63 protein-coding genes and 1 pseudogene (2 of these 64 cut by a window edge) are annotated in these 55,996 nt (G+C 61.9%); 60 read left to right on the top strand and 4 right to left on the bottom strand.

The genetic code is table 11. The features are described from left to right. From JC607_RS07195 to JC607_RS07085, 24 genes are all read left to right on the top strand, one after another. Positions 1–19 carry the 3' end of a DUF2786 domain-containing protein gene (locus tag JC607_RS07195; RefSeq protein WP_198836262.1) on the top strand. The gene continues 713 nt to the left of window position 1, outside the view, so only the last 19 of its 732 coding nucleotides appear in the window; its start codon lies beyond the left edge, outside the window; it ends in the stop codon at positions 17–19. After that, positions 19–534, top strand: a complete 516-nt coding sequence (locus tag JC607_RS07190; RefSeq protein WP_198836261.1) for a DNA N-6-adenine-methyltransferase — start codon at positions 19–21, stop codon at positions 532–534. The genes JC607_RS07195 and JC607_RS07190 overlap by 1 nt, the downstream gene beginning before the upstream one ends. 443 nt (positions 535–977) lie before the next feature. After that, on the top strand, positions 978–1,184 hold the full coding sequence (locus JC607_RS07185; RefSeq protein ID WP_198836260.1) for a hypothetical protein: 207 nt from the start codon (positions 978–980) through the stop codon (positions 1,182–1,184). A gap of 47 nt (positions 1,185–1,231) precedes the next feature. Further along, positions 1,232–1,867, top strand: coding sequence for a hypothetical protein (locus tag JC607_RS07180; protein ID WP_198836259.1), 636 nt, complete (start codon positions 1,232–1,234; stop codon positions 1,865–1,867). 213 nt (positions 1,868–2,080) lie between these two features. Next, positions 2,081–2,665, top strand: a complete 585-nt coding sequence (locus JC607_RS07175; RefSeq protein ID WP_198836258.1) for a hypothetical protein — start codon at positions 2,081–2,083, stop codon at positions 2,663–2,665. Beyond that, positions 2,662–3,474 (top strand): hypothetical protein, encoded by an 813-nt coding sequence (locus tag JC607_RS07170; RefSeq protein WP_198836257.1) that lies wholly within the window; start codon positions 2,662–2,664, stop codon positions 3,472–3,474. Before JC607_RS07175 ends, JC607_RS07170 begins: the two co-directional genes overlap by 4 nt. A gap of 112 nt (positions 3,475–3,586) precedes the next feature. Continuing rightward, positions 3,587–4,321 (top strand): hypothetical protein, encoded by a 735-nt coding sequence (locus JC607_RS07165; protein WP_198836256.1) that lies wholly within the window; start codon positions 3,587–3,589, stop codon positions 4,319–4,321. 111 nt (positions 4,322–4,432) lie between these two features. Further along, a complete protein-coding gene (locus JC607_RS07160) occupies positions 4,433–5,110 on the top strand; it encodes a terminase small subunit (protein WP_198836255.1) in 678 nt (225 codons plus the stop codon). Further along, positions 5,098–7,278: a terminase gpA endonuclease subunit gene (locus tag JC607_RS07155; RefSeq protein ID WP_198836254.1), complete on the top strand. Its 2,181-nt coding sequence runs from the start codon at positions 5,098–5,100 to the stop codon at positions 7,276–7,278. The genes JC607_RS07160 and JC607_RS07155 overlap by 13 nt, the downstream gene beginning before the upstream one ends. A gap of 65 nt (positions 7,279–7,343) precedes the next feature. Continuing rightward, the gene (locus JC607_RS25990; protein ID WP_370584768.1) at positions 7,344–7,475 is read left to right on the top strand and encodes a phage head-tail joining protein; all 132 of its coding nucleotides are present in this window, start codon (positions 7,344–7,346) and stop codon (positions 7,473–7,475) included. Further along, positions 7,417–8,928: a phage portal protein gene (locus JC607_RS07150; RefSeq protein WP_198836253.1), complete on the top strand. Its 1,512-nt coding sequence runs from the start codon at positions 7,417–7,419 to the stop codon at positions 8,926–8,928. The genes JC607_RS25990 and JC607_RS07150 overlap by 59 nt, the downstream gene beginning before the upstream one ends. Further along, positions 8,921–11,050, top strand: coding sequence for a head maturation protease, ClpP-related (locus JC607_RS07145; RefSeq protein ID WP_198836252.1), 2,130 nt, complete (start codon positions 8,921–8,923; stop codon positions 11,048–11,050). The genes JC607_RS07150 and JC607_RS07145 overlap by 8 nt, the downstream gene beginning before the upstream one ends. An 84-nt stretch (positions 11,051–11,134) precedes the next feature. Further along, positions 11,135–11,488: a capsid cement protein gene (locus JC607_RS07140; protein WP_198836251.1), complete on the top strand. Its 354-nt coding sequence runs from the start codon at positions 11,135–11,137 to the stop codon at positions 11,486–11,488. A gap of 20 nt (positions 11,489–11,508) precedes the next feature. After that, positions 11,509–11,814 carry a hypothetical protein gene (locus tag JC607_RS07135; protein ID WP_198836250.1) on the top strand — a complete coding sequence of 102 codons (306 nt, stop codon included), beginning with the start codon at positions 11,509–11,511 and terminating at the stop codon, positions 11,812–11,814. Then, positions 11,811–12,233, top strand: a complete 423-nt coding sequence (locus JC607_RS07130) for a hypothetical protein (protein WP_198836249.1) — start codon at positions 11,811–11,813, stop codon at positions 12,231–12,233. The genes JC607_RS07135 and JC607_RS07130 overlap by 4 nt, the downstream gene beginning before the upstream one ends. A gap of 14 nt (positions 12,234–12,247) precedes the next feature. After that, positions 12,248–12,967, top strand: coding sequence for a phage tail tube protein (locus JC607_RS07125; protein ID WP_198836248.1), 720 nt, complete (start codon positions 12,248–12,250; stop codon positions 12,965–12,967). A gap of 2 nt (positions 12,968–12,969) precedes the next feature. After that, positions 12,970–13,377: a hypothetical protein gene (locus JC607_RS07120; RefSeq protein WP_198836247.1), complete on the top strand. Its 408-nt coding sequence runs from the start codon at positions 12,970–12,972 to the stop codon at positions 13,375–13,377. Then, positions 13,314–13,622, top strand: coding sequence for a phage tail assembly chaperone (locus JC607_RS07115; protein WP_198836246.1), 309 nt, complete (start codon positions 13,314–13,316; stop codon positions 13,620–13,622). The genes JC607_RS07120 and JC607_RS07115 overlap by 64 nt, the downstream gene beginning before the upstream one ends. A 203-nt stretch (positions 13,623–13,825) precedes the next feature. After that, positions 13,826–15,808, top strand: coding sequence for a hypothetical protein (locus JC607_RS07110; protein WP_198836245.1), 1,983 nt, complete (start codon positions 13,826–13,828; stop codon positions 15,806–15,808). After that, on the top strand, positions 15,808–16,470 hold the full coding sequence (locus tag JC607_RS07105) for a hypothetical protein (RefSeq protein ID WP_198836244.1): 663 nt from the start codon (positions 15,808–15,810) through the stop codon (positions 16,468–16,470). Before JC607_RS07110 ends, JC607_RS07105 begins: the two co-directional genes overlap by 1 nt. After that, complete coding sequence (locus JC607_RS07100; protein WP_198836243.1) at positions 16,461–17,057, top strand: hypothetical protein; 597 nt, start codon at positions 16,461–16,463, stop codon at positions 17,055–17,057. Before JC607_RS07105 ends, JC607_RS07100 begins: the two co-directional genes overlap by 10 nt. Next, entirely contained in the window at positions 17,054–17,422 is a 369-nt protein-coding gene (locus JC607_RS07095; protein WP_198836242.1) for a hypothetical protein, read from the top strand. The genes JC607_RS07100 and JC607_RS07095 overlap by 4 nt, the downstream gene beginning before the upstream one ends. Further along, on the top strand, positions 17,415–19,658 hold the full coding sequence (locus tag JC607_RS07090) for a hypothetical protein (protein ID WP_198836241.1): 2,244 nt from the start codon (positions 17,415–17,417) through the stop codon (positions 19,656–19,658). The genes JC607_RS07095 and JC607_RS07090 overlap by 8 nt, the downstream gene beginning before the upstream one ends. 17 nt (positions 19,659–19,675) lie before the next feature. Continuing rightward, entirely contained in the window at positions 19,676–22,297 is a 2,622-nt protein-coding gene (locus tag JC607_RS07085; RefSeq protein ID WP_198836240.1) for a hypothetical protein, read from the top strand. Between the two features lie 112 nt (positions 22,298–22,409). Here the strand turns inward: JC607_RS07085 and JC607_RS07080 are convergent, their stop codons facing one another. After that, entirely contained in the window at positions 22,410–23,429 is a 1,020-nt protein-coding gene (locus tag JC607_RS07080; protein ID WP_198836239.1) for a hypothetical protein, read from the bottom strand. 687 nt (positions 23,430–24,116) lie between these two features. On the opposite strand from JC607_RS07080, the gene JC607_RS07075 reads away from it, so the two are divergent. Then, positions 24,117–24,443: a phage holin family protein gene (locus JC607_RS07075; protein ID WP_233092728.1), complete on the top strand. Its 327-nt coding sequence runs from the start codon at positions 24,117–24,119 to the stop codon at positions 24,441–24,443. A 31-nt stretch (positions 24,444–24,474) separates the two neighbouring features. Here JC607_RS07075 and JC607_RS07070 read toward each other — a convergent pair whose 3' ends face one another. Next, complete coding sequence (locus JC607_RS07070; protein ID WP_198836238.1) at positions 24,475–24,855, bottom strand: hypothetical protein; 381 nt, start codon at positions 24,853–24,855, stop codon at positions 24,475–24,477. A 122-nt stretch (positions 24,856–24,977) separates the two neighbouring features. Between JC607_RS07070 and JC607_RS07065 the strand changes: the two genes are divergently transcribed. After that, positions 24,978–25,517: an N-acetylmuramoyl-L-alanine amidase gene (locus JC607_RS07065; protein ID WP_198836237.1), complete on the top strand. Its 540-nt coding sequence runs from the start codon at positions 24,978–24,980 to the stop codon at positions 25,515–25,517. Positions 25,518–25,520: 3 nt separating this feature from the next. Further along, positions 25,521–25,721, top strand: coding sequence for a hypothetical protein (locus tag JC607_RS07060; RefSeq protein WP_198836236.1), 201 nt, complete (start codon positions 25,521–25,523; stop codon positions 25,719–25,721). A 922-nt stretch (positions 25,722–26,643) separates the two neighbouring features. Here the strand turns inward: JC607_RS07060 and JC607_RS07055 are convergent. After that, on the bottom strand, positions 26,644–26,814 hold the full coding sequence (locus tag JC607_RS07055; RefSeq protein WP_198836235.1) for a hypothetical protein: 171 nt from the start codon (positions 26,812–26,814) through the stop codon (positions 26,644–26,646). A 91-nt stretch (positions 26,815–26,905) separates the two neighbouring features. Between JC607_RS07055 and JC607_RS07050 the strand changes: the two genes are divergently transcribed. Both JC607_RS07050 and JC607_RS07045 read left to right on the top strand, forming a co-directional pair. After that, positions 26,906–28,438 (top strand): anti-phage dCTP deaminase, encoded by a 1,533-nt coding sequence (locus tag JC607_RS07050; RefSeq protein WP_198836234.1) that lies wholly within the window; start codon positions 26,906–26,908, stop codon positions 28,436–28,438. A gap of 332 nt (positions 28,439–28,770) precedes the next feature. After that, complete coding sequence (locus tag JC607_RS07045; RefSeq protein WP_198836233.1) at positions 28,771–28,992, top strand: hypothetical protein; 222 nt, start codon at positions 28,771–28,773, stop codon at positions 28,990–28,992. Between the two features lie 99 nt (positions 28,993–29,091). Here the strand turns inward: JC607_RS07045 and JC607_RS07040 are convergent, their stop codons facing one another. Continuing rightward, complete coding sequence (locus JC607_RS07040) at positions 29,092–29,736, bottom strand: SOS response-associated peptidase (RefSeq protein WP_233092727.1); 645 nt, start codon at positions 29,734–29,736, stop codon at positions 29,092–29,094. Between the two features lie 274 nt (positions 29,737–30,010). Between JC607_RS07040 and JC607_RS07035 the strand changes: the two genes are divergently transcribed. The 31 genes and pseudogenes from JC607_RS07035 to JC607_RS06895 all read left to right on the top strand — a co-directional run. Beyond that, a complete protein-coding gene (locus JC607_RS07035) occupies positions 30,011–30,319 on the top strand; it encodes a hypothetical protein (protein WP_198836232.1) in 309 nt (102 codons plus the stop codon). A 27-nt stretch (positions 30,320–30,346) separates the two neighbouring features. Then, a complete protein-coding gene (locus tag JC607_RS07030; RefSeq protein ID WP_198836231.1) occupies positions 30,347–30,583 on the top strand; it encodes a glutaredoxin family protein in 237 nt (78 codons plus the stop codon). A gap of 389 nt (positions 30,584–30,972) precedes the next feature. Beyond that, positions 30,973–31,368, top strand: a complete 396-nt coding sequence (locus JC607_RS07025; protein WP_198836230.1) for a hypothetical protein — start codon at positions 30,973–30,975, stop codon at positions 31,366–31,368. Between the two features lie 61 nt (positions 31,369–31,429). Further along, a pseudogene (locus JC607_RS25985) lies at positions 31,430–31,783 on the top strand (phage virion morphogenesis protein); the annotation flags it as partial. 130 nt (positions 31,784–31,913) lie between these two features. Beyond that, entirely contained in the window at positions 31,914–32,024 is a 111-nt protein-coding gene (locus JC607_RS25980) for a hypothetical protein (protein ID WP_370584767.1), read from the top strand. 709 nt (positions 32,025–32,733) lie between these two features. Beyond that, positions 32,734–33,783, top strand: a complete 1,050-nt coding sequence (locus JC607_RS07015) for a phage protease (RefSeq protein ID WP_198836228.1) — start codon at positions 32,734–32,736, stop codon at positions 33,781–33,783. Next, complete coding sequence (locus JC607_RS07010; protein WP_198836227.1) at positions 33,780–34,214, top strand: hypothetical protein; 435 nt, start codon at positions 33,780–33,782, stop codon at positions 34,212–34,214. Before JC607_RS07015 ends, JC607_RS07010 begins: the two co-directional genes overlap by 4 nt. Before the next feature lie 13 nt (positions 34,215–34,227). Beyond that, entirely contained in the window at positions 34,228–35,127 is a 900-nt protein-coding gene (locus JC607_RS07005) for a Mu-like prophage major head subunit gpT family protein (RefSeq protein WP_198836226.1), read from the top strand. 74 nt (positions 35,128–35,201) lie between these two features. Next, on the top strand, positions 35,202–35,627 hold the full coding sequence (locus tag JC607_RS07000; RefSeq protein ID WP_198836225.1) for a hypothetical protein: 426 nt from the start codon (positions 35,202–35,204) through the stop codon (positions 35,625–35,627). Positions 35,628–35,816: 189 nt separating this feature from the next. Continuing rightward, positions 35,817–36,245 (top strand): gp436 family protein, encoded by a 429-nt coding sequence (locus JC607_RS06995; RefSeq protein ID WP_198836224.1) that lies wholly within the window; start codon positions 35,817–35,819, stop codon positions 36,243–36,245. Further along, the gene (locus JC607_RS06990) at positions 36,245–36,682 is read left to right on the top strand and encodes a hypothetical protein (RefSeq protein WP_198836223.1); all 438 of its coding nucleotides are present in this window, start codon (positions 36,245–36,247) and stop codon (positions 36,680–36,682) included. The genes JC607_RS06995 and JC607_RS06990 overlap by 1 nt, the downstream gene beginning before the upstream one ends. Next, positions 36,679–36,876, top strand: a complete 198-nt coding sequence (locus tag JC607_RS06985; RefSeq protein WP_198836222.1) for a hypothetical protein — start codon at positions 36,679–36,681, stop codon at positions 36,874–36,876. The genes JC607_RS06990 and JC607_RS06985 overlap by 4 nt, the downstream gene beginning before the upstream one ends. Before the next feature lie 2 nt (positions 36,877–36,878). Further along, positions 36,879–37,820, top strand: coding sequence for a phage tail tube protein (locus tag JC607_RS06980; RefSeq protein WP_198836221.1), 942 nt, complete (start codon positions 36,879–36,881; stop codon positions 37,818–37,820). A gap of 24 nt (positions 37,821–37,844) precedes the next feature. Further along, the gene (locus JC607_RS06975; RefSeq protein ID WP_198836220.1) at positions 37,845–38,183 is read left to right on the top strand and encodes a hypothetical protein; all 339 of its coding nucleotides are present in this window, start codon (positions 37,845–37,847) and stop codon (positions 38,181–38,183) included. A gap of 86 nt (positions 38,184–38,269) precedes the next feature. Next, positions 38,270–38,539 (top strand): DUF1799 domain-containing protein, encoded by a 270-nt coding sequence (locus JC607_RS06970; RefSeq protein WP_198836219.1) that lies wholly within the window; start codon positions 38,270–38,272, stop codon positions 38,537–38,539. Beyond that, the gene (locus tag JC607_RS06965; protein WP_198836218.1) at positions 38,532–41,393 is read left to right on the top strand and encodes a phage tail length tape measure family protein; all 2,862 of its coding nucleotides are present in this window, start codon (positions 38,532–38,534) and stop codon (positions 41,391–41,393) included. The genes JC607_RS06970 and JC607_RS06965 overlap by 8 nt, the downstream gene beginning before the upstream one ends. Continuing rightward, a complete protein-coding gene (locus JC607_RS06960; RefSeq protein ID WP_198836217.1) occupies positions 41,393–42,052 on the top strand; it encodes a hypothetical protein in 660 nt (219 codons plus the stop codon). Before JC607_RS06965 ends, JC607_RS06960 begins: the two co-directional genes overlap by 1 nt. Before the next feature lie 2 nt (positions 42,053–42,054). Further along, positions 42,055–42,753 (top strand): hypothetical protein, encoded by a 699-nt coding sequence (locus tag JC607_RS06955; protein WP_198836216.1) that lies wholly within the window; start codon positions 42,055–42,057, stop codon positions 42,751–42,753. Continuing rightward, a complete protein-coding gene (locus tag JC607_RS06950; protein ID WP_198836215.1) occupies positions 42,750–43,157 on the top strand; it encodes a hypothetical protein in 408 nt (135 codons plus the stop codon). Before JC607_RS06955 ends, JC607_RS06950 begins: the two co-directional genes overlap by 4 nt. Next, the gene (locus JC607_RS06945) at positions 43,154–47,164 is read left to right on the top strand and encodes a phage tail protein (protein WP_198836214.1); all 4,011 of its coding nucleotides are present in this window, start codon (positions 43,154–43,156) and stop codon (positions 47,162–47,164) included. Before JC607_RS06950 ends, JC607_RS06945 begins: the two co-directional genes overlap by 4 nt. Further along, entirely contained in the window at positions 47,164–47,691 is a 528-nt protein-coding gene (locus JC607_RS06940; RefSeq protein ID WP_198836213.1) for a hypothetical protein, read from the top strand. The genes JC607_RS06945 and JC607_RS06940 overlap by 1 nt, the downstream gene beginning before the upstream one ends. 313 nt (positions 47,692–48,004) lie before the next feature. Continuing rightward, the gene (locus tag JC607_RS06935) at positions 48,005–48,940 is read left to right on the top strand and encodes a hypothetical protein (protein WP_198836212.1); all 936 of its coding nucleotides are present in this window, start codon (positions 48,005–48,007) and stop codon (positions 48,938–48,940) included. Position 48,941: 1 nt separating this feature from the next. Continuing rightward, entirely contained in the window at positions 48,942–49,466 is a 525-nt protein-coding gene (locus JC607_RS06930; protein ID WP_198836211.1) for a hypothetical protein, read from the top strand. Between the two features lie 515 nt (positions 49,467–49,981). Beyond that, on the top strand, positions 49,982–51,514 hold the full coding sequence (locus tag JC607_RS06925) for an acyl-CoA carboxylase subunit beta (RefSeq protein ID WP_198836210.1): 1,533 nt from the start codon (positions 49,982–49,984) through the stop codon (positions 51,512–51,514). A gap of 25 nt (positions 51,515–51,539) precedes the next feature. Next, a complete protein-coding gene (locus JC607_RS06920; RefSeq protein ID WP_198836209.1) occupies positions 51,540–51,959 on the top strand; it encodes a DUF6497 family protein in 420 nt (139 codons plus the stop codon). Between the two features lie 211 nt (positions 51,960–52,170). Further along, positions 52,171–52,311: a hypothetical protein gene (locus tag JC607_RS06915; RefSeq protein WP_198836208.1), complete on the top strand. Its 141-nt coding sequence runs from the start codon at positions 52,171–52,173 to the stop codon at positions 52,309–52,311. A 222-nt stretch (positions 52,312–52,533) separates the two neighbouring features. After that, a complete protein-coding gene (locus tag JC607_RS25765) occupies positions 52,534–52,662 on the top strand; it encodes a hypothetical protein (RefSeq protein ID WP_255532374.1) in 129 nt (42 codons plus the stop codon). A gap of 153 nt (positions 52,663–52,815) precedes the next feature. Next, complete coding sequence (locus JC607_RS06910; protein ID WP_198836207.1) at positions 52,816–53,214, top strand: hypothetical protein; 399 nt, start codon at positions 52,816–52,818, stop codon at positions 53,212–53,214. Positions 53,215–53,395: 181 nt separating this feature from the next. Continuing rightward, the gene (locus JC607_RS06905) at positions 53,396–53,650 is read left to right on the top strand and encodes a hypothetical protein (RefSeq protein WP_092896514.1); all 255 of its coding nucleotides are present in this window, start codon (positions 53,396–53,398) and stop codon (positions 53,648–53,650) included. A 129-nt stretch (positions 53,651–53,779) separates the two neighbouring features. After that, the gene (locus tag JC607_RS06900; protein ID WP_198836206.1) at positions 53,780–55,783 is read left to right on the top strand and encodes an acetyl/propionyl/methylcrotonyl-CoA carboxylase subunit alpha; all 2,004 of its coding nucleotides are present in this window, start codon (positions 53,780–53,782) and stop codon (positions 55,781–55,783) included. Between the two features lie 4 nt (positions 55,784–55,787). Further along, positions 55,788–55,996: the 5' end (the start) of a restriction endonuclease gene (locus JC607_RS06895; RefSeq protein ID WP_198836205.1), read on the top strand. 706 nt of this gene lie beyond the right edge of the window; only the first 209 of its 915 coding nucleotides appear in the window; it begins with the start codon at positions 55,788–55,790; its stop codon lies beyond the right edge, outside the window.

The following is a 55,996-nucleotide window of genomic DNA, read 5'->3' as shown; positions in this document are numbered from 1 at the left end:
GCAGGAAGGGGAGGCGTGATGGGAGTTTGGGAACCGTCTCTCGGCGCATCTGACGAATGGTATACCCCAGCCTATCTGTTCGATGCGCTTGGGGAGACATTTGACCTCGATGTGGCCTCTCCGTCTGTTCGGTGGCATGTTCCTGCGCGGTGCTGGCTGAACGAGAACGATGATGGGCTGAAGTATGCCCCGTTCTGGCATGGCTTCGTCTGGATGAACCCACCCTTCGGCGGTCGGAACGGGTTGGAACCGTGGCTGGATCGCTTCTTTGCGCACGGCACCGGCATTGCCCTGACCCCGGATCGCACCAGCGCGCCGTGGTGGCAGGAGGCAAACCTGCGAGCCGATGCCACGCTGTTCATCGCGGGCAAGGTCAAGTTCATCCGCCCGGATGGCAGCGAGGGCAAATCGCCCGGCACCGGCACCACGCTTTTCGCGGCTGGCGAGCGGGCGGCGCGGGCATTGGTCCGCGCGCAAAAGTCCGGGCTTGGTGCGGCCATGACCCGCGCCACCCCTCACAGGGAGGGCGAGTAGATGGGGCGAAACAAAAAAGCCGCCGTCGCGACATGCGCAAGGGCGGCTCTCTCTTCACTCAATACGACCAGAACTCGATCACTCGTCACCAGAGGTAATGGGGCACCTATACGCCGGTTGGTCAGGGGGGCGAAGACGGCAACATCGCCTAGGCAAAACTGCCCATGTGAAAGAAACGGGGCGCCCCATTCCCTGAGCGCCCCGGTCGGTCAGGGACTGCGACAGGCCGAGGGAGATTGCGGCCGCCTGGTGTTCAAACGGGCGGTGGGTGAAATGGTTCCCATCGGGGCGGTCGAAAAAAAACCGGGACGCAGCTTGGCGCCCCAGCAGTCATACAGGCAGTTCAACAGACAGGTCACGGGACGTTGTGACGGTCTGATGAAACAACGTGTGGTGGGCGACTTGGTTCCCACCTCAACCAGTTGTGAACGGGGTGTTGCCGCATGAGCCGCGCTTACTCGTCCTGGGATGCCTTTGCTGCCGGGGTTCGCGATGCCGTGGGGCAGGGGTTTGACCATGCTGCTGCGGAGGCCCGCCGACATGAAGAAACCAAATACCAGCGCATGCGCGCCTTGCAGCAGGACGGTGATGCACCGGGCGTGCTGATCGAGGGGCGGTGTGTGGATGTGACGGAAGGGACGGGGAATTGATCAAAGAGCAACTTGTTGAGCCCGTTATGGCAGCACCGGTAAACGCCATGATCTATCCCCTGGCTTTCGGCGACCTCCTCGTCACGAATGAATGGGTTGAATGGCATCTGCACAAGTTTCTGGATGGCACCTTTGTCACCCGCATGACGCGCTTGCAGCGTTTCGACGTGATCGGGGTTGCAGTGATCCTCTGGAATGCCTCGCTGAAGGAGAACCCTGCCGGCACCTTGCCGGATGATGATGAGCTTCTGGCGGACAAGGCCAAGGTCAAGGATCTGGATGTCTGGCGCGAGATGCGGCCGCTTGTCCTTCATGACTGGGTGCCAGCGCGCGTCCTTGACCCTGAAACCGGGGAATACCTCGGGGGCAAGCTTTGCCATGTGTCCGCGCGTGGTGGTCTCGGCCTGCTTGCGCAGATCGCAAAGCGAACCGCGACCCGAAAGTCTGCCAAGGCAGCGGGACGCGAGACGCAGCGGCTCGCCACGATGCGCAGCCGGGTCAAAACGAAGATGAAGGGCATGGGCAAAGCCCGGTTTTCGGAGAACGCCGATCTCGTGGCTTCGGTCACCAAGTGGCTCGACGAAAACAGCCTCTTCGTGAACGACGAAAACATTCTTGCCGGGCTGGAGACCCTGCACAACATCCCGCGCGTGGTTGGCTTCGGGCGGGGCGCTGACAGCTGAAATGCCGCTGTAATGCGGTGACATGATTACAGTAATGGCGCTGAAATACTCTGGAAGATTTCAGCGCATTTTCAGGCTCTTGAGGTGTAATTGCCCTACAGGACAGGACAGGACAATGACAGGACAAGACATAACAAAACATTCCTTCCCGGATTGGCCACGTTTTGGCCTGTGGATAACCGGGGAATTGCTGAGAAAAGAAAGGGGGCAGAAATGGAAAGCGATGCACTGAAGGCAGGCAAGGAACGGGTCAGGTTACTTCTGATAGAGCCGCTGACCGCCCGGGGTTTGAAGCGGGCAGGCGGAGCAACCGTCGCGCAGCATGAGGCCACAATGGAGGGGCTGGCCGCGCGGCTGGCCTATATGTCTGCCGAGAACCTTGGTGCGCTGGGCGATGTGGTCGAGCAGCACGGGCAGGGCAAGCACAGGGATCGCTGGCCGTCTGAGGTGGTGATCTGCAACTGGGCGCGTCAGCTTCAGGAGCCGCCGCCCTCTGACAGCCGGTTTGTCACCACATACCTGCGCAGTCGCGTCGGACGGCAGGCGCTGTCCGAGGGGTGGGCCGTAGAGCTTTACCTCTCCATCAAGAAGTTCGGCCAGCCGCCGAACGGGTTCGTGATCAGAACCCTGAAAGAGGAGGCCGATGCGTCGAAACGCCGTCGCGGCAGGATCGAGACAGAAAGCCGGTTCGGCACCGTAGCGCCTGCGGATCGCCAGTGGCTCGAATGGTATCACCTGGTTGAGGCGCGGGTCGCGGCCATCATGGATGCGCAGGATGCGGAAGGAGATGCGGCGTGAGCTTCATGGAAGAGATCAGTGCGCTTGGCGCAGAACTGATTGGCGGGGCCGAGGATGAGGCGCTGGCTGATCTTGCCGGTCTTGTCATGCGTGTATCTGCCCTGGATGCAGACGGGATCCTTGCTAACGCCCTCGCAAAGCTGGCTGGCGAATACAGGCTGCATGATGAGGATCGCCGCATCCGTGACATGCTGGACTATTTCACGCCGCCCGAAGATCTGGCAGAGATCCCGACCGCGCCCGGTCGCGGGCCTATGCACCGCGTTCCGAATTACATGGTGCTGCCCGGCGGCACTCGCTCGCAGCGGGGCGCGCACTGGCGGCGGATGGATCAGCTTTCCATCATGTGCCGTCACGCCTGGGAGCGGCACCGGGTAAAATGCGAACGTGACGGGAAGGATGTTCCGTTTGATGCCCCGTTCTCACTTGGGCAGATATCCATGGGTCAGCAGTATCAGGGGCTGGTCGAGCGTCATGACGCTGCCGGTATCAAATGTGCATCAATCGAGGGTAGGGCGGCTGGCGGCTCAGGCGGAAGCGGCGGAGGTTTCATCGAGGCGTATCTGGCTGAAGGGTATGAGATTGAGGCTATCCGCCGCAGGATCGGTGATGGTGTTGCGCTTGCGGTCAAGCGCGGCACGGGGCGCAGGCCAATCACCGATCGGGCGTTGGTCGATGCGGTTTGCCTGGCGGGCAGGGATTTGACTTCGATCTTGCGGGCACATGGGTGGGCCAATGATGCGCGCCTCAGGGCTGCGTTGCGTGATGCGCTCGCGGGCGCGCTGGATCGAATGCAGGGGTATCGGTAAAAAGGGGATTGACGCTTATCCTCATCGCTGGCATGTATTTTGACATCATCTCGAATAGCGCCCAGTGGTCAAACCACTTGGGCGCCTTTTGCGTTTGGGGGTGCGCTTTGTAATGGATCTGAGACTTGAGCGCAGGTCTGTCGATGACCTGATCCAAAATCTGTCCGATGTCGGGCTGAAACAGGTTCCATTCGCGGCTGTGGTCGCGGTGAACAAAACGGCCCGCGAGGTCATCGCGCACATCAAGGACCGGATGGATGTGGTCTTTGACCGCCCCACGCCATTCACGAAAAATGCCTTCGAACTTCGCCCGGCGGCAACAAAGACCACGCTTGAGGCAACAGTTGCCGAGAAGCCGATGCAGGGGCGCCGGCACTATCTGAAGGTGCAGGAGGCTGGCGGACCTCGTGAACAGACTAGGCTGGAAAAGCTGCTATCGCTCAAGGCGGCATGGTCTGGTGTGATCCAGTCGGTGATCCCGGCGACCGGCTCGCCCTTTGAGGCGGCGCGGCTGGATCGATATGGGAACTGGTCGAGTGGCGAGCGCAACCAGCTTCTGTCCGGTCTTGGTGCGCAGCGCGAGGCTTCCACCAATACGACCGACAAGTCGCGGAAGCGGGCAAAGACCCGGGCAACATACTTCGTGCCGAAGCATGGCCTCGCGCCGGGTGTGTATCGCCGGAAGGCGAAGGGCGACATTCCGGTTCGGGTGCTGAAGTTCTCGGACAAGGTGCCGCAATATGACAAACGGCTCGGCTTCAAGGATGGCGTCGAGGCGATCTTCGCGCAGCGGATCGGGGTCAACTTCGCCGATGCGCTGGCCAAGGCCCTCTCGACCGCCCGGTGACCCGCGCGGGTCCTTCCGGGCCAAACCTTGCACGCGGGTAATTCGCACCCCGGTTTGTGTGCGTTTTGGAATTTTTTCCATCTGTGACAAGGGGTTGTTGTTGGGGTTATCATGGAAAGTCAGTCAGATAGCCCCGAACTGATCGCGGTCGAGGTCGCGCCGGAGTTTCAGGAGATCCTCGACCGCTTCCCGCTCCCGCACGGTGTTCAGGACGCGGATTGCAATCAGGAAGAGATTGCTCAGGCGCTCGGCACCACAGTCAACACGGTCGCGAAATGGATTCGGCAGGATGGCTTGCCGGTCGCGCAGCAGGGTGGAAACGGCAAGGCTTACGTCCTGCGGCTTTCGCATTGCTATGCCTGGCGCAAGGGTCGCGAGGCCGAGGCGGATCTGCGCAGCAACCATAACAAGCAGCAGGTTGCAGCAATGCAGGCCTCGTTTCTTGGTTTGGATATCGACAATCCGCAGGCCGCCATGTCGCCGGCGCAGCGCCGCGAAACAGCCATGGCCGATATCGCATGGTCAAAGGCGGCGCACATGCGGCGCCAGCTCGTGCCACTGGCTGATGTTCTGGAACTGCAGGAATCGATCTTTCAGATCGTGAGGGAAGGCCTGAAGGCCATGCCCGATCTGCTGGAGAGGGAAATCAACCTCAAGCCTGAGCACGTCGCCGCCGTGGTTCGCGTTTGCGACGATGTGCTGAACAAGATGGCTGAGCGGGTTGAAGAGGAGGAACTTGCGGAAAGGGACGTGCCCGATGTTGAAGTTCAGGATCGATGGGTGATCTGAGCGGGCTTGCGGGTCAGGCCGGCGGAATCGGCGTCGAACCGCTTCCGCCCTATACGGACCCTAGATCTGCCCTGAAGCGCGCTTTGCCGTCGCTGCGCCCTGGCAAGCGGGTATCGGTCACTGCCTCGGCTGAGCAGCATATGCGGGTCAATGTCTCGGGCCAGTGGAAGAAGTTCCGCGCCGATGTCGCGCCCTACATGGTCGAGCCTACCGACATGTCGGCTTCGCGCCAGTTTCGTGCACTAGTTTTTGCCGGGCCATCGCAGTCGGGCAAGACGCTGATGCTGCAGACCGTGGCCTGTCACGCGATCATGTCTGACCCCGGCCGGGTTGCCCTGTTCCAGATGACGCGCGACGCGGCACAGCTGATGGAGCGCGAGAAGATCGCGCCTGTCATTTACAACAGTCCCGACCTGAAAGCCCGGCTCGCGCAGGGGCGTGGGTCGGATACGATCTTTCAGAAGATCTTCACCGGCGGCACCCATTTGACGCTGGACTATCCGACGCCTGAGAAACTGGCCTCAACCACGGTCAGGACGCTCATGGCGACCGACTTTGATCGTCCCGCCTGGGGCAACGGCTCGATCGGGGATGGTGATCCATACACCCAGATGCGGGCGCGGACCCGGACCTACATGTCCCGGGGCATGGTAATTATCGAAAGCAGCCCTGGCGCGCCGATCCGGGACGAAAACTGGAAGCCGCAATCGCCGCATGATTGCCCGCCTGTCGCCTTCGGTGTTCTGTCGCTCTACCCGGACGGAACACGCGGCCGTTGGTACGTGCCGTGCCCGGATTGCGGGGCGTTCTTCGAGATGACCTTTGCCCGGCTGGTCTATCCCGACAGCGCTGATCCCGCAGAAGCGGGGGAGGCCGCGCGGATGCGGTGCCCTCATTGCCGCGAGACCTTCGGGCATGAGTTAAAGGGAGAGTTGAACCGCGAGGGGCGCTGGCTGCACGAAAGTGCCCCGGCTGATGATGGCAAGATCCGGCTGGTCTCTGTGGATCATTCCGATCTGCGTCGGACTGATATGCTCAGCTACTGGCTCGATGGGGCCAGCGCTGCCTTTTCCACCTGGGCCGAGCTCGTTTCGGCCTATCAGGTCGGCCTGAGGCATTTCGAGGCAACAGGCGACGAAGAGAAGCTGCGCGGTACTGTGACCACGGGGCAGGCGCAGCCCTACCTGCCGCGCTCGGCCAGCTCGGAAATGGAAATCACGCTCGATGCGCTGAAGGATAAGGCGCAGGATATGGGCACTCAGAAAGGAACTGCCCCGTCCTGGGCGCGGTACATTACCGTTTCGATCGATGTGCAGGGCACTTACTTTTCGGTCGGGGTTACCGCTTGGGGTGAGGGTGGCAAACACCAGCCGATTGATCGGTTCGACCTGATCAAGCCGCCTGAGACTGCACCGGGGGCGTCGGGTCGCACCCTTAAGCCCGGTGACTATGCTGAGGATTGGGCCGTGCTGGAGGAGTTGTCCGAACGTGTCTGGCCGGTCGAGGGAGGTGAGTGGGGGCTGAAAGCCGTTTCGCTCGCTGTTGACCTTCACGGCCCCGGATCGACAACCGATCATGCCTATAAGTTTTACCGGGCGCGGCGGAAGGCGGGGGAGGCACGGCGCTGGCATCTGACACGGGGCAGCGGCGGCCTCAACCATACGGACAGGGTCTGGCTCAAGGCGCCGGAGCGCGCCAGCGGCAAGCGCCGGGTCGCTTCCGACATCAAGATCCTGAATATGGCGACCGACCGGCTCAAGGATGCGGTGGCGGTTTCGCTTCGCCTGACCGAGGACGGGCAGAACATCTGCCTTATCCCGGAATGGATGAGCGTCAAGGAACTGACCGAGCTGACGGCAGAGCGTCGGACGCTTTCCGGTTGGGAAAAACGTCCCGGCATGGTTCGGAACGAAAGCCTCGATCATCTGGTACAGGCACGGGCGCAACACATCATCATCGGCGCAGAAAAGGTCGACTGGTCCAATCCGGGCCGGTCCTGGGCGGTGCTGTCGATCGAGAATGAATTCGCCATGCCGGTCGGGCGCGATTCTGCCGGTCATGTCGAGGAAGGCCCGCCGGCCGAGGTGGTGATTTCTGAAAGACAGGCTGATCGCTCGCCCCCTGCGCGGGATGGTTGGATCAGCGAAACGGATGGAGATTGGCTTTGAGCTACACGCAAGATGATATTGCCCGGCTCCGCTCGGCCATTTCGAAGGGCGCCAGCCAGGTCAAGATGGGGGAGGAGCAGGTAACTTTCCGCAGCCTCGCTGAGATGCGGTCTTTGCTCGCAGAGATGGAGGCTTCGGTTGCAGGCTCAGCTGGCACCGGCCTCCAGCACTATCCGCAGTTTGTGGAGCGGCCCTGATATGAACCTGCTTGATCGGGTTATCGCATCCTTCAGCCCGAGGGCAGGCTTGCGCCGGGCGCAGGCGCGCGCCTCTCTGGACGCGATGATGCATTACCGCGCTGGTTCGGTAAATCGCCGCAGTGGGTCCGTCCGGGCCGTGTCGGGTGATGCGGACGCCGTTGCCACTGTCGCCCGCCGTCAGATCTCGCTGGCTGTGCGGGATGTGATCCGCAACAACGCTATCGCAGAGCGCGCCGTTCAGGTGCTGGTCAACAATATCGTCGGGACCGGGATTGAGCCGAAACTGGTATCCGAAGACACAGATCTGAACTACGCTTGGCCTGCGGTGTGCCGCTATCTCGACAGTACCGATGTCGATGCTGATGGTATCTCAACCCTTGCCGGCATCCAGCGCATGGCGGTTCGTGCCATGGTCACGGATGGTGAGGCTCTGGTCGTTTTCCCGGATCCGCTGACCGCAAAGTCATCTTTTCAGCTGCGAGTTCTGGAGGCTGATTATTTGGATGATCGGCTGCAAGGCCGGGCGCTTGGCTCGAAGAATTCCGTCTATGATGGCATCGAGTATGGCGATGATGGTCGGGTCGTCGCCTATCACCTCTATGATGAGCATCCCGGCAGCGTTGTCTGGCATCCCGATTGGAAAGGGTTGGTTTCCTCCCGGATCGAGGCATCGCGTGTCATCCATCTGTATCGGCCTGATCGGCCGGGGCAGCGCCGTGGCGTCAGCTGGCTGGCTCCTGTTCTGGATGACCTGGTTGCGCTTGCCGATAACGATGAGGCGCAGCTCATGCGCCAGAAGATCGCCGCCTGCTTTGCGGCGTTCTGGAAGACCGATAAGGACGCTAAAGCGACTGGGATCCCGTCAAAGCTCGCGCCGGGCCTGATCCAGCAGATTGGCTCGGAGGATGAGGTTGTTTTCGCCAGCCCTCCTGATGTCACGGGATATGATGATTTCGCCCGCATCCATCTGCGGCGCATCGCTGTTGGCCTCGGGATTACATACGAATCGCTGACCGGCGATCTGACCAGTGTCAATTTTTCGTCTGGGCGTCTTGGCAGGATCGACATGGGGCAGAACGTCGAGGCCTGGCAGTGGGGGCTGGTTATGCCCGTTCTGTGTCAGCCGATCGGGCGCGAGATGTTGCGTTCGCATCTCCGGGATAATCCGCGGTCAGGTGCAGCCCTCCGGCAGGCCCGCATCGACTGGACCCCGCCGCCGCCTGTGATTGCCGACCCGAAAACAGAAACTCAGGTTTCAGTCATGAAGATCGAAGCAGGGCTTGCCAGCCGGCATGGTGAGATCCGGCGGCTCGGATATGAGCCCGGCCAGATTGATGCAGAGATCGTCAAGGATGAGGAAACGCGCCGGTCCCTTGCTGCGCTGAAAGCGCCTGCGGTCGCGGCGAGCGAGGAAGCGGATCAACAAAAAAGGGAACGCGAGAATGAATGAGCTTGTACTCTACGGGACGGTTGGTTCGTCCTGGTGGGAAGAAGAGTATTTCACCGCGAAGATGGTGCGCGAGGCCCTGGCAGGAATGTCGGGGCCTTTGACTGTCAGGATCAACTCCGGCGGCGGGATCGCCACCGAGGGGCAGGCCATCTACGCCGCGCTGCGCGGGTATGAGGGGCAGGTGAATATCGTCGTCGAGGGCGTTGCCGCATCAGCAGCCAGCCTGATCGCCATGGCCGGCGAGACTATCACCATGACGCCCGGCGCGCTCCTGATGATCCACGATCCCGCCAGCTGGTATGTCGATGGTCGCGGAACCGAGGATGATCACCTGAAGGCCGCGAAATCCCTGGGCGTCATCGCGAACGCCTATGCGGGCATCTATGCCAAGCGGGCAGGCCTCAGCGTCGAGGATGCCCGGGCGATCATGAAGGATGAAACCTATTACGACCCGCAGGGCGCGCTTGACGCGGGTTTTGCCACTGATCTCGACGACGACAGCGACGAGGCGGAACCCGCTGCCTTCGATTACCGGATTTATCAGCATGCGCCTGAGCGCCTGCTGACCGCTGCCGGCGCGATCCAGCGCCAGCGGCCCACGGCCGAGGTGTTTGCCATGATGACCGGCACCACCCCGAAATCATCCAAACCGAAACCTGCCAAAGGAGCGAAAGCCATGGCGAATAAGAAACCCGCCCCGAAGGGCAGGATTACTGGTGCAAAGGCAAAGGCTGAGGGCGACGACCCGAAGCTCGAGGAAGATGATCCCAAGCTTGAAAGCGACGGCGACGAGGATGACCCGAAGCTTGAGGATGAGGGCGACGAAGATGATCCGAAGCTCGAAGATGAGGGCGACGAGGATGATCCCGAAATGGAAGAGGATGACGACGCGGTCGCAATCCTCGACCTCGTCCTCATGCATGGCGATTCTACTGATGTGGCCCGCGATTTCCTCGCCAAAAAGTCTTCCATCGCGACTGTCGTCGCCCATTACCGCAAGAAAGGACCGAGCGTGACGAAACACAAACCCGGTGGCCCGACCGCCCGGATCACCCGTGATGAGTGCGATACGCGCCGGATCGGCATGACTGAGGCCCTTGCGGCCCAGTTCGGTCGCCGCGCCCCGAAAGATGATCGCGCCCGGCAGTTTATGACCATGTCGCTGGTCGAAATGGCGGCGATGAGCCTCGGCCACAAAGGACCGATGCGGACGGCCTATGATCGTGAGCAGGTCTTTATGGCCATGCACACCACCAGTGATTTCCCGCTCTCGCTTCAGAACGCCCTGAACAAAGAGCTTGAATCGCGTTACCGTGAGGCCGAGCCGACCTATCGCCTGATCGCGCGCCAGAAAACCTTCCGCGATTTCCGCCCGCATCCCATGATCCGGCCCGGTGATTTCCCGACCCTGCAGCCAATCGGTGAGGCGGGCGAAATCAAGTATGGCACCATCGGCGAGAAGGCAGAGACGGTCGCACTGTCGTCCTACGGTATCGCTCTTGCGATTTCGCGGCAGACACTGATCAATGATGATATCAGCGCCATCGCGGATATGATTGCCGACCAGGGTCGCGCGGTTGCCCGGTTCGAGGACAACACCTTCTACGCCATGATGCTGGGCGGTGCGGGCGCTGACGGTCCAACCCTGCTGGAGACCACCCGCCAGGTGTTCAACGCCACAGACGGTACCAAGGCTGCGGCGGCGGCGGCGATCAATGTCACCTCGCTGTCGCTGGGCCGCGCCGCGATCATGAAGCGCAAAACCATCGGCGGCAACGATCTCGGTATCGTCCCGACGATCCTTCTGGTCGGCCCTGACAAGCTGACCGAGGCGCAACAGATCGTCGCTCCGATCCAGGCCGATCAGGCCGGGAACGTAAACCCGTTCGCCGGCCAGCTTCAGGTCATCCCGACCGCGAAGGTCACCGGCAATGCCTGGTACCTCTTTGTTGATCCGGCTGATGTGCCGAACTTCGTCTATGGCTACCTCGAGGGCGCTGCCGCGCCGCGCACCCGGATGGAAGAGCCGTTCGGGCGTCAGGGCATGCAGCTGAGCCTCGAGCATGATTTCGGGGTTGGCGCCATCGACTTCCGGGGCGGCTACAAAAACGCCGGCGCCTGATCAGGGCGAGGGACAGTGATCTGACGAAAGGGCACCTTCGGGTGCCCTTCGTCATTCTGGAAACCTGCCAAAGGAGAGAGATCCATGGCGAAGAATTTTATTCAGCCCGGGTACGTGGTCCCGGTGACCGCGCCGCGCGCGGTGAAAAGTGGCGAGCTGGTTGTTGTGGGCGTTCTGGCCGGGGTCGCGCAATTCGATGCTGCTTCCGGCGCCCGTGTCGAGATCGATACGGTTGGGGTCTATCAGCTTGCAAAGACCAGTGCGCAGGCCTGGACCGAAGGGGCCGCAATCTACGCTGTGCCAGCGACAGGCATCGCGACCACGGCCGCGACGGCCGGAAACCTGATGATCGGGACAGCAGCAGCCGCAGCTGCCAACCCGTCGGGCACTGGCGCGGTGCGCCTGAACGGCTCGGCTCCGGCAGCTGTCACCAGCTGATGACCGGGATTTTCGACGGTATGACCGGGATACTGAGCGATGTGTTCGGCGCCCCGGTCATCTGGCAGCCGCCCGGCAGCCAGGCGGAAACGGTGCAGTCTATTTTCCGCCGTGTTCCGGTCGAAGTGGTTGGTGCGGGTGGTGAGCCGGTTCTAGCCATGCAACCGATCTGGCGGGTTCGCCGAGGGTCAATGTCGCGCGCGCCAAAGGCGGGCGATCAGATCCAGCCTGGTGACGGGCGGACCTATCGCATCACTGCGGTGCAGGAGGGCGGTTCGCCCGCCGGCGACCGCTTTGTGACCTGTGAACTGGAGTTAGTGACATGACCCACTATCGCAGCCAGATCCGCGCGGCGCTGAAACTCGCGCTGCAGGTCAATTCTCATTTCGCCGGGTTCACCCTGAAATCCGCCTGGGCACAGAATATCGACGCTGAAACCCTGCCGGTGATGGGGGTGGCGACCCCGCGCGAGACTAAGGATCAGGATGCCCTCGACAGTGCAGAGCGCGGCATCACGGCGATCATCGTTCTGAAGCGCCTCGGGGGCGACGACCTCGAGGAGGTCCTGGATGATGACAGCGTGCCGGTCGAAAACCTTGGCCTGGCGACCCTTCGGACCCTGAGTTTCGGGGCGGTGCTTGAAAGCACAGACATCGACATTGCCGGATCCGCAGAGCAGCGGATCGGCACTTTGACCATGGTTTTCCGGGTTGTCCTGTCGACGCCCGAGCCGCTCACCCCCTAGCAGGAGATTCTTAAATGGCCGCATCCAGTGGCGTTACGCTTGGCTATGGCACCCGCGTCCGGATCGGTCGCGGCACATCCCCGGTCGAATGGACAATCATCAAAGGCGCCGAAGAGGTGCAGTTTCCAGATCAGACGCCCACGGATGTGGATGTCACCTGGCTCGAAAGCCCGGGTGCAACGGAAGAGTCTATCCGGGGGCTGAAAACTGTCGCCACCTTCACCTTACCCCTGCAATACGCGCCGGGCGGTGATACCGATATCCTCCTGTCCGATCTGGAACAGCAGGGCAGTGATGAGGATATTCTCCTCGAGATCACCCCCTCCGGTGGCGCAACCCATACCTGGGTGGCCTATGTGAACACTTACCGGATGACTTCCGCGACTGCCAAAGACAAGAAGATGGCCGAGGCGGTGTTCAAGGTGAAAGCCAAGGTCTCTGTCTCACCGCCGGCCGCGCCGGCAAACGAAACCCTTCCGGCGATTTCTGGCACGGCGCGCGTCGGGCAGGTGCTGACTGCCTGGCCCGGGATCTGGAACCCGACTGGCGATCTGGCCTATCAGTGGCAGGTCAACAGCGGTGGCTGGACCAATATCGCCGGCGCGACCGGCCAGACCTATACCCCAATTGCGGGACAGGTTGGAAATCCGCTGCGGGTGATCGTCACGGCCACCAATGGAACCGGGTCCACCTCTGTCACCTCGGCGCCGACCGCGAACGTGGTTGCGGCCTGACCATGGGCAACCCTTTCCGTGGTGAGGTCTCTGTCGGAGGCGGGGCGCATCGCCTCGTCTGCGATTTCAACGCGCTTTGCGAAATCGAGGCGCATTTCGGCGGTGAGATCGATGATGGTCTCGACCGCATCGATAGCGGTGATCTCGGCCTGCAGGATCAGCGCGCGGTGGTCGCGGCCTTGCTGCGCCATCATGCCCCTGCGGTGACGCTGCGGGATGCCGGTGTGGTCATCGCTGATTATTACACCGAGATCCACGCAGCTGTGCGGCACTCGATTTCGCTGGCAATGCCGGAGACAGACCCCGGAAAAAAGCCGCAGGCCCTCGAGAGCGCGGAGGGCTCAGGGTGGCAGAGCTCCTCGAGGCCCATGTCAAGGCCGGGCTGGATCCGCAGGATTTTTGGTCTCTGACGCCGCGCGAATGGGCCATCCGCATGGATGGCGCTGCTGCACAGCTGGAGGCTCAGCGAGGGCTGCTCGCGGTTTCTGCCTGGGTTGGCGCGAACACCGACAAGGCCGGGCTGGAGCGCTACATCGAAGGCGGCAATGCCGAGCCGCACCCCCCAGAGGCGCTGGAGCGCATGCTCATGAGCGCCTCGGCCGGAATGGTCACCATGACCATGGATCAATACCTCAACCTCAGGAGGCCGAATTGAGCGCATCGAAAACGGTGGGGCGGCTGAAAGCCATTCTCGGCCTTGAAAAGGCAGGGTTCTCGCGCGGGCTGCGTGAGGGTGAAAGTGATCTGAAGCGCTTTGAGGGCGCTGCTGCCTCAGTTGGCAGACGGCTGAAAGCCGCGCTTGGGCTGTCGATTGCGGGGATCGGGCTGCAGCAGCTTGCCTCACGGGCGCGGCAGGCTGTGCGTTCCATCGCTGAGCTTGGCGATGAAGCCAAGCGCTCGGGTATGTCCCTGAAGGGCTTTCAGGAATGGAAGTATGTGGCGGAACAGAACCGTATCGGCATCGATGCTGTTGTCGATGGGTTCAAAGAACTCAATCTGCGCGCCGATGAATTCATCACGACCGGCGGTGGATCGGCGGCAGATGCCTTCCAGCGTATCGGGTTCACCGCAGCGGATCTCAAAGCCAAGCTTAAAGATCCCTCGGCGCTGATGCTCGAGATCATCGGTCGCCTTGAAGGTATGAATAAGGCAGCACAGATCCGAATTCTTGATGAACTGCTTGGCGGTGCTGGCGGAGAGCAATTCTTGCAGCTTCTCGATCAGGGTGAGGGTGGAATGCGCCGGTTGATTGGCCGGGCACATGAGGTTGGCGCGGTCATGTCGCAGGAGATGGTCGATAAGGCGTCTGAATTGGATGCGCGCTGGAATGACCTCGCGAAGAGCGTTGACAACACCATCAAGGCGGGTCTGCTCGGTATTGTGGATCTGGTTGCTGCTGGGATTGATGCCATTGCGATCCTGCGTTCTGCGGCGGCTCTTCCGTCTCTGAACGATGCTGCCAAAGATCTGACAGGCATTGAGGGCGTAACTATTGCATCGGAGGCGGCTGCGCGGTCTCTGGATGATCTTTCCCGTGCGCATGAAATGTTGCGTCAGGAAGGGCCCGCAGTTTCTACGGCCCTATACGAGATTGTGGACGCTCTTGATGCGGTGGGGGAAACTGATGCTGCTGAAGAGGTTCAGGCCGTCGCGGATCGCGTTGAACTGCTCATTGATCAACAGCGCACCGGGAAGATTTCGGCTGAGCAATTCCGCGATGGGATGGGCGAGGCTCTTTCTGAGGCGAATGAGCTCTTTAAGGGTGCCGCCGCCGTCGATGGTGTTTCTCTCGACGCAGTTACTGCCCAGGTTGGTGGGCTTTTGCGAATTCTTGGGCTCGCGGCGGCGGCGGCGGCAAGTCTTGCGCGCAATTTACCCGGGCCGTCATTTGAAAGAAATGGGAGAGGCGGCAACCCAGGGACTGTTCTGAGCGAATTCGCGCCCACAGATGGGCGTGGAGCGAAGGCCCCCGAAAGACCGGGCGTAGATAGCTATGGTGACTGGCTTGACGCGCAAAAGCCCAGTGGTGGCGGTGGTGGCGGTGGTCGCTCGCAGGATGATTACGCCAAGGCTATCGCCTCGATCAAAGAAGAAACCGCTGCGCTCGAGGCGGAATCGGTGGCCTTCGCATATGTTGCTGCGTCCGGTGTTCGCTATGCGGATGCGGTTGAATATGCCCGCAAGCGCGCCGAATTGCTGGCGGCCGCGCAGAAACAAGGCAAAGAGGTTACGCCTGCGCTGATGGCGGAAATTGACGCGCTGGCTCTGGCCTATGTCAATGCGGGCGATGCGGCGGAAAAGGCGTCAAAGCAGCTTCAGAAGGTCGAAGAAAATGCAGAAACCGGGGCCAATGCTATCGGCAACATTTTCGGCGCCGTCATGGAGGGGTCAGGTGCGGCCAAGCGGGCAGTAGCTCAACTGCTTTTGGAAATCGCCAAAGCTCAGATGATGTCGGCTGCGATGGGGATATTCGGCGGCACCGGCTTTGCGCGGTTCATCGGCGGCCTGATGAATGTCGGGGCGAACGCGAGCGGCACGAATAACTGGCGCGGCGGCCTGACCCGTGTCAACGAGCTGGGCGGTGAGATCATGAACCTGCCTAAAGGGACGCAGATCATCCCGGCAGATGTCAGTAAGCGAATTGCCGATCGAGCCGGGCAGTCGGGCGGCGGCGGACATCTGTCGATCGGCTTTGATCGCAGCACTGGTGATCTGACCGCAACGATGCGTGATGTTGCCGGACAGGTTGTGCAGCAGCAGCGCGCCAGTATCGTTGGCCAGTCGGTCGCGGCAACAGTGCGGACCTCGCGCCAGTCCAAATCGGTTCTGGGGCAGCGCTGATGTCGATCGATGTGTTTGCCTGGCCACCGGTCGGGGTGAGGGGGCGCAGCTGGAAGGTTGAGGAACCGGTTGCGGCTCTGCGCTCTGCCCTGACCGGGCGGGACCAGATGCAGGCGAGTCAGCGCCCGCGCCGCTGGGTGACACTGGAAGTGTCGGCGCTGGCGCGGGGCCGGATCGGCGGCGGCTATATGGAGATGCTGGGGCGGCTCCTGAAAGGCGGCGTCAATGCGGTCAGGCTCACAAGCTGGTCACCGAACTGGCACCTCGACGCAGACCCCGGCCCTGGCTTCAACTGGTATTCGCTGCCGATGACCGCGACCGCGATCATCTCGGCGGGCTTCCCGGCCTGGCGGATCGTGGATCTGCCCCCTTACATGCAGGTTGTCCGGCCCGGCGAGAGGTTCGCGGTCAATGGCACGGTCTGCCAGGCGCTCAACAATGCGCAGGCCGATGCCTCGGGCGTGGCCGTGATCCGCGTGATGGACGCGGTCAGCGGCTCGGGCGTGGTGGATTTCGAGGCGCAGGAAAGCGCGGTGTTCCGCCCGCAGGGGATCCCGACCGGTGATCAGCCCATCGGCGCGGACTGGTCCTATAGCTGGACCTTCCGCGAGGTCTTTGCCGATGAGGTCGGCGGTTTTACGGAGCGTGACCCATGGATCTGATGCGCGTCATTCATCCCGAGACGCTGGCGGCACTGTCGGGTGCGTCGTTTCATCCTGTGGTTTTGGTCTGGCTCGACTGGCCGGATGCCACCATGCGCGCGCATAGCGGCACCGGCCCTATCACCTGGGACGGGCATGTCTGGCAAGGCGTCGGCAAATTCGGTCAGGTCGAACTGCCGGAAGAAAGCACCTCGGGCGTGCCGGTGGATCTGTCTTTGTCGCTGGTCTGCAATCTGGAGGAACTGGCGGATTATGCCGATGCGCAGATCCGGCAGCGCCCCGGGGCGATCTGGCTGGGCGTCACCACGGAACCGGGCGGCAATGTGCTGATCGGCGAGCCGGTCGAGCTGGGGCGCGGCACCATGGATACGCTGGTGCTGTCTGTGTCGGTCGAGGGCGATGATGGGGCGACCCCGATCCTTTACCGGCTGACGGTCGGGCTGACCACGGGGCCGGGCTATCGGACCTCGGCAGCAATCTCGCACAGCCATGAGGATCAGTCGCGGCAATACCCCAGCGACACGGCAGGCAAGAAACTGGTGCTGGCCTCGGCCCGCGCCCAGAAAACTCTCTGGCCCGCGCCGTGACCCCTGAGAAAGTGCTGGAGACCGTGGAGGCGGTCATGCTGCGGCCTTTTGAATGGGGGCCCTGCGATTGCTGCTCAGCGGCCTGCGATGTGTTTGCCCGGCTTTGGGGCTTTGATCCCATGGGCCCGGTGCGCGGCTATGTCGGCGCGCGGGATGCGGCGCGGGTGATCGGTGGAGATCTCGGCGCCCTCGCGAACCGGCTGGCGGCTGAGGCACGGCTGACCCCCGGTCATACGTCCGGCGGCCTCGCGCTGTCGGTCGATGGCCGCTCGCTTCTGATTTGCATCACGCCCGGCCAATGGGCCGGCAAGACAAGGGGCGGTTTCGCAATTCTGCGGGCCGCTGATCGGGGATGGCATGCGTAAACTTCTGCTGGCGACCACTGCGATCATCGGCATTCTGACAGCCGGGCCGGCAGCGGCGGAGCCGGTTTCGCTGGTGGTGGCGCTGATGTCGGGCGGCGCCACATTCGGGGCGGCAATGACAGCCGTGTTCGGCACGGTTGGCATGGCGGCTATCCAGTTGGGCCTTTCGGTCATTCTGAGTGCGGGGGTTTCTGCTCTGGCGGGCAAGCCCGAACAGCAGGTCCAGCGCGGCGAGTTGACCAGGCCCACTTCACTGCCGCCTTATCGCTACATGTATGGCACGGGATGGGCGCCGGGAACGCCGGTGGCCTGGCATGTCTCGGGGCGCGGCCTCTATGTCTGCTGGCTGCTCAATTCGCGGCCCTCGGCGCTCACGGCTCACACCGTCCTGCTGGATAAGCGGCCGGTGCCGTCGGTCGGCAATCCCTTTGATTTCTCGGGGATGGGCGCAAGCGGCACCGGTGACACCTTCGGCAATGGTCATTTCACCTACTGGATCGGTCGCGGCGATCAGACCTCTTGCCCCGATTACATCGTGGCGACCACAGGCGGCGCGTTCCTTGCGACCGATGCCTGGCAGGGCCGCACGGTTCTCTGGGCCATCATGGACAGCGGCAATCCGGATCAGCGGAGCTGGCGCTGGCCCGCGACCCCGCCAGAGCTGAATGTCGAGGCCGATTGGTCACTTATCTGGGATCCACGCGACGACAGCTATTCTGCCAGCAGCAATCAGGCGCTGGTCACTCTCGATGCGCTGATGAACAATCCGATCCGGCCCTATCTGCCGGACTATCTCCGGCTCGATACCTTCGCCTCGGCGGCCGATGTTGCGGATCAGCGGGTCGCGGTGAAGGCCGGCGGCACGATCCCGCGCTACCGGGCCGATGGGGTGCTGGTCTGGTCCAGCGGGTCGGAGCTTGAGGACCAGATCCAGCCGTTGCTGGCGGCGGGGGCGGCGCGCCTTGTGCGGATCGGCGGGCAGCTTGGGATCGTGCCGGCGGTGGCGCGGCCGCCGGTTCACACCATCCGGGATTTCACCGACGGGCAAGAGGTCAGCCTGACCAGCCTGCAACCCGGCGACAGCATATCCAGCGAGGCAGTGGCCTCCTATGCGGCGGCGGATCGCGCCTATGAACTGGCAGAGGCGCCGGTCTATATCGTGCCCGGTGCGGCGGAAGCGGATGGCGGGTTGCCCCGCCGTCTCGATCTGCGGCTCGACTTTGTGAATGATCACCGGCAGGCGCAGCGCCTCGCCAAGATCGCGGTGATGCAGTCGCGTATGCAGCGCTCGATTTCCTGGGAGCTGTTCCCCGATGCCTTCGTGCTGGTTGCCGGATCGGTGGCTGAAGTGGATCTGCCGCCACCCTATGCGCGCTGGAATGGCCTTTATGACGTGACGCAGATCAGCCCGGCGGCGGGCCTCAATGACGATGCCAGCATCACCCTGCGCCTGCCGGTGGTCCTGCAGCAAACCTCTGCGGCGGTATTCGCCTGGGATGCCGCAACCGAAGAGAAGGTTGTCGAGGGCGCGGTGCTGGATCCATGGGTTGCCACGCTGCAACCGCCCGAGGGCGTGACGCTGGTAAGCGGTGGTGATGCCGCCGATATCACTGAGGCGGGGGCCATCACTCCGCGCATGAAGCTGTCCTGGCTGCGCCCCGGCAGTTCCTCGCTCCTGCGCTATGAATGGCAGTACATGACCGAGGTCTGGCGCGCGACCGGCGGCGGCAGCGGCGGCAGCGGCGGCGCGTGGGTATGGCCCGGCCAGTGGACCTCTGGCGGCACTGTCGGTCCAGAGGATGGATCAGAGGCGACGATCTCAGCCTTTATCGTACCGGTGACGCTGGGGCGGCGATATCGCGCGCGCGTGCGCGGCATAGGCGTATACGGTGAAAGTGCATGGGTTGAAGTGGCACCAGTCGTGGCAACCGCGCCCAGCCGGGTTGTCGCGACGCCGGCGATCCTGATGGCCACGGGGGGCATCGGGCGGGTGGATCTGACCCTGCGACAGGCCAATGATGCCAATGCTGTCCGGCTGGAGCTGGCCGCGAGCAACATCAATCTGATCGGCAGTGCGGCAATCATCGCAGATGTACCGCTCAGCGCGAATGTGACGGTCGCCTATTCCGATGGTGGCCTTGGTTCCGAAGTGACCCGCTATTACTGGCTGCGCGCCCGCGACAGCCTCGGCAATGCGTCCAGCTGGACCGCCGCCGCATCCGCAACCACCACCTGACAATTTGAGGGCCTGACATGGCTGTACTCCGAACCCGGGTGACCGGGCCTGTAATGTTGCCCGATGGGTCGCCCGCGCCAAACGGCAGCAAGGTGATCTTTCGCCTGCGGTCCTGGGATCGTCAGGATGGCGCCCTGATCATGAAGGGGCCGGAAGAGGCGGTGGTTGTCGGGGGTGTGATTGATAAAACACTGAACCGCACCTCAGCCAGCGAGCGCGGCACGCTTTACGATGTGATCTACACCTATCCGAACGCGGCCGCGCGGGGTCAGTGGCTGGAAGAGCCGCTGGGCTCGATCTCGCTGACCGGCCCCGGTCCCGTCGCCCTGGCCGATCTGCTGGCCCTGCCTGCACCGGTCCCGAATGTGCCAGATGCGTTGGCGCAGGCGCTTGGGGCGGCAGCCGGGGCGTCGGCTGATGCCGGGCGCGCGGAAGATGCGGCTGATCGTGCGGACGCCGCTGCGGCCTCTGTTGCGGTCAGTCAGTTTGAGACCCGTGCCGAAGCAGATGGGGGCGTGGTTCCGCCGTCAATTTCTGCGGTGCGAACTCTGGGGAATGGCTCCATCCTGGATGGTGGCGGGGCTGCGCTCGCGCTAGCGCCGGATTTCGTGCCCGGACCGGGAGGTTTTACCGATGAAAGCGGCCGGGCATTTTCGATTGTACGCGCCGCGATGTATGACGCAGCGGTGTTTGGTATCCACCCCGGGGATGACAATGCGGCACCAAGACTGGCCGCCGCCATCGCCTATCTGAAGGCGACGGGGAAAGAGGCTCTGATCCTCTTCCGTCCGGAAACCTATTTCTGGACGCAAAGCGTTCGTGTTCAATCAGGCGTGGGTCTTTTTGGGGCGGGCTGCGGGCAGTATCCAGCCGCAGCATACATGACAGCCCCTGAGTTTCTGGCAACTCGCCGCACCCGCTTCATGGCACGGCCCGGCTTCCCGGCGGGGCAGTATATGCTGGACGTGAACGTGCAGCGCGGGGACGCCTATTGCCTTCAGAACGTCCTTGTTGAGGGCATCCTGATTGATCAGAATCTGATTGCGACACATGGTCTGCGCTGGCGCGCCATCAAGCATTCGAGGCTGCGCGATGTAGGCACCATGCAGGTTCCGACAAACGCTGATTGTCTCGGGATTAAATTCGACACCGCTCAGGGGAGGCTCGGTGCAAATGTCGGTATTTCGTCGAACCTCGTTTCTGCCAACTCTCTGCGGCTGATCGCGGCGGCTGCCTCGCCACGTGATGACTGGTTTAACGGTGCGACGATTACTGTCAAAGCTGGCCCCGGCGCCGGACAAAGCCGCACGATCTGGGATTACAACGGTGCGACGAAAATCGCCTATGTGACGCCGGCTTTCTCACCCGCGCCCGATACGTCCAGCACGTTCGAGATTTCTGGTGAGGTGACGCAGGGCAACGGCGCCACGCAATTCAATATAATCGAGAACGTCTGGGCCCACCTGGGGAATAATGGATGGGCCTGCGGGATGGAGTTCGATGGCGATGGTGTCCATGACCTGAACCAAAACACCTATCATAATCTCCGGGTTGTGCATGCCAACGGCCCGGGTGCGCGGTTTTTCAATGGCGACACAGAGTGGATTGATGGGTTCGCTACATATTCTTTCGGGGTCGGCTGGGGCGCAGAATTCTACGGGTCAAATACCTCGAATTACGAGGGGTACTGCCGGCAGATGTTCTTCAACAACTGCTTGTTCGGCGGCGCGTCCCAGGGCGGGCGCGGGGCTATGTTGCAGGGCGCGACCGGCACCACGGCGACGCTTGACGCCGGTGCCAGCGCTGTCGATGGGTACTATGTCGGGAAACCAATCACGATCACCGGCGGAACCGGCGAAGGACAAGTACGCTGGATCACTGCTTATAATGGCACCACCAAAGTTGCCACGGTTGACAGCGCCTGGCTGGTTACCCCCACCGCCACCAGTTACTTTTCTACGCCTCCCGGCGGTGGTGTTGCACTTTTCGCCGGCACTTATCGGGCCAGCCGCTGGCACACCTTTAGCGGCTATGAGACGCACGGCAACGGCGCTGGCAAGATCTGGGCGCAGGCTGGCGCAGCCTTCATCATGCGTGGTGAAGGTGAAACCATCCTTGGCGATACGGATGGTCATGATTTGATCCTGGCATCCATGAATGCATGGCAGACCGGGACGCAAAGCAAGCTCGCATTCCAGCAGATGCTGAAGAACGGGATTGCTGATGAGGTGGCGTCGATCCGGCACCTTTCTCAGGATGTCGGTGGTAATGAGGCGGCATCGCTGCTGTTTTACACCCGTAACAGCGCTGGATCTCTTGCTGAGCGGTTTCGCGTGTCACCGGCTGGCGTCAGCATTAACAGCGGCGCCACCCTCACAGGGCTGCTGACCGGCACGCTGTCACATACTGGCGCAACCGTCGCGGCTGGAGCAGCGCTGAACATCGACATTACTGTGAGCGGCGCTGTCGTTGGCAGCGGTGCAATAGTCAACTGCGTGGCAACCATCGCGACAGGCCTCACGATGGACTGGGTGCACGTGTCAGCCGCGAACACTGTCAGGTGCCGACTGCGCAACAATACAGCAGGCGCTGTTGATCTGGCGGCAGCCAGCTGGCGCGCAACTGTTTTTGCGTTCTGACACTGCTATCAAAACAGGGTGTTGCCTTGCCGGCCACCGGTACGATCCCGAGCGTCCGCATCCCAGGCTAACCGTTGAACCTGAGTGATGCGGACTCATGGATCGATGCGGGTTAGCTTAATTCGCTGACCCGCTCTTTTGTTTCGCGGTCGAGAGTGTCCATTAACTCATGCATCAGATCCGTCGGAAGGTCGGATATATTGTGCATGAGATGTATATACGCCTCATGTATTTCCTCCTTCGAATAAATGACCGGATCTGGAAAATCCTTAAAGGTGAAGAGTTGATCTGCCCCGATATGCTCTCTCGCGATTGCTGAGTTCGCTTTAGAAAGGATTGATCGGATACTTTCTACGTAATCCGGCTCAATTCCGACCCCTGAACTGTAGTCTTTGACCAGCCGCGATGAGAGTTGCATTGCTTTGAATGTAAGTTTCAAGAGCGTGAACTGATCGATTGCAGACCTGTTCATAATTCGCTTCGCTTCAAGTAGCGGCCCACCGATGCTCAGGTTTCTGTCGGATCGCCGCTTCTTCGTGAACTCAACCGCGTTGGTGATGCCGATCAAGTTAAGGAAGTCATGAGTAATATCCGCGTTCTTCAGGTGAGATTTGTCGTAAGACCTGACGATGACATTCTCGCGACCGAACGCAGTGACCCAACTTGCGATGAAATCCGTATAGTCCAGTACTTCGATAGGGAACTGCGCACTCCACTCACGAAAGGTGGTATGTGTCTTCATCTGCTTAATTTCTTGCTGATATGAAGACGCCAGATAGGCGAGTTGCTCGCGCAGATAGACCACGATTTTCGTCGGTGCGTCTCCGACCCATGCCTTGATCGCCTCCGGCGGGCAAAGCTGCAAACCCTCCGAGCTCAGAATATAATTGCCTTCGGCCTGAACCTCCTCGGCCAGCTCGCGATATCTTGAGCGCCTGATCTGGCGCTCTTCTTCAGGAAATGCAGCGTCCAATTCAGGGAGGAAATTATACACCATGTCGCCATGGTGAACCATCTTGCCCGGGTAGGTGAAACCGTGCTGCTCAAGGAGATCGCGTGATTGGCTGAGGTCTGACTGAAGTGTCGATGTGCCAGTCTTGTTGCGCCCAATATGGATCGTAAAAGTTCTCATACCACCACCGTAAATGAAATCACGCCATCAGAATCGTTCCAGATTCAGATAGCGCACCGGCCCTGCGATTTCCAGTATCCCCACATTTCAGAAGACCACCATGTCTGATCCCTTCGCCTTCCACGCGCGCAGGCCCTGATCGCGGTCTGGCAGCCGCCCGAGGATCCCGGATCCACACCGGAGCCATTCGCCGCCCCGACCTGCATCGCAGCGATGATCGGGGATGATCCACATGCCGCGCTGGCGGTGCTAGGATTGACCGCAGCAATCATCTGAGAAAGTAGGAGGCGGGGGCATGGTGTTGCCTCTCCCGCCTCCGTAGTAGCGCCCCAACCGGCCAGGGAGCACTGGGGCGGCTGGCAGGATCGATGATCCACTGCCGGCCAGATCACTATGCCCTACAAGAACTTCTCCCGATATCCGTGAAATCCCGTAGCGCAGAAGCGAAGTGACCGGCGGCAGCTCAGTTTGGGGGCTTCACAAGACCGCCGGTCTGCCGCGCCTCCGGCCCGGACGGCGCAGCGCATTCCTTCTACAACCCGAGAGTACACTTTCAAATGAAAAAGCTCCCCGCACGGGGCGAGGAGCAGTAGGGCTGATCTCCGCTTCCTTGCCAGAGAGACCACTGCCAATGTGGCGGGAAGCCCCGGCCATATCAACCTTTTTCCATTCTGCCAGGAGGCACCTTTGACCGACATTCCGCCGCCAGATCCCGGCTTGATTGCCACCTTTCACCAGTTCCTCGGCGGGGCTGCTACCGCGCTGCTGGCGGCCTTTTCTGGCAGGGCCATGTATCACGCAGGTGAGGTCCGGGCCCGGCGCCGGCCGATCCTGTCGTATGACCTGGTCTGGGAGATCCCGACCGCCGTGGGCATGGCCATCGCCGGGGATGCGCTCGGCGCCTACATGGGCCTGTCGCGCGAGGTCACTGTCGGGCTGATCGCGGTGCTGTCCTATCTCGGCCCGCGTGGCGCCGGGGCGATGGTGGAGCGGTGGGCCAGCCGGAAGGGCTGACGCCCGGCATTTCTCGTGCCGGGCGTCTTGTTTACTTCACCGTGACCGTAACGCATCCGGCCAATGTCCCCTTCTCACCTTCGGCAGTATTCTTTGTGCAGAACTTATCCTTGCCTTTGAAACCTGCTGCCGGCGTGTAGATGATGCCCTGCTTGGACAGGGAGATCGCGCCGGACTTCGGGGCGCGGGTAAGTTTGACCTCCGTCGCCGGGATGCGCCTGTTTTCCTGTTCGTAGATAAAGCCGGGATAGCTGATCAGGCAGTTCTTATCTGATGCGGACATCTCGAAGGCGCCGTTTCCCTTCCCCTTGCCCCAGCCTCGTCCGTTGCTGCCGGTGCACTCTGCGAATGCTGCCGAGGCACTCATCGCGGCGATTGTGGCGATCATCGTGAATACTGTTCTGCGGATCATTTCCAAATCCTCTTGATAGACACCAACCAAGGCAGCCCGACCTGAGGGCGCGCCAATCTCAGCCTGCCAGAAATCCGACTTCCGGCAAAACGATTCGAAAACTCACCATCATGGAGAACGACATGAGCAAGATCGCTCTGGTGATCGGGCATAACGCCCGGTCGCAGGGTGCTGTCCGCGTGACGGACAAGCGCACCGAATATGACCTCAACTCTGACCTCGCGGTGGCGATCCGAGATCTGGACCCTGCGCGCTATGTGATCGTGCGCCGCACGCACGGCACCGCTGAGATCGCCCGCGCCTATGCCGAGGTTGACCGGCTGGGTGTCGCGGCCTCGGTCGAGCTGCATTTCAACAGTGCGGAAGCGGCCAGCGCCACCGGCACGGAAACCCTGACCAGCGGCACCACCAACAGCGCCCGCCTCGCACGCGGGATGCAGGCCGGCATGGTCCGCGCCCTCGGCCTGCGGGATCGCGGCGTGAAGGTCATCGCGAAGAACGGCCGGGGCGGAGCCTCGCTCTGGACCGGCAAGCCTGCGGCTGTGCTGATCGAGCCGTATTTCGGCAGCAATGCGGGGGACTGCGCCGCGGCTGATCGCAACTTCTCGGCGCTTGCCCGCGCCATCCATGAGGCCTGCACGGCCTATCTCAAAGGAGCCTGAACCATGCATTCCGTTTACCTGCGCCTCGCGCTTTATGTCCTATCCACCTTCCTCGGCCTCACCGCCGCTTGGCTGGCTGGCTGGGGCGTTGCCTGGGATGCTGACGCCCAGAGCCTGACCGTTCACCTGCCGACGCTACTCACCGCCGTGGGTGGCGCTGTGGCAGCATCCTGGGGGGTGTTTGCCCGATGGGGCGTTCGCTGACGCCAATCTTTGGTCACAAACCAACGCTAGGGCGGGCCTCATGAAAAGACGTCCGCCCTATCATTTCCGAAAGCCTGGACGGTCATTCCGTCGAGCACGCCAACAGATCACGCGTTGGGCGCCAGAAGATTTCACCGCCAACCTGCTAACGTTTGTGATCCTTTTGCTTCTGGGGATTGCTGTTGCCCCAGATAGCCGGGCGGGCGTCTGGCTGGAGGCTTCAGTTCGAACGGCCGGACAAAGGGTGGCACTACCTAGGGTTCACAATGGCCCCCGGGTTGTGGGAAGTCGCCTCATCGACCGAGTAACGCGCGTCCGCGACGGTGACACAATAGTGGTCGGACTTATCCCGGTTCGGATCGCAAATCTGGATTGCGCCGAGAGCGGAACGTCCAGCGGTGAGCGCGCAACCCGCCGCGTAAAGCAACTCGTCACAGGTCAGACGCTGACGTGTCGGCTGGAGGGTAGGCGATCTTACGATCGCGAAGTCGGTGTCTGCGCCCTCCCAGACGGGCGAGATCTGGGCGAGATCATGATTGCTGAAGGTGCCTGCAAGCGCTGGTGACGGTAAGGTGGCAGACGGCCCGCGCCTGCGTGACGCCGCGATCGCCCATATGCGGGAGAGTGTGCCGGATGCGATCCGGGCGCTGGTCGGGTCGGATACTTCGATCCTCGCCAAGCTGGTGCAGAGCAAGATCAGTCAGGCTTTGTTGCCTGGCTATGCGCCAAACGGCAGCGTGCTGGTCTCGCGATTCTGCGTGCTTGGTTCTTCTGGCTGGTGCAGGCGCATAGTCGGCATGCCAAAAAAAAACGCCCCTCGGCGGAGGGGCGCGACTGCACTACTGTGTGGCTCTTATCGCGAAATCAGTGCGACGGTGGATGAGCGAGGGGAACCTATGTCTTCGTACGTAGGGCTTTGATACTAAAGAAGAAGGTATTCACTGGCGCCCTGCGAGCCTATCCGCTGATCGAGGCCTTCTTCGTCATCATGCTTGCGTCGCTCGACAACTTCGCGAAAGATCTGACTGTACGAAACTGCCGATGATGGGTTCTCCGACGCGGTTTCGGTTACCGGTGTCTTGCGTTTTTCCATTGACGACAATCCTCTTGAAGATTCTGAATAGGATGAACCATAGTGCCAACCTGTGGTGGAAATTTCAAGAACCGATTGGGGTGCGGCAAATATGAATGCTTCGAAGGTGAAGAATTATCCTGAGCTTGTATTTGGACTTGTGGGCCCAATAGGGGCCGATATGGATTGCATAGTTGAAGAGCTTTCGCTTGCTTTACGACAAGTGGGGTATGAGCCTATACCTATTCATATTACATCTGTTTTGCCAAGCATGGTGGGTAAAATGGATGCGGGTGGTTCGCTTTTTTCCAAGATTGAATTAGCTAATTCGGTGAGAAGTGATACTGGCGATAATGCAATTCTAGCCACCGTTGCGATGTTAGAGATAAAAAGGGAGCGTGGAGAGCGGAACCGGCAGGATAACGTAACTCCGCTCAATGATAAAATATCTATCACAGAAATTCCACGCCCTAAGGCTGCATATATAATTAGACAGCTTAAGAGGGATGAGGAGATATCTCGTTTAAGGTATGTTTATGGTGATAGCTTTATTCAGGTGTCTGTTGCGGTGGATGAAGCTAAACAGATGCATAATGTGACAACTTATGTGTCACGGATGGAGCCTCGCCTTAATGGCAGTGATCGTGAATCTAAAGCTAGAGAATTAATCGCGACAGACAAGATGGAGCTGTCCAACGAAGCTGGTCAGAGAATGCTGGACGCATATCAGTCAGCTGATTTCTTCGTGGCCGGTAATACGCGCGATGAAATTTCCCGGGGACTGGTGCGTTTTGTTAAGGCTATATTTGGTAGCAACCACGTCAGTCCGCACAAGGAAGAGTTCGGGGCCATGATGGCTAAGACTGCATCTCTTCGATCAGTAGATTTGAGCCGTCAAGTCGGGGCTGCCATCGTGAACTCATCAGGGGATATCATATCTCTTGGCTGTAATGAGGTTCCTTCCGCGGGTGGTGGGCAATACTGGGGGGATGACGCAAGGCCCGCCAGGGATATAGAGGTTGGTGTAGATAGTAACAAGATTGAAACTTCAGGTATAATTGATGGCTTCGTTAATCTTCTTAAAGACTGTAACGTTCTTGTGGAGGGTTATGAAGAGAAAATGAAAAATAGTGATTTTTCATCTGGACTGAAGAAGCTTGCCATATCTGATCTTACAGAATTTGGGCGGATTACTCACGCTGAGATGAGTGCAATCACAGAGGCGGCGCGACTGGGGCGAAGTTTGTCTGGAGCGACTATGATAGTTACTACATTCCCTTGTCATAATTGTGCTAAACATATCGTGGCATCTGGTATATCTCGCGTGGTCTATATTGAGCCATATGCTAAGAGTCGAGCTCTTCAGATGCATCAGGATTCAATATCGTCGGATAGTAATGTTCAGGGTAAGGTTAAGATTGAACATTTTATGGGGATATCTCCCCGTAGGTTTAGAGAGATTTTTGAAAAGAAAGCTAGAAAAGATAAATCAACTCATAAGGCTGAGACTTGGTGTTTCGGGGAGCCGGAGCCTTTGTTGTTCGAAGGAACAAGCTTTCATACAAAGCGCGAGATGAATGAAATAGAAAAGGCGTACATTAAGCTCAAGGGGTGTGGTTTTTCTATTGATGCCTCTGGTGATTAGATAATTGATCCGTCACGATCAAGTTGGCCAGCGTGTGGGTTGCGCGTTCACCGTGGTATTGATTAGGAAAGGGGTGTCACCTTCATCCGAGTAGATAGCGATGGGCGCCGATTTCGGATAAACCGTATTCTCACCTATCAAAAATAGTTGAAGCTGGTTGACGTCCATGCTGATGATCTCTGACTAGGATCCATTGATTATGAAACCTGCCGAGCGCGAAACCTTTTCATCTCTGCTCAGGCCCCTCCAAATCAACCGCTGCGCGGACCTCACGTTATCGCCATGAATCCTCTACCCTTGCCATCCGTTGTCTCACTGGAAGGAGAAACATCATGGCAAACGCATCGCACAAGAAATTCGGCAAGGGCCTTCATGGCAAGGGGGATGCCTTAGGCGCTATAACCCTATCTGACATAGACAAAATTCGCCCTAACGGGGTACTGTCCAACCGGGACAAGCAGCAGGATCCTCGGAAGGGCGGGCATGACGGTCGGCACGTCATGACCGAACAGTATGAGGATCACGCCACCAACCGCATTCCCGCCGAAGAATGATCTATCCCGCGTGATAGAAATCCATGTTGCGCCCGCTGTAGTAATCCAGCGGGCCGCAGCCTGAGAGGCCGATGAAGAACGCGAGGGTGGCGAGCCGGATCATTCACTGACCTCCAGTGTCCCGGCTGGCAGTGGTCCCTGTAGCGACTTGGCATCCGTCCACGGCTCTACCAGCCATTCCTCCCAGTCGTCCGGTTCAGTCAGGATCACCGGCATTGCCTTGGGATGGATCTCTGCCACTTCGGCATTGGGATCACAGGTCAGGAAGGCGAAGAGGTCATCCGTGGTTTCACCGTCCTTCAGCTTACGGATGCTTGTCCAGTCCGGCACCCAGATCCCCGCGAAGAATGCCGGGCGATCCTCTTTCAGCGCGAACCAAGCATTGCCTGCGCCTTTGCCCTGGCGCGGCTCGGCAAACCTGTCGAGCGGCACAAGGCAGCGATGTGCCGGGCCCAGCCAGCGCCGCCAGTGAGGCGAGTTGGTGTTGCGCACATTGGTGACGCCGCGGTCGATGCCGCTTTTGCTGTGGAACTGGGGCGGGGAGGGCAGGCCCCACCGGGCAGTGCGCAGAACATGCCCGTCATCCCCGGCCGTGATGATCGGCGCCATGCGATCGGGCCAGATATCGCCGGGCTCGATGTTGCCGGCGGCGTTCGTCAGCCCGGCGAAGAGCTGGCGCATCGCCTCGGGTGAGGTGGTCTGGCTGTAAAGATTGCACATCGTCAGGCCTTCTCGTTGCGCCATAGCCATTTCACAACCTGCCTGATCGGTCGGCGTATGGTCAATCCGTTCAGGAAGTCGGGTGAAGGAACCCGCCAGGAGACATTAATCCACTCCGCGCTTTTGCACCGCGCGCAAGGCCATGGTGCCATATGCAGTTGGTGATCATTGCCGACTACTTTCACCAGATCGGATGCCCAGAAGTGAACGCTCCGCCTGCAGCCATTGCACCGCATGGTGATGATCATGCCGTCCTGCGCAGCGTGGACCATGCGCCGGTTCTGGAAGGGGTTGGCCGATGGATGTACAGATGGCATATGGCCTGTTCCGGGCTTCTCGAATCGTTAACTGTTCTTTATATGTTCTCACCATGAAGCGGATCTTTCACCTCAAATGTTCTTGCGGTCAGTCGCGCCACCTGGCGGCGGACGATATGCCGCCCCAATGGCTCGAGCCGGGCGGTCGGGGAATCCGCGCCGAGGCCCTCGCAATCATGAAATGCCTGCATTGCGGCAAGCGTGGCGCGCCCGCGTCTGTCGAGATGATGGCGGCTGAGGTTGCATTGCCCGGTCCCGTCATGACGCCTGCTGGCTACACCGGCTTCTGATCCACCTCCCTAATCCGGAACAAACCCATGATCATCCTCTACACCTCGCCGGGCTGTGGCCCGTGCGTTGCGACGAAACGCGCGCTGGATCGGGCGGGCCTGGCCTATGAAGAGCGGGCAGGGGCCGAGTGGCCGGAAGAGGTCGAGCGGCTGGCCCGGATCGCGGGATCGCGGCAGGGTCCGCTGGTGGTCGCCGGGGATCAGGTGTGGTCGGGGTTTCGGGCGGATCTTTTGGGAAAAATGGTGGGACAGTGCCCCTCCTAACCCCTTGATTTCCCTAGCCGGGGCGGCGTGGGTCAATGGGGCAATCGCCCCGTATGTTTTCAAAGGGTTCCGCCAGAAATCTCACGCCCTCCGGGCCTACCAAACCCTCTTTCGGTTTATTGTTTTTCAATAGGTTGCGAGGCGTTTTGGCTAACGTGATTTGGGCGTTAGCCAATCTGTGTTTCTGTCCCGTTCTCATGCTGCCCCGTTGAGCTTGTAGATTGCAGCCTCTGCGAGGCGCTTTTTATTCACGGCGGCGCAGTAGGTTTCGATCTCTTTGATATTCGAGTGTCCGGTGATGGACATGATTTCCAGGGCGGTGCATCCCGCCTCGGCTCGAAGTCCTGCCGGCGCGTCCCTCGATCGATCTGCTGCAATCCTGGCTTCGGATGGATGCCTTCAGCGACTGGATGAAAGCGCCGCAAGGCAGCTGGCCGCTGGCCCGGATCCCGGATGCCGATGCTCTCGCGCTCGGATCAAAACCCCGGATTGCCTCACTCTCGGCCGAGACCGCAGCAAAGCAGGAAAGGGAGCATCCGGAGCTCCTGGGGCTGGATTACCTGATGGCGCAGCGCGCGGTCGATATGGCGACGCGCCGCATTCAGGATGGCCCGAACACATTAATCTATGTGCAGGCGGAGGCCGGTGCCTCGGGCTATGTGCTGGTGGTCAAGGTCACGAAATCGGGGGATGGCCTGTTCGTGACCAGCTTCAGGCGCCTGAGCGCTGATCAGGTGGAGGCAGATCGAACAGTTCGCCGCCTGCTGCGCAAGGGTAAGGATTGATTGCAGACGGCAGGGCCCCGCAGTCCGGTTTCCCGGAAACCCTGCATAGCGCTCCGATCAGATGATCGTGCTACGGCCGCGAGAATATTACCGTGTCACGCCTGCAAGGGGTAAAATAGCCATGTATACCGTCGAAATCAACACCGAGGCCGTTTCTGCCGCGCTGGAGCGCCTGGCGCGCGGTCTGGACGATACGACGCCGGCCATGCAGGAGATCGGCGAATATCTGGTCAAATCCACGAAAGACCGCTTCCCGACCGGCAAGGCCCCTGACGGCAGCGCCTGGGCTGCGAAGAGCCAGACCACCATCGCGCGTTATCTCGCCCGGGGTGACAAGGTCGACAACCGGCCTCTCTTCGGGCCTTCGGGGCAGCTTTCCTCTGCGATCCATTACCGGGCGGGGCGCAGCCAGGTCAGGGTCGGGTCCGCGCTGATCTATGCAGCGGTGATGCAGTTCGGGGCAGAACAGGGGGCCTTATGGCGCCCGCACGGGCCGGACCCGGCCGAGCGAGAAGCGGGCGAAGAGCCAGGATTATTTCTTCCCGATTCCCTGGGGCGATATCCCGGCCCGGCCGTTCCTCGGGATCTCGGCCGAGGACGAAACCAATCTGGTCGAGCTGGTCGAGGAATATCTCACCGGGCTTGTTTCGCCCTGAGCGTCAGCTATGCGGGACAAAGCCGTCATTTGCACCTGCGGAGTTTATTCAGAGCGGACTGGACAGATCAGCCACAGGTATAGGCCAAGGCTTCCAAAGAATGTGCCTGCAATCCCGATAGAAAAGATGGTCTGCTGCGCTACACCCAGCGTGTGTAGAGTTACCATTCCCCACGACCAGATGAGAAATGCGACATACACGGCAACCGCCCCTGAGAACCGTGCCTTGTGGCCTGTCAGAGCGTAGGCAACCAAGAACGCGGCCAGAAACGGCACCCAAGTTTGAGCAATATGGCTAAGAAAGTGCAGGCTGGGTGGAGCCCCGCCCGGAAATGTCATGCCAATGATCAGTCTTAGGGGTGGGTATTGCCAATTCAGGAAGGGATTTATGGCGTTCACGACCTGCAACGCGAACCAAACGGTCGCACCAGTCAAGAATGCAGCGCAGAAAGTCAGAACTCGTCTCATAGTCGTTTAGGACGCGCTTCGCAGGTCAATCGGGTCACTGGCATGTTCCTCGTTCAGGTTTTTGCGCTCCTGCCAATCTCTAGTCCACAATCCGACCGGCAGCTATGGGCTCAGAGCGACCATCTTCATCTGATCTTGACCCGGGCTGATCGCCACGCCAGTCTCTGCCTGCGATTACCCGGCGACCACACCGCAAACCGTTGTGGTTAGTTTGACCGGCTCCCGGCTGCGATTGTCAGCCTATGACCCGTCGCACCGAACCCCATATTATTCTGGCTTCGGCCATCTCGCTTCCTTCCGGAGGAGATGTGCCCGAATGGATCCACCTCCTGCCGGCCACGGCTGGCGGCATCACCACCCATGACGGGCGCGGCCCATACCGGGTGGCGGACCCCGAGGCGGTGATCCGGACCTCGCTCGCGAATGAGCGGGGCATGCCCATCGACGAAAACCACGCCACCGATCTCGCGGCTCCGAAAGGTGGCCCGGCGCCGGCGCGCGGCTGGATTGTCGAGCTCCAGTCCCGCGAGGACGGGATCTGGGGGCGGGTGGAATGGACCGAAACCGGCAAGGCATTGCTGGCAGATCGCGCTTATCGCGGCATTTCTCCGGTGCTTTTCCGGGATGCGAAATCCGGCGCGGTGATCGCCATCGGGCGGGCCTCGCTGACCAATACCCCCAATCTGCGGGGTCTGACCCCCGTTCTTCATCAGGAGCAATTCATGGATATGGCGAGACTGCTTGAGGCGCTCGGCCTCGGGGCGGATGCCGGTGAGGAGGCGATCCTTGCCGCTGTCCGGAAGCTGAAAGAGGCCCCGGCAACCGCGCCGGAGCTGCAATCCTCGATCACCGCGCTCGGAGCGGCTTTCGGGGTGACTGGCGACAATGCTGCGATCCTCACCGGTGTCGCTGCGAAAGCCACTGCGCGCCCGGCCGAGATCGTCGAGCTGCAAAGCCAGCTGACCGACATCACCACCCGGTTCAACACCCTTCAGGAAACGGGCCAGCGCGAAAAAGCCGTGGCCTTTGTCGATGGCGCGATCCGCGAGGGCCGCGTGGGTGTGAAGCCATCGCGCGACCGCTTCATCGACATGCATATGTCTGACCCTGTCGGCACCGAGGCGATCATCGCCGGCATGGCGCCGCTTGGCCGGTCGCACACCACCGATCTGCCTCCGGGTGCGGTCCTGACCGAGCTCAATTCCGAACAGCTGACCGCTGCGAAGCTGCTCGGCATCCCTGAGGCCGATTACCTCGCCACCCTCAAAACCGAACAGGAGGCCCGCCAGTGACCGCTGCTGTTTCTGACCGCAACACGCCCCGCCGTGAAGGCGATGAGCGCGTGGGTCTTCTCGCCGCATCGCAGGCTGTGTTCCTTGGCACGATCCTGATGCGCAATGCCGCCGGCAATCTGCTGAAGGGCGCCACGGCAGTTGGTTCAGTCGGCGTTGGCGTCTCCATCGAGGCCGTGACCAGCGGCGCATCCGCTGGCGTCCAGCCGATCCGCTACCGCCCCGGTATCCACCGCTTCATGAACTCGGCCTCCACCGATCTGATCACCCGCGCCGAAATCGGCCAGCCCGCCTATGTCGTGGACGATCAGACTGTCGCCAAAACCTCCGCCACCGACACCCGTTCGCCGGCGGGCGTCATCGAGGACGTGGACGCCCTGGGCGTCTGGATCCGCTTCGATGAGGCCCTGACCCGCGCCGTGCTTTCGTAAGGATCCAGCCCCCATGCTCGTCAACGCCAGAAACCTCGACGCCCTTCGCGCCGGCTTCAAAACCACCTTTCAGGGAGCGCTTTCGCAGGCGTCCTCGGATTTCAAACAGATTGCGACCGTGGTGCCGGCCGCCACCAAAGAGCAGAAATACGGCTGGCTGGGGAAAGTGCCCTCGGTGCGCGAATGGATCGGGCCGCGCCAGGTCCAGAATCTGAGCCAGCACGATTATGCCATCAAGGAGAAGCCGCTCGAGCTGACAATCGGAGTGGATCGGGACGATATCGAAACCGACAATCTCGGCATCTATACCCCACTTTTTGCCGAAATGGGCATGTCGACCGGCGCGAAATGGGACGAGATGGTCTTCGCCCAGCTGCTCGCGGGCTGGACCACCAATTGCTATGACGGCCAGTTTTTCTTCGATACCGATCACCCGGTGATCGCGGCAGACGGTCAGACGGTCAATCAGGTGGCGAATACGGATGGCGGCTCTGGCCCGGCCTGGTTCCTGCTTGATGTCAGCCGCGCGGTAAAGCCGATCATCCTGCAAAAGCGCAAGGATTTCGAGTTCGTCAACCTCGACAAGCTCGATGATCAGAACGTCTTCATGAACAAGGAATTCATCTATGGCGCCGATGCCCGGGCAAATACCGGCTTTGGCTTCTGGCAGATGGCCTGGGGATCGAAGCAGGATCTGACGCCGGCGAACTATGAGAAAGCCCGCGCGGCGATGATGAGCCTGACCGGCGATCATGGCCGTCCGCTTGGCCTCAAACCCAATCTTCTGGTGGTGTCGCCCACCCTTGAGGGCAAGGCGATGCGCCTTCTCAACAATGATCAGATCAGCGGCTCCGACAACGAATGGAAGGGAACGGCGAAGCTCTTGTCGACGCCCTGGCTCGCCGCCGCCTGATCGCATTGATTGCGGTCGGCTTCCCGAGGGGGCGGCACTCCCGCCCCTGACCTTAAGCCGAAGGAGCATCACTCATGGCAAATCCGACCACGAAGACGACAAAGCCGACGACGACCAAAGCGAATGCGGACGAGGGCGAGAAGGCCGGCGCGGCCGACCTGAATGCGACCGGCCCGATGCAATCCGCGAATGTGCCCGCGACGGGAACCGGGGGCACGGTGACGGGGGAGGGGGCGGCTTTGGCCGGGCTCTCCCCCGGCGCTCTGTTTGCGGAGGGCGCCCTCAACCCCCCGGTCGATGGTGCCACCGACGCTGGTGGCCCCGCTGATCATGCCATCTGGCCGGAGCGGATTTACGTGCGCGGTCCTGAGAAAGGTCGCTGGCGGGCAGGGCGGCATTTTACGCGGGAGACGGTGCCGGTCGAGGTCGCGGACCTGACCGAAGAGCAGCTGAGCGCCATCGAGGACGATCCCGAACTGACCATCATCCGCGTCGAATAGAGGTTTCGCCCGGCGCCATCCTCCTCCCGGCGCCGGGCAAAGCCCCCTGCATTCTCCTCCCTCGTGCAGGGGGCGCCAATACCAGGGGAAGCTGCCGCAGCCCCGACGCCAGCAAGCCAGGGCCGAGAGCCTGGACCCGGCAGCCAGGGGGGAGGATCGCCCCCCATCCCGTTTTCATCCGAGGCCCACATGTCTTACGCCACCGTGCAAAACCTGATCGATCGCTATGGCGAGCACCTGCTTGTCATGCTGACGGATCACGCCGATCCGCCTTCAGGCGTGATCGACGGGGCGACTGTGGCGCGCGCGCTGAATGGGGCCGACGATCTGATCAACGGCTTTCTGGGCGCCTATCAGCTGCCGCTGACAGCCGTGCCGGAACTTGTGACCAAGCTCGCCGAGGTGATCGCGATCTATGATCTGCACGTCACCTCGCCCGAGGAGAAGATCCAGAAAGATTACGACAATGCCCTGAAGCGCCTGGCCGAGATCTCGAAAGGGACCATCCAGCTGAAGGATGCTGCCGGCATTGAGCCGGCGGCGCCGCAGGGCTCCGGGGTGCAGATCACCGATCGGGAGCGCGCTTTCACGCCTGAGTCCATGACAGGCTTCATCTGATGGATGCCGAAGCCATCATAGCCCGCCTGAAGGATCAGGTGCCGGGGCTGCGCCAGGTGGGCGTGGCCGCCGATCTGGATGCGGTCCTGAAAGGGGGGCCTGCAAACACCCATACCGGGGCATCGGCCTTCATCATCGCCACGGCAGAGCGCGGCGGGCAGCCGCAGCTTGCTGCCGGCTCCTATCGCCAGCCCCTGCATGAGACGATCTCGATCGTGATTCTGGTGCGCGAGATTTCGAACCGGAAGGGCGACAAGCCGGCCGTCGAGCTCGAGGGGCTGAAGAAGGCGGTGCGCGAGGCCATTGCCGGCTGGAAGCCCGAGGGCGCCTTCGGCCCCTATGCGCTCGTCCTCGGAACCATCGTTGCCTTCCGGCCCGGCACCCTCGCCTGGGCCTTCGAGTTCACCGCCGCTGACCAGATCAGGATTTCAACATGAGTGACACCGCCCCGCTGCCCGTCTCGGGCGGCTCTTACATCCGCGACCCCGAGACCGGCGCGCTCACGCTGGCAGATATGACCCAGGCAACGGTGGTCTCCGAAGTGGCGCCGGTCGAACTGACCGAGCCTGCGAAACCCGCCGTTAAAGGGGCCGTTAAACCCGCCTCTAAACCCGCAAGCCAGGAGGACTGATCATGGCAAATTGGGACATGCAGGCCTTGATGGCCAAGATCGAAACCACCTATGGCACGGACTCGGTGCCGACCGGGACGGTCAATGCGGTTCTCGGCCAGAATGTGCGTTACACGCCGATGGAGGCCACCGAGGTCAAGCGTCAGCATGCGCGCCCCTTTCAGGGCAACCGGCCCTCGATGCTGGTGGGCAAGCAGGCGAGGATCACCTTTGAGGTCGAGGCAAAGGCCTCCGGCACCGCCGGCACGCCGCCTGCCTATGGCGTGTTTTTGCGCTGCTGCAAATGTGCCGAGGTGATCGTGCCGACGACTTCGGTCACCTATAACGGGATCTCCGGCAACGGTGACAGCTGCTCGATCTATTTCAATGTCGATGGCACGCTCTACAAGATCATCGGCGCGCGCGGCACCTTCCAGTATAAGCTGAACGCGGATGGCATCGTGGTGATCGAATTCACCATGACCGGTCTCTTCACGTTGCCGGTAAGCCAGGCGTTGCCGGCGGTGACCTATGGGTCGCAGATGACCGAGATCCCGCAGGTGGCCGTGACCGAGAATGTGCCGACCTTCTCGATTGGCGCCTTCGCTGCGGCAGCCTTGCGGAATTTCACCTTCAACAAGGCCAATGAGGTCAAATATCGCGGGCTGATCGGGCGTCGCCAGATCATTCTGCCGACCTGTGCCGAGGCGGTGGAGTTCCAGATCGAGGCTGAGCCGCTCGCCACTTTCAACCCCTTTGCCATCGCGGATTCGGAAGCACCGCAGGCGATCAGCCTCGTGCATGGCTTAGGCGCCGGCAAGGTTGTGACCCTGACGATGCCCTCGGTCCAGATCCTCAACCCGGGCGATCTGGCCAATGTCGACAGCGTGGTCGAGACCCAGCTGCGCGGCTCCGTCCTGCCGACAGGCAACGGCAACAATCAGTTCACCCTCGCTTTCACCTGATCCCCGCATCCTGAGGAGTTCCCGATGCTTAAAGTTATCCGCAACCCTGAATTTCTCGTGCCGGTCACGGTGCTGACCCCTGCCGATGGTGGCCAGTCCGAGGGGCGGTTCAAGGCCCGGTTCCGCGCGCTCACGAAGTCCGAGCTCGAGGCGCATGAAATGGTGACGGGCGATGGTGCCACTGCTTTCCTGCGCGAGGTGGTGCAGGGCTGGGAAGGGCTGGTTGATGACGAGAATGCCGCCTTCGAGTTCAGCGATCCCAATTTCAACGCGCTGCTCGAACTGCCGCATTTCCGGGTCGCGATGATCAAAGCCTATTTCGACAATACCTCGGGCATCAAGGCCGCGAAGCGGGGAAACTGACCGGCCTCGGCAAGCGGTGGGCGCGGGGCGACAGTACCTCGGCCCGCAATCAGGCCCGCGCCCGCGCGCAGGCCGGGGCCGAGGCGATGGGGCTGACGCTCGAGGCGGCCGAGCCCGCAGCGGTGGAAATCTGGGCGGAACATCTGCCGGCATGGGAGGCCTGGTGCGCGATCTCGGGCCAGTGGCGCACCGCCCCGCTCAGCACGATGGAGCAGGCGAAGGTGATTTTCCTCGGCCTGGATTATGCCGCCGCCCGTCATGGCCTGGACCTCGCGGAGGTCCGGGTCTCGCCTGAAATCTGGGATGATGTCCGGTCGATCGAGGCCGGCGCGATCGAGGAACTGAACCGTGGCTAATGGCGAACTCCGCGTCTCTTTGCTTTTCGAAGCCAATCACGGCGCCGCGAAGGCGGCCGTGGTGGAGATGCAGGGGGCAACCGACGATTTGAATGCCGCCATGCGCGAGGCCGGCGGTGCGGCCGGTACCGCTGCCGATGGTGCCGCCGAATGGGGCAGCGTCGTTCAGATGGTGCGGGCCCAGTTGCAGCCCATGGTGGCCGAGGCGGATGCGCTTTCGGCCGGCATGCAGCAACTGGCGGTGGCGGAGGAGATGGGCGCGCTCACGGCCCGGGAGGCCGCGCTCGCCCATGATCTGCTCACCCGGCAGATGACGGATCTTCAGGGCCGGATGGATGCGGCCGGCGTAACAATGGACGGCAGCACCGCCGCCACCGCGCGTTATGACACGGCCTTGCAGCAGCTGATCAATGGCTCGACCGGGGTCAGCCGGGCTGAAGAAAAGAGTATCGCGGAGCATATTCGTCACGGACATTCGCTGGACCAGCTGCGCGCGCGGTTTGACCCGGTATTCGCGGCGCAGCGGCAATATGAGCTCCTGCTTCTCGACATCGCAGATGCCGAGCGCCAGGGCGCAATCACTGCGCAGATCGCGGGAGAGGCGCGCACCCGCGCAAGTCAGGCCCTCGCGACTGCATCGGTGCAGGTGACCCAGATGGGGGCCTCTTCCGGCGCTGCCGCGAGCTACGTCGCCAATCTGGGCTACCAGCTCAACGATATCGGCATGATGCTGTCGATGGGCCAGAGCCCCTTCATGCTGATGATGCAGCAAGGCCCGCAGGTCGTGCAGGTCTTTGGCCAGATGCGCGCGGCGGGCATGCAGATCGGGCCAGCCATCGCGAGTGCCTTTACGTCGATGCTCAACCCGCTTTCCTTCGCCACCATGGCGGTGATCGGCTTCGGCGCAGCGGCGCTGCAATGGTTCACCGGCGCGGGCGAAAAGGCAAAGAGCCTTGAGGACGCGATCAGCGAACTGGAAAGCCGGGTCCGGTCTTACCGATCGGCAGTCGATGATGTGCTGACCCCGATGGGGGAACTGCGCAAGGAATGGGGCGCCCAGGCCGGGGAGATCCGCGAGCTTAGCCAGGCGATGATGCTGCTTGAGCGTGTCCGTGCTCTGAAGGCGCTTTCGGAAGGTGTCGCATCGATCAGGTCTGAATTCTCGGGGCTGAAAGGCGATCTGGAAACCATTGCCAATATGGAGGCCTCGGTCGCATCGGCCCGGCAGGCCGTTGATCTCGGCGTCAGAGGCCCAGAAGCAGTTATCAACGCGCTGGAACAACAGAAAGGCATCATCGAGGGGATCCGGGAAGAATACGGGCTGACCGTCGATCAGGCGAAACAGCTTCAGGCGGCGCTTGATGGGCTTGGAGCCGCGAAGGGGCCGCAGGAAACCAGCGCCGCCCTCGGGCAGGTGCGCGAAGTTTTGACTGCCATTCTGTCCCGGGGTGGCGAATTCCCCGCGAGCTTCCTTGCGGCTGCCGAGCAAATTCTTGGCGCCGAAGAGGCAGCGCGCCTTCTCTCCCGATCGCTGGAGACGGGCGCCGGCAGTGCGCAGTCCCTCGCCCGGGTGGATATGGCCTCAGGGATCGCTGCGGCTGGCAGGCAGGCCCGCATTCTTGCGGCAGACCTCGGGGTCTCGCTTGGTGTTGCGCTTCAGTTGCAGAACATCAACGGCTCTGCCGATCCTGCAAAGGTAACACCGAAGCCACGCATCGGCTTTGGCCCGGGTGTCGGTCGGGCGCCCGATCCGGTCTATGGCGGTGTGCCGGTGCTTGGCTTTGGCCCGAATTCAGGCTCACCGCGCCCGGTCACCCGGGATCCGCGCTTCAATCCGGAAGGCGGTCCAGGCCAGGTTTTCACCGATGATGTGCCGGGCGCTGGCAGGGGTGGGGCTGGTGGCGGTGCCAAAGAGGCAGATGAAGTTGCCGAGGCGCTTAAACGTCAGCGTCAAGCGCTGGAAGATCTGAAGGTCTCGGAACAACAGCAGATCGCGATGATGCTGGAGACCGATCCGGTGCAGCGCGAGATCCTGCGCAATCACGAAGCCCTGAAGGGGGTTGTGGGTGAGGAGCGCGAGGAAGTCGAGAAGCTGATCGCCGAGCGCATGCGGCTTGAGGAGGTCAAATCGCGCATCGAGGAGATCGGGCGCGCGGGCGAGAGTGCCTTCGTCGGGCTGGTGACCGGCGCGCACAGCTTCCGCGATGCGATCTCAATGCTGATCGGTAAACTTGCGGAAATGGCCGCATCCGCCGCCTGGGATTCGCTCTGGGGCGGGATTGGTGGCGGTCTTTTCAGCGGCCTCTTCGGGGGCGGCGGAGGCTCGACCGGCGATACCGGGATCTTCGGTCTTGGAATGCCGATGGCCGATGGTGGCATGGTTATGGGGCCGGGTGGTCCGCGCGATGACAAGGTCGCGGCATGGCTGTCGAATGGCGAATATGTCGTCAATGCGAGCGCCACGGCGCAACACCTGCCGCTGATCGAGGCGATGAACTCGGGCGCCAGCATGGCGGATCTGGCGGCGATCATCGGCGGCGCGCGCCCGGCCTGGCCGGCATTCGCGGATGGCGGGCTTTTCGGATCGGTCAATGGCAGCGCGGCGCCTTCGGGCTGGGGCCTGTCAGGATCGCGCGCCGGTGGCGGCATGTCCGGCGGCATGGGCATGACCAGGGTCTCGGTCGATGTCCGGGCCTATTTCGACGACCGCGAGGGCAAGATGATGGCCGAGGTGCAGCGGGTTTCGCAGGAGGTGGCGGTCGCGACCACCACGGAAGGGCTCGAGACCTTCTCCGCCCATCATCTGCCGGCGCGCATAGCCGAGATCGATGCCAATCCAAGGATCTATGGCTGATGCCGGTTTACACTTTCCCCCTGACGCTGGCGCAGTTTTTCGACCTGCTGCCGATTGGCTCGGTGCGGTTTGAGCCGACCGAGAATCTCGAGATCTCCGAGACCACTGACGGCGTTCTGCTGGTCGCCGATATCGGGGTGTCGCTCTGGCAGGGCACCTTCATCCTCTCGGATGTGATGCATGAGGAAGCACTGGAGATCTCGCCGCTGATCAATCTTCTGCGCCGGGCCGGTGCGAGCTTTCTGGTCACCGATCCGCGTCGTCCCTGGCCGCGCCGCGACCCGGGCGGAGCGCTGCTCTCGGGCTATGCCCCGAAGCTGATCGGCGTGGCCGCGAACCGCCGCGAGATCAATATCAGGGGTCTGCCGCCGGGCTATCAGCTGTCGCGTGGTGATCTTGTATCGTTCACCTATGGCGCCGGGCCGCTGCGCTACGGGTTGCATGAGCTGATGGCGCCGGTGGCCGCGAATTCTATGGGCAACACGCCGCTGGTCGAGGTTTCCCCGCCGCTGCGGCCGGGGGTGCTGGCTGATGCCGACCTCACCTTCGTCAATCCGGTCTGCAAGGCAATGCTTACCCCCAAAACCGCCGATCTCGGCGCCTCTGTCGAAACCGTCACCAGCGAGATGTCGATCCGCTGGATGCAGACCCTGGGCTGATCATGCGTACCTATACCGCCCCCGAACTCTCCCATCTGCAATTGCGCGAGGGCGTCCGTGCGCGCCTGCTGGTCTGGATCCGGGCAAAGCGCCGCGATACTGGTGCCATCGAGCCGTCCGGGTTCTGGAACGGCGATGATGCCCAGACCTTCACCATCGGGGGCGTCGAGCGCAGCTATCGGGCGGCCGGCGCGCTTCTGGGCATGGACGATATCACCTTCGAGATAGGGCTCTCGGTGCGCAGGCTCTCGATCTGGCTCGCCACTGCCAACGCCGAGGTGGTGAATGCCGCGCAGGGCTATGATCTGCGCCTTGCGCCGATCGAGGTGCATCGGGTGATGGCCGACCCGATGTCGCACCTGGCGATAGCCCCGCCGCGCCGGATCTGGAAAGGGCTGGTTGATGGCGCCGCCCGCGTGACGCCTGCCAAAGGCATGATCGGGGGGCGGATCACGATTGTCGCCGCCTCGGCCGCCATGGCTCTGACGCGCGGCCTGCCGCAGCGCTATTCCGACGAGGCCATGCGCAAGCGCGGCAATGATGACCGTCTGTTCCGCTACGCGGATGTCTCGGGCAAAGTGCCGGTCTATTGGGGCGAGGAGCGCCATGTTGCCGCGAGCGCGGCGCCGGGCGGCAGCGGATCCGGCGCGCTTGGGGGCGCGTTGGGCCGCAGCACCAGCAGGGACGGCGGCACCCGATGACCCGGCATCCCGAGTGGCGCGCGCGCCTGACCGCCTTCATCGCAGAGCATAGCAGAACCGCTTACCGGCCGGGGCGGCATGACTGCATCCTCTTTGCCGGCGGTGCCCGTCTGGCCGTGCGCGGCGAGGATCTGACCGGGCCTTATATCGGGCGTTACAGGACCATTGCAGGCGGGCTTAAACTCCTGCGCACCCTTGGACATGCCGACCATGTATCGGCCATCACCGGCGGGCTGGAGCAAATCCCGGTCGCCTATGCGCAGGTCGGTGATCTGGTCGAGCTCGAGGGCGAAGACGGGCTCGCGGCGATGGGCGTGGTCGGTGGCGAGCATATCTATGCCCTGACCCCGCGCGGCGCCGGCCTCGTGCTTCTGACTTCGGCGCGGAGGGCCTGGCGTCAATGACCCGCTTCGCAACCCTTCTGGTCGCCTGTCTGCTGTTCGCAGGCCCGGCCCATGCCGGCCCGGTGGCGGCTGCCATCAGCATGATCGGCACCTGGATCGGGAATGTCCTGGCCGCTGGTGGCTTCGGGGCCTTTCTGTTGCGTACCGGCGCCTCCATCGCGCTGTCGATGCTGGCCATGGCGCTTGGCAAGAGGAAGTTCTCCCCGACCGGCATCAAGACCGAGACGACCACCTCGGGCGGCACCACGCCGCAGAAGTTCCTGCTCGGGCTTACCGCAACCGGCGGTCAGCTGATCGCGCCGCCGATGAGCCATGGCACCGCCGGCGGCCTGTCCAATGTCTATCTGAACTACATCATTGCCCTGTCGGTGGTGCCGGGCTGCACCTTGCGCCGGGTCATCATCGACGACAAATGGGTGCCGCTCGGAGATGAGTCCCCGTCTGGCTGGGGGCGTGCTGCCATCGGGCATTATGCCGGACATGCCTGGATCGATTACCGCGATGGCCGCCAGACCACGGCGCATCCGGGCTTTCTCCCGACCTATGCCAATGATCCTGACCGCCCCTGGTCGGCGGATATGGTTGGCCCCGGCACCTGCTATGCGACCACCTATTTCTTCTATTCGCGCGAGCGGTTCAACGGCCTGCCGCAGATCCGCTTCGAGATGATGGGGATCCCGGTCTACGATCCGCGCGCCGACAGCACGGTCGGAGGCTCCGGACCGCAGCGCTGGAGCAATCCCGCCACCTGGACCCAGAGCGCCAATCCGGCGCTGCTGATCTACAATATCATGCGCGGCATCGATGTCGGGGCGGGCCTCCGCTGGGGCGGCGAATGCGAGCCCGAGGATCTGCCGCCCGACACCTGGTTCGCGGCGATGAATGCCTGCGATCTCGCGATCCCTGACGGCGCGGGCGGCACTGTGCCGCAATATCGCGGCGGCATCGAAGTGGCGCTCGATGACGAGCCGGCCGCGATCATTGAAGAGCTCCTGAAGGCGGCCTGCGCCCAGATGTCCGAGATCGGCGGCATCTGGAAGATCCGCGTCGGCGGGCCGAGCCTGCCATCCTATTTCCTGACAGATGACGCGGTGCTGGTCAGCGATGAGAGCCAATATGATCCGTTCCCGTCGCTGGCGGATACCTGGAACGGGATCTCCTGCACCTATCCCGACCCCGAAAGCCGCTGGGAATCGAAAGAGGCCCCGCCGCGCTACAATGCCGCCTGGGAGGCCGAAGATGGCGGCCGCCGTCTGGTCGCGGATCTGCGTCTGCCCGCCTGTCCTTACCCTGAACAGGTGCAGCGGGTCATGGCGGCCAGCATCGCCGACCACCGTCGCATGCGCCAGCACCGCATCGGGATCGGGCCAGAGGCGGCTGTGCTGGAACCGCTCGACAGCATCGGCTGGACCTCGACGCGCTATGGCTACACCGCCAAGGTGTTCGAGGTGGCCCGGGTCACCGATATCCTGATGAACCTCAATCAGGGCCTGCATCTGCGCGAGCGTGACGCCGGCGATTTCGACTGGTCGCCCTCGCGGCTGATCCCCTGGAGCCCGCCCGCCATCATCACCACGCCGCCACCGCCTCAGACCGTGCCGGGTCTCGCGGCAGTCGCTTCGGTGATCACGGATGCAGGCTCGACCGCGCGCCGGCCTGCGATCACCCTGACCTGGAACGCGGCAGGCGTAAGCGATGCGCGCGGCATTCTCTGGGAGGCAAGGCTCGCGAGTGAGACCGCAGCCAGCCTCTCGGGGAGCTATAACAATGTCAGCTCAGGCGCGTTGCGGCTGGTGGCCGGGCTCTTGCCGGCCACGGCATATCGGGTGCGCGCGCGCCCGATCCTTGACCGGGCCACGGTCTGGAGCGGCTGGATCGCGGTCGTGACGCCGGATGTCCGGATCGGCAATGCCGATCTGACCACCGATGTCGTGGCGGCGATGGAGGACACGCTCGAGGCCTCGGGCCTCGCGGCCGCCGCGCGCGACGCCGCAGCGCTTCATGAATCCGCTGCGATCCTCGCGCGCAATGCCGCGCAGGCTTCCCAGGCCGGGGCGCTGTCATCCGAGATCGCCGCGCGCTCTTCCGAGACCGCCGCCGCCGGGTCTGCCGGATCCGCCGCCGCCAGCGGCGCGCTGGCGACCACCGGGGCGACCGAGGCCGGCGGCTATGCCGCTCAGGCGCTGGATTACCGCAACACCGCCGCGCGTCTGACCGGCGGTGGTGTCAGCAAAAACCCGGTCTTCGCCCTCTGGTCAGGATCGGCGCCGCAGGAGATGCAGGTGGTCCTCGGCACCGGCAATGCGATCAGCCGGATCACGACAGGGGTGCGCTACAGCTCGGCCCTCCAGGCCTATTGCGGCGGCACCACCGATGGCCCGATGGTCCGGCTGAACAGGAGCATCAACACGCTTGACTGCGCGGTCTCGCCTGCCGGCATCCTGATCCGGGCCGAGATTGAATATATTGGCGGCAACCTCGCGAACAGCGGCGCCTGCCTGCGCGCGCTCTGGATCGACACCGCGACCCGCGCCGAAGTGCGGATGCTGAAGGACTATATTGTCGCGAGCACCGGTCAGGTCCAGGTGGTCGAGATCTATATCCCGCGCCCGGCTGCCGCCGTCCCGGGCAGTGCGACAAACTTTGCGCTGGATTTCTTCGCCGGATCGACGCTGGGCGGCGCTCCGCGCGCCAGTGCGACCTTCCGGCTGCACCGGCTGGATTTCGAGGAGGTGCTGGCCAACAGCCAGACCTCGATCTACCAGCGTGCCGTCGCGGATCTGGCCGGCATCCAGTCCGCCGTGATTGGCCTGCGCGCGGTCGCAGGATCGGGCGGCGCGGTGCTCGAGCTGGTCGCGACATCGGGTCCGACCGGCTCTGCCTCGCTGGCGCGGATCTCGGCCGATAATATCCTGCTTCAGGGCACGGTGACGGCCGATTATCTCAATGTGAACTGGCTGGTCGGTGGCCGGATCTCGGCCAGCTATCTTGATGTCGACAGCCTGCTCACCATCCTGCCGGGCGCCGGTCTCAGCTATGGCAAATCCTCGGTTGCCTCGGATGAGACGGACGGGATCTATTTCGGCCATGATGGCGGCCGTTTCGGTCTGGCGGCCAGCCGCACCAATGCCGGCAAGCGTCAGTCCCTGAAGCTCGCGAGCTCGACCGGCCTGCAGATCCTCAATGCCCGGCATTTCGTCTCGGGTGACGCGGTGCCATCCCAGACGATCTACACCGCCTCGACCGCCGGCATCATCAATGTGCCTGCGGGCACCAGCCGCATGAGTTTTGATCTGGTGGGCGGCGGAGGCGGCGGCGGTTCAAGGCAGGTCAGCGGCGGCCAGTCGACCTGGGGCTATCCCGGCGGCGCGACCACTCTTTACGTCTATGACGGCGCCACGCTCAGACACAGCTTTGTCTCGGCCGGGGGGCAGGAGGGGCGGGGTCTCAACAGCAATGGCGGCACGGTCTCGACCCATGGCGCGGCCTGGGGCAGCGGCGGCAAGGGAGGCCTGAGCGGCATCGGCGGAGTTCCGTCCCAGGGCGGCTGGGCTGCGGCTGCGGTTGTCACCGACTGGATCGATCTGAGCGGCTATGCCTCGCCCCGGATCAGGGTCGTCGTCGGGGCCGGTGGCCTGCCCGGGGCCGGCGGCGCCGGCTGGAATTCCGGGGATCCGGGAACGCCGGGCCGGGTGGTCATGTCCGATAGCGCCGCGCGGGATGTGAAGGCCGATGTGCTGCCGCTGGAGCCGACCGCGCCAGGCTCCTTTGTCACTGCGGGAAGCGGCAGTTTTCCGAATCTCGGCGCGGGGCTCTGGATCCTGCACCGCAACACCGGCACGACCGGCCTTGGCCTTGGCTATGTGACGCTCTCGCCCGGCACTGTGGTGCGGGCCTATCAGGACGGCTCCTCGACGCTGATCAGCAGCCAGACCCCGACCTATACGGGCGGCGATGCCGGGCTCACGGTCTTTTACGCCTTCTATGCGATGGGGAACTGGGGCTGATGCGGATCTGGTATGACCCGGCGGATGGCCGAATTCTTTGCACGCTGACGGGCACGCCCGACCTGCCGGGCGAGTATATCGAGACCGGTCTGACGGCGGAGGATCTGGGCGATCTTACCGGCTGGGCGGTGATCGGCGGTGAACTGGTCCGGATCTCGCTCGAGCCGCTGCGCCAGGAGGCCCGGGTCGCGCTGACCGCCGCCATCACCCGCGCCCGCGCCGGGCTGATCACCGCGCTGCCGGGGCAGGATATGATCTATCTCGCCAAAGAGGCCGAGGCGCGCGCCTGGGTCGCGGCCACGGATCCCGATCTCGCGACTTTCCCGCTGCTCTCGGCCGAGACCGGGATCACCGCGCCGGACCCGGATCAGCTGGCGCAGCTCTGGCTCAATATGGCCGATCTCTGGCGATCTGCCGCCGCCGGCCTCGAGGCGCTGCGCCTCTCGACCCAGGCCGCCATCGCCGCCGCCGGGAGCCCCGAAGACATCACGGCGGCCCTGGCCGCCCTTACCCCACAGGAGAGCTGACTTGCCGCAACATGCCACCCTTCAGATCCAGCCGAAGATCTGGACCCGCAGGCCGCGCTGGCAGTTCTGGGCCTGACCCGCACCGAAAGCACCTGATCTGATTGCTGCCGGCCCCGGCCGGCGGCAGGGCCTCAAGGGAGGCCAGAGGGGGCAGCAACCCCCTCTGACACGGGGAACACCGCTAAGCACCCCCGCCGACCAGCTCATGCTTTTGGCCGCTCCAACCCTTTTGGATCTATTAGATCAGAATCAATGACGAATCGGCGAGATGACTCTACCACCGGTTTATTGGATGCTGGTTTGGGAGGTTTCATTGACCATTGCGAGGCGGTTTATCGATTATCGACGCGTGATCTGGGTTGCTGATCAACCTGACGATCTTGAACAAAGGCTCAGATTCGCATGGGGAGAGCTTCCTGAGGCGGTCCAGCGGGTGACAGAGCGCCGTGATGGAACATCGGTCATGGGGTTCTCCTTGGTAGATCATGGAGGCGCGGGTGTTTCGATCCATTGTGTCCGATACACCGATGGGCAGGGCGTTGGCACGATTCCGATGGTCGCACGGCCCGATAATCTGGGCGAAACACTTCCTGGCGATGCTGAGAATTTCCTCAATCAGGACTTTTTCATGCTGGTCCAAGCCAACCATGTAGTGACTCTGAATGCTGCACGTGGGGCTGCCATGGCCAGAGAGTTTTGCCGTGATCTGATGAGGCTTGCAGGGTTGCCAGACGTAGTAGGAATGTTCGATTTGGTGCAGATTGCGAATGCCGATGCCGTGCGGCGCATTCATGAGGGTGGAGGCGTGCAAAGCATCCAAGTTGATCTCGCTATCGAGGCGGCTTCGGCCGCCTATCTGGCGGAGGATTTGCACCGAGGCGGACTGATACGAGCCGTAAGGGACGGCCTGGCCAGTATAGTACACAGCATCACTCATACTGAGTCAGGTGAGGGGTTAGGCGAAAGCAATCGTGGCACCGTCCGTCTTCAGATTAGTGTGCCGGATGGCGATCTGGAGGTCGCCAAGGAAGCTACCTCCCGCATAGCGGAAGACATCGTAGAAGATGAGACGGCCGACGACTATGTCGTGTATCTGCGCAATGGTGGGCAGATCAGAAGGAACGCTATGGCTGTTCGAAAGTTGGTACCACTGGAGAAAGCCGCCAACTCCTTCGATCCTCGCGACGTAAGGCGTGAAATGTTGGTCTACCTTGGTGAGCTACGCGCATCTGATCAGTTGAGAGCATAACGTGAAAGTTCCAGAGGCTCACGACAGAGTGGCATGGGTAAGGATCCTGGTAGGGGTCCTGCTGCTGCTGACGTCTGGCTTAGGTGCTTACGTTTTTCAGCCTCTGATTTCTGGCAAGACCGATGCAATCAACATCGTCGTTACAGTATTCTCAATTCTGGCAGGTTTTCTCATAGCAGTGATCACCTTCATTGGTGACCCCGGAAGAGCGTCTTGGAAACAGCTTCAGATGCGTAGACCCGAAGTGCGACGGCGGCTTATGCGACACGAGCTGCTCTTCTATCTCTACCTTCTTACTCTTGCGGTCGCCATGAGCCTTTACCTTATTCCTAAGGAGCTTGAGCAAGTTCTGCTTTGGGCAGAGAGGCTCTTCCTGTTCTTTGCAATCATGGTTTTCCTGGTGTCGTTTGGTCTTCCGTCGTCGCTCAGGGCTTTGCAGTTGGCGCGATATGACGAGGCGAGGGAGGCTGATCTTCCGGCGGTGTTGAAGAGGCCAGAACAGTTGCAGGAACGTGGACCAAGCTAAGAGGCCTTATCTACACTTGTTTCCAAAGTGCGGTGCTGAGGTGGTAGGGCAACGGCTCTATTCAATGATCAGGTGAGGGTGAACTGCCGGCGCTTAAACCCAGCGTTCACCGACTGGGTGATGGGCTGGCTTCCTGGCTGGACCGAACCGCTGCGGCCGGTAACGGAGTGGTCCCTCTGGCTGCGGCGCGCGCGTGGCGCTATCTGAAGGCAGCGTTGATGGCCGTTTAAGCTCGGCTTTAAGGGGGCGTTCAATCGGGGCCGGGCAGGGCGCTCAGGCCCCGGTTTTTAAAAGTCGAATGGTGCAGCTTTGGGTGTCAAACAGTGCAACTTTCGCTGTCACGCTACAACAAGGATGTCAAACAGCGCAACTTTCACTGTCACGCTACATTGGTAAATTTGCTTATTTGCATTTTGCGAAACTATGCGTGGCAATAGTTTGCAAATTTCCGAAGTTTCGTTTTCTTTTCCTGCCGCGCAATATTATTGTCCTCTCGATTCCCCGGGAGGTGCGCCATGAAAGATATCCTGCAAGAGCTTGAAGACCGTCGTGCAGTGGCGCGGGCAGGGGGCGGGCAGCGGCGGATTGATGCGCAGCATGCCAAGGGTAAGCTGACGGCGCGCGAGCGCATCGGGCTTTTGCTTGATGAAGGCTCGTTTGAAGAATTCGACATGTTCGTGGCCCATCGCTGCACCGATTTCGGGATGGAACAGGACCGGCCTCCGGGGGATGGGGTCGTCACCGGCTGGGGCACGATCAATGGACGGATGGTCTATGTCTTCAGCCAGGATTTCACGGTTTTCGGCGGCTCGCTCTCCGAGACCCATGCGCAGAAGATCTGCAAAATCATGGATATGGCGATCCAGAATGGCGCGCCGGTGATCGGGATCAACGATTCCGGCGGGGCGCGGATCCAGGAAGGGGTTGCCTCGCTCGCGGGGTATGCGGATGTGTTCCAGAGGAATGTTCTGGCCTCCGGCGTGGTGCCGCAGATCTCGCTGATCATGGGGCCCTGCGCGGGGGGCGCGGTCTATTCGCCCGCCATGACCGACTTCATCTTCATGGTGAAAGACAGCTCTTACATGTTCGTCACCGGCCCGGATGTGGTCAAGACCGTGACCAATGAAGTGGTGACGGCCGAGGAACTTGGCGGGGCCTCGACCCATACGAAGAAATCCTCGGTGGCGGATGGCGCCTTTGAAAACGACGTCGAGGCCCTGGCCGAGATCCGCAGGCTCTTTGATTTCCTGCCTCTCAACAATCGCGAAAAGGCACCGGTGCGGCCCTTCTTTGATGAGCCGGGCCGGATCGAGCAAAGCCTTGACACGCTGATCCCGGACAATCCGAACCAGCCTTACGACATGAAGGAGCTGATCCTGAAAATCGCCGATGAAGGCGATTTTTACGAGATCCAGAAGGATTACGCCGGCAATATCATCACCGGTTTCATCCGGATCGAGGGGCAGACGGTGGGCGTGGTCGCGAACCAGCCGATGGTGCTGGCGGGCTGCCTTGATATCGATTCCTCGCGCAAGGCGGCGCGGTTCGTGCGCTTTTCGGATGCGTTCGAGATCCCGATCCTGACGCTGGTAGATGTGCCGGGCTTTTTGCCGGGGACAAGCCAGGAATATGGCGGCGTGATCAAACATGGCGCCAAACTGCTGTTTGCTTACGGCGAGGCGACGGTTCCGAAGGTGACGGTGATCACCCGCAAGGCCTATGGCGGCGCCTATGATGTGATGTCGTCGAAACACCTGCGTGGCGATTTCAACTATGCCTGGCCCACCGCCGAGATCGCGGTGATGGGGGCGAAGGGCGCGGTCGAGATCCTGTACCGCTCGGAGCTGGGCGATAAGGACAGGATCGCCGAGCGTACGAAGGATTATGAGGACCGTTTCGCCAATCCTTTCGTCGCGGCCGAGAAGGGCTTTATCGACGAGGTGATCCAGCCCAGATCCACCCGGCGGCGTGTGGCACGCGCTTTTGCGGGCCTTCGCAACAAGAAGCTCTCGAACCCGTGGAAGAAGCACGACAATATCCCGCTCTGAAACCCCCATGAGGTGAGGTCGGGATATGTCTTCTCTGTTCAGCCGTCTTTTCATTGCCAGTTCTCTGGCGCTTTGCCTTGCGGCGGGGCGCTGTGACGATGGGGAGGCGGCCGCGACGGGCGAGGGGGCAATTCCGCTGCCTTCGGGCAAAACCGCCGAATGGCTCGACGTGCAGAGCGATACAGCCGGAGTTGAGGGCGCGACCGCGCGCTTTCGTTTCATCGACAAGAGCCTGAAGCCAGGCGAGGACCGCAGCGCAGATATGCAGAGCCTTTGTGACACATTCGCGCGTGAGCGGGTTGCGGCCATGGTGCCCGCGCCACGCCAGATCGTGATCACGCTGGCCGATCGCCCGGTGGCCTTCGGTGCAACCGATCCCGAAGCCGTGCAGCTTTTCGAGGCATATCGCCTCGAAAACGCTGCCTGCATCTGGGAGATCTTCTGAAGATGGCACTACATCTGGTTGAAAACAGGGGCAAAACACCGCCTTCTGATGTATTGGAGTCACAGGGTGGCAACTTACGCACGCGCGCGTGTTTTTCGGCCCCGGATTCCGCTATCCTCGCCCCAGGCCGACCCCAAGCGGCCTTTACCTCGCAAAGGGACAGGGCCGGCATAGTGCTGGCCTCAAGATCCCTGAATGAATGGAGCAGAAGATGTCGAGCACTATCCGTATTGTCGTTGCACTGGCTTTCGTGGGCACCATTGCTGCCTGCGCAAAGAAAGTTGAAGAAGAAGTCGTCTATGTCGACCAGCCGGTTTCGGTCGAGCCGGTCTATACCGGTAAATACAAGTAAGACGACCGCTCAGCCCGGACGGAGATTCGGACGGGCTGAGCCGTTACTGCGGCGCGTGGCAATGGCCGGCGCCGGCTGTTTTGGGCCTGTCTCAAAGCATGGCAGAGCTGTTGCCGCATTTGTCGCGCAGGCTTTTGCAAATTCTGTGAAATCTCCGATTCCCTTCTGCGGGCGCACACCATATGGTGCGGCACATAACCCTGATTCGCACTGGAGGTTGTCATGCGGACCACTGCTATCGTCGCCCTTATCGCTCTCTCGACCCTGGCCGCTTGCGCCAAGAAAACCGAGACCGTTGTTGTTGCTGAGCCCGTTTCGGTCGAGCCGACCTACACCGGCAAGTACAAGTGATTTCGCAGGGCGGTCGATCCCTGACGGATCGGCCGCCCGGCTTTCCTGCCTGACGGGATTTATTCCGGGTTTTCTGCCGAATGTTTCCGGCGCCGCTGGCGCCACGCCTGCCCAGCCTGCTAAAGCCGGTTCCGCAAAGAAAGGAACCGCGCCATGTTAAAGCACAGGGGCTTTCCGGGGCGTCTTACCGGAACCGATTTCCAGTTCACCATCCGTCGCGCCAATCTCAAGGATGGGCCGGCAAAGATCATCCGCCGTGAGCGGTTCAGGGATCGCAAATTCGTCGACCGCAAGGCTGACGAGGCCTTTATGGCAGCGCTCTGGGCCTGTTTCGGCGAAGAGGTCTTCGAGCGCGGCAATCTTGATGCCGGGCGACTGTCCTGGCTGTTTGGCCGCGAGGTTGTGGCGGCAGAAGATCCCTTCAATCCGGCCAGCTATGAAGCCTTGCTGAAGATCGACGTCAAACGCGCCGAGGCGGCCTTTCCGGCGGTCTTCGCGCCGGATGCGCCGGCGGTCAGCTTTGACGAGGATGACGGGGAGGATTGGGAATGATCCTCCTGCCGGCAGGTATTTCATGCAACATGACCCTCGCGGCCACGGCCAAAAGCGCTGGCCTGGCGGGTTTCAGCCGTTTTGGCGGTCGCATTTGCGTGAGAACTGCCGGCATATCTTTTGCAACGCAAAAGAATGCGCTAGAATCGGCCTCAACCATAACAAACCGAGGCAGTCTCTCATGCGTAAACTTGTCCTGCTCCTCCCGATTCTCGCCCTGCCGCTGGCTGGCTGCGTCAATAATGGCGGCGGCTATAACAACGGCTATGGCAGCTCTTCGCCGATGGACAGCGCCGCTGTGCGCACCGTTGGCGGCGCTGCAGCCGGCGCGCTGGTTGCAAGCGCAACCGGTGGTTCGAAAACCCAGGGCGCCCTCATTGGCGCCGTTGCCGGTGGCGGCTCCTGCATGGTGCCCGGCCTCAACAACTGTAACTGATCCGTCGCCCGCAGCCGCGGGGCCTGATCTTATTTTCGACAATCTGAAACGGGGTCTTCCGGCAGCATATGCCGGAGGACCCTTTTGCATTTCGGCCCGGCTGAAGCGGGCCGGGACTGAGGGAGAGCCATGTTCAAGAAGATCCTGATCGCGAACCGGGGTGAGATCGCCTGCCGTGTCATCAAGACCGCGCGGAAGATGGGCATTCAGACGGTTGCCGTCTATTCCGATGCCGACCGCAACGCGCTGCATGTGCAGATGGCGGATGAGGCCGTGCATATCGGCCCGGCCCCGGCGAACCAGTCCTATATCGTGATCGGGAAGATCCTTGACGCCATCCGCCAGACCGGCGCCGAGGCGGTGCATCCGGGCTACGGTTTCCTGTCCGAGCGGATGGATTTCGCCGCCGCCCTTGAGGAAATGGGCGTGGTGTTCATCGGGCCGCCCTCGCCGGCGATCGAGAAGATGGGCGATAAGATCACCTCAAAGAAACTGGCGCAGGAGGCCGGGGTTTCGACGGTGCCGGGCTATATGGGGCTGATTGCTGACGCGGAAGAGGCCGCGCGCATCTCGGACCAGATCGGCTATCCGGTGATGATCAAGGCAAGCGCGGGCGGTGGCGGCAAGGGGATGCGGATCGCCTGGACTGCCGATGAGGCGCGCGAAGGGTTCGAATCGTCAAAGAACGAGGCCGCGAACAGCTTCGGCGATGACCGCATTTTCATTGAGAAATTTGTAACGCAGCCGCGTCATATCGAGATCCAGGTGCTGGCCGATAAACATGGCAACACCGTCTATCTGCATGAGCGCGAATGTTCGATCCAGCGCCGGAACCAGAAGGTCATTGAAGAGGCGCCGTCGCCCTTCCTTGACGAAGCAACCCGCAAGGCGATGGGCGAACAGGCCTGTGCGCTTGCGAAAGCGGTGGGGTATACCTCGGCGGGGACGGTGGAATTCATCGTCGACGGCGCGCGGAATTTCTACTTCCTCGAGATGAACACCCGGTTGCAGGTGGAACATCCCGTCACCGAACTGATCACCGGCATCGACCTCGTTGAACAGATGATCCGGGTGGCGGCGGGCGAGAAACTGCCCTTCGCGCAATCGGATCTGAAGATCAACGGCTGGGCGATGGAAAGCCGGCTTTACGCCGAAGACCCCTATCGCAACTTCCTGCCCTCGATCGGCCGTCTGACCCGCTACCGCCCGCCGGTCGAAGGCGCGACCGCGCGCGGTGGCATCGTCCGCAATGATACCGGCGTCTATGAGGGCGGCGAGATCTCGATGTATTACGACCCGATGATCGCGAAACTCTGCACCTGGGCGCCGACCCGCGAGGCCGCGATTGGCGAGATGCGGCTGGCGCTCGACACTTTCGAGGTCGAGGGGATCGGTCATAATCTGCCCTTCGTTGCGGCGGTGATGGATCACCCGAAATTCGTCGCCGGTGACATCACCACGGCGTTTATCGCCGAAGAATATCCCGAGGGCTTCCAGGGCGCGACGCTGCCCGAGGGCGAGCTGAAGCGGATGGCGGCGGCGGCGGCGGCGATGAACCGCGTGGCCGAGATCCGGCGGACCCGGATTTCCGGCACCATGGACAATCACCAGCGCCGGGTGGGGGATGACTGGGTCGTGAGCCTCGGCGGCTATGATTTCGCGGTGACGATTGCAGCGGATCGCGAGGGTTCGACCGTGGGCTTCGCGGATGGCAGCAGCCTGCGCGTGAGTTCAGACTGGGTGCCGGGCCAGCCGCTGGCCCGTATCGCGGTCGATGGCTCGGATCTGGTGATGAAGGTTGAGAAAATCCCGATGGGCTTCCGTCTGCGCAGCCGCGGCGCTGATCTGAAAACCCATGTGCGCAGCCCCCGCGCGGCGGAGCTGGCGAAGCTGATGCCCGAGAAACTGCCGCCCGACACCTCGCGCTTCCTTCTGTGCCCGATGCCGGGGCTGGTGGTGAAGATCCAGGTCGAGGAAGGCCAGGAGGTTCAGGAAGGCCAGGCGCTCGCCACCGTCGAGGCGATGAAGATGGAGAATATCCTCAAAGCCGAAAAACGCGGCGTGGTGAAGCTGATCAAGGCGAAACCCGGCGAGAGCCTCCGGGTGGATGATGTAATCATGGAGTTCGAATAGATCCATGGCGATCCCGGAATTTCAGACATTCATGCGGCCGGTTCTCCAGGAGGTCGCGGATCGGGGACCTGTCCTGACACGCGACCTGACGGTGATTGTCGCCGACCGGCTTGGCCTCTCAGAGGATGATCGCGCGGAGATGGTCTCTTCGGGCAATAAGACGCGGCTTTTTGACCGCGTTGCCTGGGCCGCCACTTATCTGTGCCAGGCGGG

Source organism: Paracoccus sp. IB05 (genome assembly GCF_016405985.1).
GTDB lineage: Bacteria > Pseudomonadota > Alphaproteobacteria > Rhodobacterales > Rhodobacteraceae > Pseudogemmobacter.
This window is presented reverse-complemented; position numbering and strand designations above follow the sequence as displayed.

Coding starts and splice junctions, on each gene's coding strand:
- JC607_RS07190 (WP_198836261.1), top strand. CDS start 19: ATGGGAGTTTGGGAACCGTCTCTCGGCGCATCTGACGAATGGTATACC.
- JC607_RS07185 (WP_198836260.1), top strand. CDS start 978: ATGAGCCGCGCTTACTCGTCCTGGGATGCCTTTGCTGCCGGGGTTCGC.
- JC607_RS07180 (WP_198836259.1), top strand. CDS start 1,232: ATGATCTATCCCCTGGCTTTCGGCGACCTCCTCGTCACGAATGAATGG.
- JC607_RS07175 (WP_198836258.1), top strand. CDS start 2,081: ATGGAAAGCGATGCACTGAAGGCAGGCAAGGAACGGGTCAGGTTACTT.
- JC607_RS07165 (WP_198836256.1), top strand. CDS start 3,587: ATGGATCTGAGACTTGAGCGCAGGTCTGTCGATGACCTGATCCAAAAT.
- JC607_RS07160 (WP_198836255.1), top strand. CDS start 4,433: ATGGAAAGTCAGTCAGATAGCCCCGAACTGATCGCGGTCGAGGTCGCG.
- JC607_RS07155 (WP_198836254.1), top strand. CDS start 5,098: ATGGGTGATCTGAGCGGGCTTGCGGGTCAGGCCGGCGGAATCGGCGTC.
- JC607_RS25990 (WP_370584768.1), top strand. CDS start 7,344: ATGGGGGAGGAGCAGGTAACTTTCCGCAGCCTCGCTGAGATGCGGTCT.
- JC607_RS07145 (WP_198836252.1), top strand. CDS start 8,921: ATGAATGAGCTTGTACTCTACGGGACGGTTGGTTCGTCCTGGTGGGAA.
- JC607_RS07140 (WP_198836251.1), top strand. CDS start 11,135: ATGGCGAAGAATTTTATTCAGCCCGGGTACGTGGTCCCGGTGACCGCG.
- JC607_RS07135 (WP_198836250.1), top strand. CDS start 11,509: ATGACCGGGATACTGAGCGATGTGTTCGGCGCCCCGGTCATCTGGCAG.
- JC607_RS07130 (WP_198836249.1), top strand. CDS start 11,811: ATGACCCACTATCGCAGCCAGATCCGCGCGGCGCTGAAACTCGCGCTG.
- JC607_RS07125 (WP_198836248.1), top strand. CDS start 12,248: ATGGCCGCATCCAGTGGCGTTACGCTTGGCTATGGCACCCGCGTCCGG.
- JC607_RS07120 (WP_198836247.1), top strand. CDS start 12,970: ATGGGCAACCCTTTCCGTGGTGAGGTCTCTGTCGGAGGCGGGGCGCAT.
- JC607_RS07105 (WP_198836244.1), top strand. CDS start 15,808: ATGTCGATCGATGTGTTTGCCTGGCCACCGGTCGGGGTGAGGGGGCGC.
- JC607_RS07100 (WP_198836243.1), top strand. CDS start 16,461: ATGGATCTGATGCGCGTCATTCATCCCGAGACGCTGGCGGCACTGTCG.
- JC607_RS07090 (WP_198836241.1), top strand. CDS start 17,415: ATGCGTAAACTTCTGCTGGCGACCACTGCGATCATCGGCATTCTGACA.
- JC607_RS07085 (WP_198836240.1), top strand. CDS start 19,676: ATGGCTGTACTCCGAACCCGGGTGACCGGGCCTGTAATGTTGCCCGAT.
- JC607_RS07080 (WP_198836239.1), bottom strand. CDS start 23,429: ATGAGAACTTTTACGATCCATATTGGGCGCAACAAGACTGGCACATCG.
- JC607_RS07070 (WP_198836238.1), bottom strand. CDS start 24,855: ATGATCCGCAGAACAGTATTCACGATGATCGCCACAATCGCCGCGATG.
- JC607_RS07065 (WP_198836237.1), top strand. CDS start 24,978: ATGAGCAAGATCGCTCTGGTGATCGGGCATAACGCCCGGTCGCAGGGT.
- JC607_RS07060 (WP_198836236.1), top strand. CDS start 25,521: ATGCATTCCGTTTACCTGCGCCTCGCGCTTTATGTCCTATCCACCTTC.
- JC607_RS07055 (WP_198836235.1), bottom strand. CDS start 26,814: ATGGAAAAACGCAAGACACCGGTAACCGAAACCGCGTCGGAGAACCCA.
- JC607_RS07050 (WP_198836234.1), top strand. CDS start 26,906: ATGAATGCTTCGAAGGTGAAGAATTATCCTGAGCTTGTATTTGGACTT.
- JC607_RS07045 (WP_198836233.1), top strand. CDS start 28,771: ATGGCAAACGCATCGCACAAGAAATTCGGCAAGGGCCTTCATGGCAAG.
- JC607_RS07040 (WP_233092727.1), bottom strand. CDS start 29,736: ATGGCGCAACGAGAAGGCCTGACGATGTGCAATCTTTACAGCCAGACC.
- JC607_RS07035 (WP_198836232.1), top strand. CDS start 30,011: ATGGATGTACAGATGGCATATGGCCTGTTCCGGGCTTCTCGAATCGTT.
- JC607_RS07030 (WP_198836231.1), top strand. CDS start 30,347: ATGATCATCCTCTACACCTCGCCGGGCTGTGGCCCGTGCGTTGCGACG.
- JC607_RS07025 (WP_198836230.1), top strand. CDS start 30,973: ATGGATGCCTTCAGCGACTGGATGAAAGCGCCGCAAGGCAGCTGGCCG.
- JC607_RS07015 (WP_198836228.1), top strand. CDS start 32,734: ATGACCCGTCGCACCGAACCCCATATTATTCTGGCTTCGGCCATCTCG.
- JC607_RS07005 (WP_198836226.1), top strand. CDS start 34,228: ATGCTCGTCAACGCCAGAAACCTCGACGCCCTTCGCGCCGGCTTCAAA.
- JC607_RS07000 (WP_198836225.1), top strand. CDS start 35,202: ATGGCAAATCCGACCACGAAGACGACAAAGCCGACGACGACCAAAGCG.
- JC607_RS06995 (WP_198836224.1), top strand. CDS start 35,817: ATGTCTTACGCCACCGTGCAAAACCTGATCGATCGCTATGGCGAGCAC.
- JC607_RS06990 (WP_198836223.1), top strand. CDS start 36,245: ATGGATGCCGAAGCCATCATAGCCCGCCTGAAGGATCAGGTGCCGGGG.
- JC607_RS06985 (WP_198836222.1), top strand. CDS start 36,679: ATGAGTGACACCGCCCCGCTGCCCGTCTCGGGCGGCTCTTACATCCGC.
- JC607_RS06980 (WP_198836221.1), top strand. CDS start 36,879: ATGGCAAATTGGGACATGCAGGCCTTGATGGCCAAGATCGAAACCACC.
- JC607_RS06975 (WP_198836220.1), top strand. CDS start 37,845: ATGCTTAAAGTTATCCGCAACCCTGAATTTCTCGTGCCGGTCACGGTG.
- JC607_RS06970 (WP_198836219.1), top strand. CDS start 38,270: ATGGGGCTGACGCTCGAGGCGGCCGAGCCCGCAGCGGTGGAAATCTGG.
- JC607_RS06960 (WP_198836217.1), top strand. CDS start 41,393: ATGCCGGTTTACACTTTCCCCCTGACGCTGGCGCAGTTTTTCGACCTG.
- JC607_RS06955 (WP_198836216.1), top strand. CDS start 42,055: ATGCGTACCTATACCGCCCCCGAACTCTCCCATCTGCAATTGCGCGAG.
- JC607_RS06950 (WP_198836215.1), top strand. CDS start 42,750: ATGACCCGGCATCCCGAGTGGCGCGCGCGCCTGACCGCCTTCATCGCA.
- JC607_RS06945 (WP_198836214.1), top strand. CDS start 43,154: ATGACCCGCTTCGCAACCCTTCTGGTCGCCTGTCTGCTGTTCGCAGGC.
- JC607_RS06940 (WP_198836213.1), top strand. CDS start 47,164: ATGCGGATCTGGTATGACCCGGCGGATGGCCGAATTCTTTGCACGCTG.
- JC607_RS06925 (WP_198836210.1), top strand. CDS start 49,982: ATGAAAGATATCCTGCAAGAGCTTGAAGACCGTCGTGCAGTGGCGCGG.
- JC607_RS06920 (WP_198836209.1), top strand. CDS start 51,540: ATGTCTTCTCTGTTCAGCCGTCTTTTCATTGCCAGTTCTCTGGCGCTT.
- JC607_RS06915 (WP_198836208.1), top strand. CDS start 52,171: ATGTCGAGCACTATCCGTATTGTCGTTGCACTGGCTTTCGTGGGCACC.
- JC607_RS25765 (WP_255532374.1), top strand. CDS start 52,534: ATGCGGACCACTGCTATCGTCGCCCTTATCGCTCTCTCGACCCTGGCC.
- JC607_RS06910 (WP_198836207.1), top strand. CDS start 52,816: ATGTTAAAGCACAGGGGCTTTCCGGGGCGTCTTACCGGAACCGATTTC.
- JC607_RS06905 (WP_092896514.1), top strand. CDS start 53,396: ATGCGTAAACTTGTCCTGCTCCTCCCGATTCTCGCCCTGCCGCTGGCT.
- JC607_RS06900 (WP_198836206.1), top strand. CDS start 53,780: ATGTTCAAGAAGATCCTGATCGCGAACCGGGGTGAGATCGCCTGCCGT.